Source organism: Spirosoma flavum (assembly GCF_042686045.1).
In the GTDB taxonomy this organism is placed as follows: domain Bacteria; phylum Bacteroidota; class Bacteroidia; order Cytophagales; family Spirosomataceae; genus Spirosoma; species Spirosoma flavum.
The window spans coordinates 288,358-346,028 of sequence record NZ_JBHUOM010000019.1 but is presented as its reverse complement, the minus strand read 5'-3'; the positions used below and the strand labels follow the sequence as shown (position 1 = coordinate 346,028).

Below are 57,671 nucleotides of genomic sequence, written 5' to 3'. Positions count from 1 at the left end.
CGAAGATGTTTGTTTTAAGATCGTCCGAATCTGGTTCATTTTCTCCAGATTCTGCTTTTTCTCTTTCTCCAGACCCTGCCGGTTAAGCCCCGTCTGCTGTGCCTGTACCGATGTAACTGGCAATAGGGCAACAAACACTAACAGGCCAATTACCGACCAGTTGACAACATAAGAAACGTAGAGAAATTTGGGGTTCATAAGAGCTAAAACCAACAAATAGACTTATGGTCGACGGGTATAAGTAGATGGAATCGTAAACGGAAACCCCGGATTTTTATCAACCAATTCAACTTTATTATGCTTGATACGCAGTAGTGTTTGATAAAATTGTCCATCCGTCTGTGACTTATAATCTACTGTAACTAAGCTGGTGTAGGGAAACAGGAAGTTGCTGAGCGAAGTAAAATTGTCATAGTCCAACCGTAATGTATTTTTGGTTGGCTGCTCGGTCACCATCAATTTTTTTAGTTTTCGGTCTTGTTCACCAATGTAATTTTCGACCAGCACTTTGCCTTCACTTTGCCGAAGTAAAAGATAATCGCGCTCATTCTTAATTTTTTGTGCCGGGCGTTTGGGTAGCGGTAGATTGCCAACAATTAGCGCCTGAAGCAAATCGAAGTTCATATCGAAATTGAACTGTTTGCTTAGTGCCGGAAAGTCATACACCGAATATTCACGATGTATCTTATCAATAATTGTAATCGAATCACGGGTGATCAACCCCCGAACGGCCTCTATACCCAACTTGGAAATCGATACCCATATTAAGCTATCTTTCCGAACCCGAATACTGACATTGGCATTATCAATATCCTGCTGATGGCTTTTAAACGATATTTTTGACTTAGCGGTCAGGTAGCGGAAATCAATTTCGGCGACGTTGGCACGGGCTTCCTCAATGCCCGGCCTAGATGGATCCGGGTGGGTAGCTGTTTGATTAATTGCTACTGAATCAATAGGCAGTTTTGAGTTGGGGCTGGCAGCAATAGTCGAGTCAATGGATACAGGCAAGGCTGGAGTCGAACTAGTGCCATGCGACATATGATGACGCCGACAACTCTCCGAATTTAGCAATATGCCTACTAGAAACGCAAACAATAGGTATCTATTCATACGTAGTAATGGCAGTGATTTGTCGTTGACGGGCAATGGTTTATTAATTAATCACCCACTAATCACTGATTATAACTTGCCAGAGGTTATTTTCTTCTCTATGTCAGGGCTGGCACCACCTTTTGCTTTCGCCTGCTTCCATTGTTCAATCGCTTTATCGGGCTGACCAAGCTGGTAGAGCACATCGCCATAGTGTTCAATAATAGTCCCGCTTATATTAGCCGGATCAGCTAATGCTTTTTCCAGATATTGCTTGGCTTTAGCGTAGTCTTTTGATACATATAGCACCCAGGCATAGGTATCCAGATACGTCGCATTTGTTGGATTTCGTTCGACAAGTTTCTGAGCTAGTTGTAATGCACGGGGTAAATTTTCTTTCCGTAACGATAGAAAATAACTGTAGTTATTCAGAACATAATCGTTTAGAGGGTCAATCTTTAATACCGACTCATACGATTCATCGGATTTAGCATGGTCGCCAAGACCATTATAAGCATCACCCAATTGGGCAGAAATGCCCTTTTTTAATTCGCTACTTGCACTGGAAATCAGTAATTTTTGACTTTCCTCCAAGGCATCGACAGCCTGCTGATACTTACGCTTGTTAAGATTAGCTGACCCGTTGGAGTACCAGAATAATCCTTGGGTTGGGAATACTTCCAGTGCTTTTTCAGAGTGGGCCAGCAAACTGTCAACTTGGTTGAGTTCCCCATCCAGTTGTAGCAATGCGCCCCAAACCTCATAAATAGAGCCATCTAATCGAGCGGCTTTCGCATAAGCATCCCGGGCTTCGGTTTTTTTTCCTTGCTGCATCAGCAAATCAGCTAACATTACCTGCGTTTTTGGGTCGTCAGGCGATGTTTTAGCTAAATTTTGCGCCATACTTAGCGCATCCTGTTGAGCTGCGGGATTTTTGCCCGTCATACCCATATAACTTGAGAGAATTCTAGCTTTCAGACCAGCTTCGAGGTTTGGGTTAGCCAACACCTGATTCAACTCTTTACTCACACGATCCATGTCGCCTTTTTTGCGATATATATCTGCTAGCAAAACATGAGCCTGGGGTAAGTCGGTGTTCAATTTGAGCGCCCGATCAATCCAAAGGATAGCCTGATCGGCGCGGTCATTGGCAATTAATAACTCGGCTCCTTCTAGTAGATAGTCGGGGTCAGATGGTTCGGAGGCCACTAATTTTTCAGCCTCTTCAACGGCTTTATCTATCTTATTTTGTTTGAGATAAATACGCTGCTTCTGGCGGGTAATTTCTTCGTTCAACCCTAATTCGCGTTCTACTTTATTATACGTATCGAGTGCTTTGTCGGGCTTCTCGTTGAATAAATAAATAGCGGCCAATTCAACACCGTACTCGGCGTTTTCAGGACCCTTTTTTAGTAGCGTTTCGTATAAGGCTTCGGCCTCGCCGTAGCGTTTTTGCTTAACATATAACTCAGCCAGAAGTAATGCGTAAAATTTATTCTCTACGTCCAGCGAATGGGCTTTTACCGCATACGGAACAGCCTCGGCAGTTTTGCCTGTTTTGAGAAGAGCACTAGCCGTTTCATACTGGGCTGCTGCATTGTTTGGGTCTTTTTGCAGCACTTTGGCAAACTGCGTAATGGCTTTTGTTGGCTCATCCGTCATCAGAAACCGAACGCCATCCGTAAACTGCGTTTCGGCTTCCATCCGAACGGTGGTTGTAGATACAGAGCTGGGTTTTGCCAGTGTCGGGTCTATTTTGTCACGCTTGCGCTGGGCTACAACGGGCATAGCGGAGAGCCAAAACAATAAACCCAAACCACCTGCTAACCCAATGAGTAGCCGACGGCTCCGATAAGATAGATACAATGAAGTCATGTTGGTCAGCGTGTCGTGGTGCATACTTACGAAAAACGCGGCTCAACCCGGTCTATTGCGGCTTTGTTTTAAATAAACCACTAAGACAAAGGTAGTTTAAAATGATGGAATGTCGGTAAACGGTCAAATAGGCATCAATACCTACTCTCTTTAAGGTGTTAACGGCCGAACGAACCAAAACAAAAAACTTGCCTTTGTGCGATTCGTTAGTCTAGGAAGGCATAATACCAACGTTTTTCTGCCCTACAAGCGTACTTACTCCCTTTTTTGCCTTCTGTATACTATAGCTGGATAGACATGAATAACCGTTTGTGAACAAGTAAGGTTTTTTGAGTTTATATGGTAACGTTCGGCCGATTCAGTGACGAATGATAAATAAAAAATTTAACACATGGAAACCCTGTATACTGCCACCGTCAGTAATGTTGGTGGGCGCGAAGGCGATGTTAAGTCGCTTGATGGTATTTTAGACTTGGCAGTTAAGCGGCCAGTAGAAATGCATGGCGAAGGCGGAGCGACTAATCCCGAAATGTTGTTTGCCGCAGCTTATAGTGCCTGTTATAATGGCGCTTTAATGGCCGTTGCCGAACGTCGAAAGATTATTCTACCTGAACATGCCGTTGAAGTGAGTATCTCGCTCAACAAAGACGGGAACAACATGTTTCTGTCGGGAAAAATTACGGTTAAAGCTCCACACATGGACCATGACCAGCTTCAGCAATTAGCCGAAACCGCACATGCCGTTTGTCCATATTCCAAAGCCGTAAAAGGAAATATGGATATGATAATTGAGGTTTTAGTGTAAAGGAAACAGTCTGGGGCAAAGGTATGGTAAAACGCTCTTTGCCCCAGACTTCTGCTAACTCACAGCATCATAAATCTTCACCCGTTCCCACAGATGCGCACATTTGTCCACAAAGGCCAAATGCACTTGATGCGCCTGATAGAGATCATGAGCGGCTTTATTACTAAAGACGAGCGTCAGTGAAAAATCATAAGTGTGGTCAATAACCGGTCTGCGGGTTTCTGCGGGTTTACCAACGTAGGCCGCTGAAATGTCGGTTATCGCTTTCAGTGTTTCGAGACCAGCGCCAAGGGCGTTGCGATCGTCCTGACTTTCGGGATGGTTAAGCCAGAAAAAAACAGTATGAACAAACATAAGAGTATCGGGCAAACCAGTTTATAGGATGCCCCGTAAAAGTAAGAATACTTTCTAGTAAGAGTGGACCAAATCAGAAGGAATGACAGCTAAAAGATACTATTCACTGGCCACACTCAATTACACTTAACAATAGTCCTTATTTTTTTAACATCTTATAATCTTTCTGGTAAACATTTCGCTATCTTCAAAACGTTATGGAAGTATACACGACACCACTTACGAGACGAACGAATGGAGGGAGATAGTAACGCTACGAATAAACCGGGCGGTCAGGAAGTTAATGGGGGCAGGAAGCGGATTCAGAATGACAAAGCGACCGTTCGAATTCCAATGTTATTGGGCATCACGTTAGCTGGTGGAATGCTTATTGGTGCAACATTTTTTGGCGGCACCAAAAGTTTAAATAACATCGGACGTGGTTATACCAAATACCGGGAAATTCTACAACTCATTGAGAATAACTACGTTGACTCGGTAAATACGGACGAGTTGGTTGATTTTTCGATCACAAAAATGCTCGAAAAACTTGACCCGCATACGGCCTACATGAATCCTCAGGATGCAGTTGCGGCCCGGTCGCAACTCGAAGGTGGGTTTGATGGCATTGGCGTAGAGTTTAATATCTACAAAGACACTGTATATGTCGTGACTCCCCTTGCCGGTGGCCCATCGGAAACGGCGGGCATTCAGAGTGGTGATAAAATTGTTAAAGTAGATGATAAGTCTTTAGCAACCGGGGGTAAAATAGAAAATAGTTCTGTTTTTAAAGCACTTCGCGGCAAGCGCGGTACGGATGTCAAATTAACTATTTTGCGGAAAGGAGATAAGCAACCCAAAGAGTTTACTGTCACTCGTGATCGCATACCGACCTATTCTGTCGATGCAGCCTACATGATAGACGCTAAAACAGGCTACCTCAAAATTAACCGATTCTCCGAAACGACGTACGACGAGTTTAAAACCGCACTGGCATCGCTCAAAGCGAAGGGTATGACGCAGCTATTGATGGACTTGCGTAACAATCCCGGTGGCTATATGGATCGGGCGACCAACATTGCCGATGAGTTCATTTCGGGTAATAAACTACTGGTTTATACTGATGGGAAAGACAACAGGTATGATCGAAAGACGTATGCTCATATTGCCGGTCAATTTGAGGAAGGAGCGTTAGTGGTGCTGGTTGATGAAGGAAGTGCGTCGGCCTCAGAAATTGTGTCGGGGGCGTTGCAAGACCATGATCGCGCGCTAATTGCTGGTCGGCGGTCGTTCGGAAAGGGGTTAGTGCAAATGCCCGTAACGCTGTCTGATGGCTCAGAATTACGATTGACTATATCCCGCTATTATACACCCAGCGGTAGAAGTATTCAGAAACCTTACATACCGGGTCATGAAGGCGACTACGAAAAAGATCTCGAACTTCGCTCGAAACGGGGCGAATATTACATTGCCGACTCTATCAAAAACGACCCCAAACTTAAATTTAAAACTGATGGTGGTCGGGTAGTGTATGGTGGTGGTGGCATCACGCCCGATTATTTTATTCCGAGAGATTCGACTTGGCAAACGGCCTATCTAGTGCAGCTTTACGGAAAAAACATTATCCGTGAATTTGCGATGGAATATGCCAATGACAATCGGAAGAAGCTGGAAAAAATGCCGTTCGAAGAATTTGATCGTGCTGTTTCTATCAACGATGAACAGATGAATCGCCTAATAAAAGACGCAACAGCCGAGGGAATTAAGTTTAACGAGAAGGAATACAACCGGTCGAAAAACTATATTCGTAATCAGATAAAAGCGTTGGTGGCACGGTCTGTTTATCAGAAGAATAATAAGACTGGTCAGAACAATGAGTTTTTCCGGGTCATCGGTCAAACTGACGACACGTATCAGAAAGCACTAAAACTATTCGACCGGGCCGACAAGCTCGAACACGGTGCAATGACGTATAACCAGAAATAAAGCTAAGTTTGGTAAAGGCCCCCATATTTTTTTAATATGGGGGCCTTTACTTTATTACCCTTTTGGTTTTTTAGAAAATTGATACACGAGTCCCAGAAACGACTGGAGATTTCCTGTTTTAAAATCTTTGCGAGAGTAGGGGGCAAGTTCGAAAGCAACGCGTAGGTTAGGGATCATCGTAAGCGGCTTGATTCGTACGCCAATATGTAACGAGTAGCCTTCCAGCACGTCACGGTCGTCTATTCCATTCAGCGCGTTGAACCGAACGCCTAACCCCGTATAATAATTTACCTGAGCCCGTCGAGCCACGTTGACCATCGGGCAAATTGTTGTGCTGAGCGACCCAAACACGGTATTTGTTTGCACACGGGCGTCAACCCAAAAGGCACGGTCGGCATTGGTGCTAACCGTAATAAGATTGTTAAAGGGATAATAGGCTACCGATGCCTGACCAAAGGCAGATACCGTAATACCTAAAAGCAGGGCGGTTAATGCGTGTTTCATAGTCGCAAAGCAACAACTTTATAGCCATAAAAAAATCGAATTGGTTGTAAAACCACTATCTGGTTTTGTCTAACCAAAGGAGTGCATCCAACGAATCGATTATTAAGTGGCTACTTGCGAATGCACAAGTGTACTAGTTGATCCTGCTTTTCTTTGTACCTTTACGATTCATTTGCTGCTAATTATTTACCGAAAATGTCTTGGTTCGTCCGAAAAGATAAGGGTATTCAGACCCCAACCGAAATGAAGCTTGAGGCTCCTGATGGGTTGTGGTATCAATGTCCGAACTGCAAAAAGGTGATGAATACGCGGGAGCACAAACTCAACGCTTATACATGTGTTCATTGCAATTACCACGAAAAAATTGGGTCTGAAGCGTATTTTTCCATCTTGTTCGACGACAATGAGTTTACCGAACTAGATGCTTCAATGCGATCGGCTGATCCGCTCAAATTTGTTGACACGAAGGCGTATCCAGACCGGGTCAAGGCGACGATCGCAAAAACTGGCCTGAAAGACGCTGTTCGGACAGCCTACGGCCCCATGAATGGCCTGACTGTAACGATGGCTGTAATGGATTTTAATTTCATTGGTGGCTCGATGGGTTCTGTGGTGGGTGAAAAGATTGCCCGTGCCATCGACCATGCTATTCAGAGCCGGACACCGTTTCTGATGATCTCAAAATCGGGTGGTGCCCGTATGATGGAAGCTGGGTTCTCGTTGATGCAAATGGCGAAAACGTCGGCTAAACTGGCTCTACTAGACAAAGCTAAATTGCCTTATGTTTCCTTATTGACTGACCCAACTACGGGTGGCGTTACTGCCTCGTATGCTATGCTGGGCGATTTTAACATTGCTGAACCCGAAGCCTTGATTGGTTTTGCCGGACCGCGCGTTATCCGCGAAACCATTGGTAAAGATCTTCCCAAAGGCTTTCAAAGTGCTGAGTTTGTACTCGACCACGGCTTTCTGGACTTCATCGTAGACCGAAAAGACTTAAAGGACAAAGTGGTAAACCTATTTAGGATGTTGCAGTAAAGACGTAAGATTTTGCGTTTCATATGCGTCAGCAAAGGCCGTTTGGTCCGGGAGACGCAAAATCTCTTGCTCTACTATGCGCCTTGTCTCTCATCCTGTCCTTTGCAATTACTATCTTACCTATCGTTGCAATGCGACGTGTAGTTTTTGCGATATATGGGAGCGGCCTTCGCCCTATGTTACGCTCGAAAATGTCCGGCAGAACCTGCGTGACCTCAAAAAGTTAGGCGTTCGCGTTGTCGATTTTACGGGGGGAGAGCCATTGTTGCACCGCCAATTACCCGAGTTACTACAGGAAGCCAAAAAACTCGGTCTGATCACAACGCTTACGACCAATGCACTGCTGTATCCTAAACAGGCGGACCGGTTGCGCGGATTGGTCGATATGCTCCATTTCTCGCTCGATTCTCCCGTAGCGGAGGAACATGACAAATCGCGGGGAGTTCGGTGTTTCGATAAGGTAATGGAGTCTATTGCTATTGCCCGAAAACTGGGCGAACGACCAGATATTCTATTTACCGTTTTTGAGCACAACGTTCACAAGATCAGGCAGATGCATGAAGAAATCTGCCAACCGAATGATCTTGTTCTGATCTTGAATCCGGTATTTGAATATAACACTGTTGACACTGGCGACCGACTTTCGGAGGATGCTCTACGGCAGATGTCCTGGTGGGGCAAACAGAAAAATGTGTACCTCAACGATGCGTTTATTCAGCTTCGACGTGATGGGGGCAATCATATCGAAGACCCCATTTGTCGCGCTGGTAGCACGACAATTGTTATCTCTCCTGAAAATAAGCTTGTCTTGCCCTGTTATCATTTGGGCCTAAAAGACTTTGCTATCAACAACAACCTGTACGAACTCTATCATTCTGGTGAGGTGCAAAAGTTAGTGTCCTTGGAAGGGCGTTTGCCTGCTTGTGAAGGCTGCGCCATAAATTGTTATATGCAGCCTTCCTTTGCCGTTGAGGTGACTAAGTACTTCTGGCGGGCCTTGCCTAGTACGCTAAAATATAATTGGGTGAAAGGTACCTGGAAGCAATTGCTGTAAGTTATTGTCCCAAATCTAAACGGGCATACATAACAAAGTCATCCTGAAATTTTCAGGATGACTTTGTTGTAAAAATCAACTAATGAGCCATTAATCAATCGCTCTCGCCACTTCCAGTTCCTGTGGTTTTTTGGGTATTGTTTTCTTACCAGTGAACCGAGCAATGATTCGGTCAACCACCAGGTATGTCGACGGTACTACCAACAGCGTCAACAACAACGATGATGTCAATCCACCGATGATGACCCAAGCCATCCCGTTTTTGGTTTCGGCACCCGCACCACTGGCTAAGGCAATCGGTAACATACCCAAGATCATCGCCAGTGTAGTCATCAAAATTGGGCGTAGCCGTTCTTTGCCCGCTTCAATCAGCGCATCGACCACATCGTGGCCTTCGGCTTTCAGTTGATTAGTGAAGTCAACGATCAAAATGGCGTTTTTCGCCACCAGACCCAGTAACATAATTACCCCTACAATTGAGAACACTGTCAAACTTTCCATCGTCAGGGCTAGGGCCAACAAAGCACCGACCAGGGCTACTGGAATGGAAAACAACACCACAAATGGATAGACTACACTTTCGTAGAGGGCTACCATGATGAAATACACCAGCAGAACGGCAATCAGTAAGGCCAATCCCAAGCTGCCAAACGCGTCTGACTGCTGTTGCAATTGACCTAAGTACTGAATAGAAACACCCTCCGGCAATTTCACCTGCGCCATCTTCGTCTGAATGTCTGCACCAACTGTACCCACCGGACGCCCTACAACTTGCGCGTTTACGGTTATGGACGAAATCCGGTCAATCCGTTCCAATACGCTTTCGCCAACCTGCTCTTGTACGGTAGCGAATTGAGAAAGTTCAAACGTTTTGCCCTGATTATTTACGAAAGTCAACCGGGCAACATCCGCTGGTTGGGTGCGGTCGAACTGATCCAAACTAACCAGAATGTCGTATTCGTTGCCTCCCTGCTTAAACTTCGATTGGTCGTTTCCCCGGAATGCGTTTTGTAGGGCAATTCCCACATCGGAGGCACTAATACCGAGTTGTGCCATTTTTTCCCGGTTAAGATTAACCGTCACTTCCGGCTTCGGGTCCTTTACCGAATACTTCACATCCTGCGTACCCGGTACCGATGTCGTTACCTGTTTAACTAGTGCAGCTGCCTTTCGGATGTCGGCCAGATTCGTGCCTTTTATGGCAATCATAATCGGCGCCTGCGAAGCGCCAACAATACCCACCGGACTAACCGTCACTTTCACGCCCGGAATCTGACTGATCTCATTTTTCAGAAGCTGCCCAAACCCTTCGGTTGAGACCGTCCGCTGTTTTTTGTCAATCAGTTTTACATTCAAATCGGCCAGATTGCTGTTCGATGCCGTTGCCAGACCATTACTACTGTAGCCAACGTTGGTGAATACGTTGGTCACTTCGGGATGCTTCAGAATAATTTGTTCTGCCCGTTGAGCCACAGCGTTTGTTTGATAAATAGACGCAGTTGGCGCTAATTCAATCTGTACACTTGTTTCTCCCTGGTCGCTTTGCGGCATAAAAGCAGCCCCAATAAAACCAGTCGGCACTAAAGAAATCGAACCAACCATCAAAGCAATGACCGCCAGAAATATCCATCGTTTGTGTCCCAGAACCCAGACTAAAATACTACCATATGCATTCGTCAAACGGTCCAGAATTCGTTCAAAGCCAATGTTTAAACCGCCCCACAACGATTTGGGATTCAACACCTCAACTTTGCCAAACCGGGAAGCCAGTAATGGAGTCAGCGTAAACGATACCAGCAAACTCATAAGTGTCGAAAAGACGACCACCAACGCAAACTCCCGTAAAATATTCCCAATCAAGCCCCCCGTCATGGCCAAAGGCACAAACACTACCACGTCGACCAGGGTAATCGCCAGAGCCGTAAACCCGATTTCACTCCGGCCATCCAGCGCGGCCTGCCGTCGGTCTTTCCCCATTTCAAGGTGACGATTGATATTTTCTAACACCACAATTGAGTCATCGACCAGAATACCCACCACCAGCGAAAGCGCCATCAGCGTCATCAAATTCAGCGAGAAACCCATTAAATACATTAGGGCAAACGTTGGAATCATCGACGAGGGTAAGGCTACCAACACGAACAGGGCCGACCGGAAACTGTGCAGAAACAGCAACATCACCAGGGAAACAATCAGAACGGCCAGTCCCATATCTTCCACCACCGCATGAGCGGAGGCTAGCGTATAGACCGATTGATCGGAGGCAATATTGAATTTCAACTTGACATTGCTGTGTTGCTTTTCGAGTTGAGTAATCTTGACCTGCGCCAATTGACTAACGGACACCGCATTGGCATCTGACTGTTTTTGAATTTGCAACCCAATGGCTGGCTGAGCATTGATGTGGTTAATAGCCGTTGGCTTAGTGCTGGCATCAACTACTTCGGCTACGTCTTTCAAAAGAACCTGACTACCATCCGTCCGACGGGCAACGATTAACTCCCGCAGGCGATTCACCGTTTGTACGGATGCATCAAATCGAATGGAATACTGGGATTCACGCGTTTCCAGCTGACCCGCCGGGTAGCTGGCGTTGGCCGCAGTAATCGCCTGCGATACCTGACCAATCGAAACGCCGTACCCCCGCAATTTTTCGGGATCGACGTTTACCTGAATTTCGCGCTCGTTCCCGCCGATAATGTTGATCTGGCCAACTCCGGAAACGTTCGACAATTGCGGTTTTATGTCGTTGTCGATTAAGTCGTACAGAGCCGTCGGTGACATATTGGCCGTAACGCCCATCCGAAGAACCGGAATTTCGTCGGTAGAAAATTTATTGAGAATGGGGCGGTCGGCACCGTCGGGCAACAAGTTAATGATCTGCTCAATTTTGCGTTGGGCATCCTGTTGGGCCAACGTGGTATTCACCCCGTTTTTTAATTGAATAATCACGCTCGACACGCCTTCCTGCGAGGTAGACGTCATACGGTCCAGACCTTCCAGCGCCGAGAGCGCGTCTTCAATACGCTTGGTCACGTTAGTCTCTACTTCATCAGCCGAAGCCCCGCGATATGTTGTCGCTACGCTGATAACGTTGGCCTCAAACTTGGGCAACAGATTATAAGACAGTTGCTGATAGCTGAGGGCACCGAACAGAATAAGGACGGTGAAGATGGTCGTCACCAGCAGCGGCCGTTTAACCGCTATTTCGGATATAGACATGGTTTCTTTAAATTATTTAGTGATTTGTACCGGCTTGCCATCGCTCAGGTTTAGCTGACCGGTGGTTACCACCTGATCACCAGCCACCAAGCCACTGAGGACTTCAATCGTATCGCCAAAGTCCCGGCCCACCTTAAGGGTACGCTGCCGGGCCACGTTGCCGTTCACGACAAACACATACGGATTTTTGATACTTTCAACCAGAGCCGCCCTAGGAATCTGTAACGCCTTCTGGTTGGATTTCTGCGAGAAATCGACGTTCACGAATGTACCGGCTTTCAGCCCCCCCGCATTGTCGATGGTGATTTCGACCGGGTAATTATGCTCGTCTGTTCCCTGCGGAGCTATGTACGATATACGACCGTTGAACGTCCGACCCGGAAAAACATCTGCCGAAACGCGTACTATCTGACCCAGATGAAGTTTATACACATCACCTTCATTGACAGGAACCTCTACTTTCAGGCGCGATACATCCAGTACGGTGCCTAGTGCAGTGCCAACACCTATGAACTCACCCGGTTCGATATTCTTCTTAACGATCTGACCGCTAATGGGCGATTTTATATTGGCGTCCTGTATTTGCTTCTTGATCTGCTCGGCCTGATTAACGGCATTCTCGTAACTATACTTTGTATCATTTACCTGAATCTCAGTCGTTGCGTTGCCAGCCAGAAGCGTATTATAGCGGGTGACGTCCTTTTTGAGTTTGTCGATGTTGAGCTGAGTTGCTGCCAGCGACAGTTCCTTCAACTTATTATCCAGTTCAACCAGTGTAGCACCCTGCTTCACCTGCGAACCCAAAGTAAAATTGACCTGAGATACTTTTCCGGCGGTCATAGCCGTAATGGCGGCTTCCCGAAAAGGAATCAGATTGCCGGTTTTAATCAATTGCTGGCTAACGGTACTTTCTTCTACGCGGGTTACCGTAACAGGAATGGCGGTGTTAGTAGCAACAATCGGTTTATTCTGTTGGTTGATCTTTTCTTTATTGGAAGCCAGCCGGAATCCGATGAGTGCGGTAACACCCAGCAACATGGCAACAATGACTAACGTGGTCTTTTTCATTGATATAGACAGGAAATGATATTAGAGTTCATTATAAAAATTAAGCAGATTTCCCTGCGATTGTTCCAAATCAAGCCGGGCCTGACACAGATTAATCAACGAATTGATGTAGTTCGACTGAGCTTGCTGATAGGACGTATCCGCGTTAAGCAGATCGGTCAGTGATTTGGTGCCTTGCTTGTACTGGAGAGTCGTGATGTTATATACATCCTGCGCCAGTTTTACGTTACGATCGTCGTTTTGAACATTTGCTTGCGTTCGTTGTATCTGCGACTGAGCATTATTAAACTGAAGCCGGTAGGAGGACACATTCAGTTTCTGCTGTTCCTCCTGTGTCAGTACCGTCAGGCGTTGCTGCTTCATCTGAGCGTCACGTTGTAACCCGTCGAAGATGGGTATATTAAGACGTAGACCAAAACTGCCGAAACCAACGAAGTTACTATACAACCTGTTTATGGTTTGTGCGCCCAGGTTCACCATACCATAATTTGCTGTTAGGCTCAACGCGGGCAAATAACCGGCACGAAGACGTTGATATTGCAGTCGTTGTAAAGTTAAATTCGCTTCTGACTGTTGGAATGAGACTAAATTATGGGCATCAAACTGCGACTGCCCCAGAACTGGTAGCTGGGTTAGTAGTGTCGAGTCAGACAAGGTCAGAGTCTGATCCTGCGGCATACCCATTTGATATTTGAGCCGGTTCAACGCTAAGTTTAAGTCGTTCTCCGCCAAGTTCAACTGCGAGCGTGTGCTGTTGAAATTTACTTCCGTACGTGTATAATCAACAGGCTGAATAACCCCATTGTCGCGCTGTAATTTAAGGATGTTTAGCACTTGCTGCGTTCGGTCAAGATTGTCCCGCAGTAATGCAATCTGTTGCTGGGCCACAAAAACCTGGTAGTAGTTGCTGGCAATGTTATAAATAACATCCTCGCGGGTTTGTCGCGTATTCAACACAGCTAACTGCTGGTTTGGCTTGTTTGCTTTAATACCAATTAATAATGATTGATCAAAAAGCGTTTGAGTGGCTTGGGCTGTCACCGTAGTTTGGTACTTCTGCCCAATAATGAATACACTAGGCTCCGGACCAAACACACCAGCCGGAATAATGCTCTTCTGTAGTTTGACGTTATTGACCGATGTACCCGTTGCTGATATCTGCGGCAGGTACTGCCCCAGGGCCTGACGCCCCTGTTGCTTAGCCGTCTCGACTTGATATTGAGCAATACGGATGGTACCAAAGTTTTTGAGTCCGTAGTCAATGCAGTCCTTCAATGATCCGCTTGGCTGGTTTTGTGCCGCGCCATATAGTGAAAGCGTTAGCGATAAAAATAAGCTTAATGCAAGTTTACTTTTCATAAATACAAACGTTGATCTATCAACTGTGGATATATCAACTAATTAATTAAATAAAAGTTATTCTTCTAACAAATTAGCTATTTTCCGCATCGTTCTTAGGAACGTTTCCCGCTCTTCAACAGTCAAGTGGCTGGTAACTTGCTGATCGATGAGTCCGGCGGTTTCAATTACTTTCTCAACGACCAATTTTCCCGCTGGCGTCATTTGAATGAGATTCTTACGCCGGTCAATACTATCCGGTACAACGCGCAGGTATCCATCGCGTTCGAGCGTACGGATAGAACGTTGAATACCAGACTTGTCCCGCTGAAGCAGGTTGGCTATTTCCTGTTGCGATAACAATTCATCTTGCGTAAAATAAGTAATGAACAACATAGGAAGTTGCTCAATCTGTAGCGTAAATCCCAGCCGGTTCAGTTCACGATTTGCCTTACGGGCTATTAGATGACCCACCTGATTAATCATGAAAATGGACCGATCCCCCAGACGTTCATCGATTCTAGCTTTGAGATCTTTTGCTTTTACTTCGCTCATCGTGCAAAATTACACACTGTTGATATGTCAACCAAATGTTCCTTAAAAAAGTTTTCTTATAGGAGTGGCTATTTCACGACCGTCTTAACCAGCTTCCAGGTACGCCTTGTTAAGTCGTTAGCGTAATTATCCGCCGAAGAAAATTAGTCAGGTAAGTTGTTTTGTACAACTGGTTGAAAAGGGAAATGCCTACTAAAGAGCAGAGAATGCCAGCCAACACATCCAGCACGTAATGATGACTGGTGTAGACCGCCGAAAACCAGATACCCCCCACAAGGGTTGCAAAAAATAAATTCATCAATCCTACTCTATTCTTTATGCCGTAATACAAGATAATTACCGGATAGGCAGAGTGAAGGGAAGGCATGGCCGCAAATACATTCGAACTTTTACCATAAATAGACGCAAAAATAGAGACGCCAACATAGCGGTCGAAATTGGCTAAGCCAGCGGTGTTGCCGGGTGTGTGCGGGTGAAATGCAAAGCCATGTGCCTGAACATACCAGGGCGGAGCTGCCGGATATAGGTAATACACAACAAAACCTAAGGCATTAACCAGTACGAAGGTTAACGCCAAGGGATAGAACGCTGGCCGATCCTTAAAAAAAAGATAGATAGCGAACAGCAACGGAATAGGAATCCAGGATAAATAAAATAAGCCCGTTACTATGTCAAGTAATTTTGTTCGGTGAGTTAGCCAGTATTCATTGGGTGTCAGAACTGAAGAACCAGAGGAAACACCGAATAGCTGTTTTTCCAGCCTATAAATTGACTCGATGTGGACAGTATTGTAGTTGTAGTTCGGAAACGCTTTCATATAGTCGAAGACGATCCAGTAAACAATAAAAATTGAAAAGCCGATGAGGACTTTCCGGCTCTGGTCTGAGGCAAAATACAATCCATTTACTACCCCAATTAGAACCAACTGATCTGATTTAAACCCAACCAGAACATAAGATAACAGAAGATAACCAAGCGATACTACGCTTAGCGTCAGAATCTGTTGGCGAATGGATTGAGTATTGTTTGGGGAACTAGGAATCATTTTTGAGGTGAAATGTGTCGTCTGGACAGGTCTGCTCAAACCATAAGACGCTCTACTGTATTCTCGCCGGTTGCCGCGTTGATGCCTTCTACCTGAATATACTTCACATTAGGCACCCACAACGTGCCGCCTTCTATACGAAGATAAATACGTTTCAGGATCACCTTTTTCTGATTCACAGTAGCGTAGGCGTAATAACTATTATCTGATTCCGATTTTGCCAGATGGATAGCGAGTTTTTTGTAGGAGACAAAATTTAAGATATACTCCTCATTTGTAAGGGCACGAGATTTAATGCCGTAAGCAAACGTGCGCTGGAGGTATGAAAGCTCCTTTTGTTGGCTTTGTTCGGTATAGCGAATCCAGAAAACGTGAACCGGATCATGTTTATCCAGCTGGCCATTCTTTAAATTCAGAGCGCAAATAATAGTGTTGGGGTTAGGGTCTCGCTGGAGATAAAACAACTGGTTTGGTATATTCTGGGGTGTCGGAAAGTTTAGTTTCGTTTTGTCCTGCTTAAGGCCAGAAGGTAACGCTTTTACTTCGACCGAATAGCCCAAAACAGTCGTTAACAATAAAAACGTCAGGAGTAGGGCCTTCGGTGAAGAAGCCTTTTTTTCTTTCTGCTCAAGTGACTTTTTCGCATCTATCAGCCGGTTATAAGCCGTAATGTTGGTCATGATCGCCATGACCGTCAATGGCAGGGTGAAAATAGACATCGTTTCGAAGACATGCACTGGAATACCCGGTATGTAAACTTTAAAATCGGGGGCGAGTAAGGGAGCAAAGCAGCCGCACGCCAGCGCCGACACGCCAATGATAATGACCCGTTCGGGACGTTGCATGAGGCCACCCTTGCACTCGATACCCAAGCCTTCGGCGCGGGCGCGGGTGTAACTGACCATCATGGAGCCGATCAGGGCAATAAAAGCAAACAGCGAACTGAAAAAATAATGATGGGCAATTAGATAATAACAAATCCCCAGAAAAAGAATCAGTTCACTGTACCGATCCAGCACCGAATCGAAAAGTGCTCCATAGAGCGAACTCATCTTACCCAGCCGTGCCACCTGTCCATCCAGCATATCAAATAAACCGGCAAACAGGACCAGTGCTCCAGCCCAGCCAATGTAACGGAAATCGCCCCGGTGGCCTTGTTCGCCCCCCATAATGAAGATTAACGCCACACCTATGTTTAACGCCAGACCAATGGTTGTGACCATGTTGGGCGTTAGCCCCAGTCGGATCAGCAATCTGACAAAGGGATTGATGATAGTATAAATTCCCAGCTGAATTTTGGTGCGAAGAGTAAGTGCCTGCTGCATAATAGGTAAGCGGAATGCGTTAAAAATCAAACGTGGCGCGAGTGCGAATGCCCCATTGTGACACATTGGGATGATCTAAGTAATTGAGCCGTTTGACCAGATCAATCCGGAAAAATTTCAGCACGTTGGCTATACCGGCGCTGGCTTCAATATAAGGTGTCTTGTTCAACGTGTAGGTGTAGGGGACCCCCAACGCATCGACCGGAAACTGATATAGCGATGGATGCTGCGCTGGGTCGTTCTCCGACCGCAAACCACCATATAGAGCTTTGAACGAAATGGCTTCCCGCCATTTTAACTTCTTGAACAAAGGGATTTTGTTAAAGAAAAACCCATTGAACGAGTGATCAATACTTACACTGGCGTAGTGATCGCTGACGAATTCCAGAAAATTCATCAAGTTGTACGAATTTATTTGATAAGCGTACGTCTGGTTGGCTCGATGAATGTTCAGTAGTGGGAAAGGTACCTGCCCCAAAATGTAGCCGCCCTGTACTGTAACCGTCGAATACCCAAGTTGAGACAGAAAAACCCGTTTGCTGATGCTAGCCGTCAAGTTTTGGTAATTATACTGACTCTGGAGGAGTCCTTTAATCCCCGCTGTAAAGCGTAACGTAAACACCGGATACCGATTGGCAATTGGAACCCGATAAATTTTGCCCTGATAGAACTGCTCGTTGGGTGCCCAACGGGTTTCCAGCGAAAATTCAGAGGTAGTCAGTGTTGGTGTTGGTGTGTTTTCGTCGTCACCAATTCGCTTGAACTGCAATGCACCCGCTGGGGATTGTTGCCAGTTTTTGAAACCGATACTGTAAGAGAAGTGGTTTTCGAACTCATGAACGTAGTCGATTCGCCAGGTGTCGTTGTACAGCCACTTGTCATTAACCCCCCGTTTGAAGGAGAGCAAAAAGTTATCTTCCTGAACAAATTGCAGTTCTTGTCCCGGAATTTTCGTGTCACGCTGGAAACTCGCTCGAACGTAATTTTGAGGAAACTTGTAAATTGACTTGTTATTCAGCGAGTACGTTCCACTTAAAAAGTACTTCCAGCGCTGGTCTTTAAAGCCATAAGCCGCATAGGTTTCGGCGTAGTAGCGTTTGCTCAACTCCGGCGTGGTACGCCCGCCCACCCGTAAGCGAAATCCTTCAATGGGGTTAAAACTATAAAACGTATTGGCCGGTCCTATTTCAAAGGGACCGAATGATTTATAGCCAGCCAACAGAAATGTAAATGTCTCCATTGTTCGTCGGAAGGAGGGCATCCGTTTCAAACTGTCGATGTTGGTGTATACCTTCGATTCGGCTCTGGAAAGAGTATCATGGCGGTTATCCTTCCAGAACTGGTCGGGTTGGCTGGCGGCATCGGTCGCTACTACCTGTTGCTGTCCTTCATAAAAAGCATCCGGGCGCGCGTCATCCGTTTTGTAGTTTCGGTAGGACAGGGTTCGCTGACCGAAGATGCCGCCCCCCTTGCCTTTACTAACGCCAAAATCGGCCAGTAAATCACTTTTGCTGAGATAATACCGACCGTCGGTATTGGGTTCAAATTGCAGGCGAATCTGTAAATCGCGAACCCAGTTCAGATTGATTTTTGGATTTATCGAAAGATTGATTCTCTGCACGGCAAAATTGCTGTCCAGTGTCACATACATCTTCCCTTTAAATAGCATGTCAGACGCATTGCGAGGCACAAAATTAAGACCAATCAGTTTCGTCTGTCCAATTGTAATAGTATCGGCCAGAAAATATTGGTAAAAGGTCGGTGCACTGCTTGCAATGGGGCTGAGAAACTGGTTGGTCATCAAAAATATCGAATTCGAATAAATGTCGACTTTCGAATACATCCGATTTAGATAAAGGCTGAGTCCATTGCTGTCAAAAAATTGGCCAAAGTCGACTCGTTTAGTCCCTTTAGTAAGGACTTTCTCTTTTTGTGGGCTTTTCCGGTAATAGTATTCCGATATTTTCTCTTCCAGATAAACGGGTAGGAGCGATTTCCCCGGCAAAGTAAGTGTATCCCGATTGTCTAGTAAAAAACGGTATTTCTGAAAAATCTTCCGCTTCGATACGTTTGAGGACAGACTACTGAGCGAAAATTGTAGTTTGTCGTATTCTTCATAAGCCGCGTAGGCATAATGCCCAATCTGATTCTGCTCTTTATGGCTGATCACGTTTCGAATCAGCTCAACCGCCGGATTGTTTTTATTACGGTAGCGCTCTTGTTTGCCTCTATGAATGACGACTTCATTCAGGAGGTGCGAATCAGCTTCTAACCTGATCGTCAATTGTTGAGTGGTGCCGGGCGTAATGGTTTTGGTAACTGACTGATAGCCAATAAATGAAACGGTTATTTTTGTGAAATTTCCCGTTGCCACTAAGTTATAAACACCTTGTTCGTTACTGGTTGTGCCGATGGTTGTACCGACAAAAACAATATTAGCAAAGGGCAGGGGTTGATTGTTGGCTCCGTCGATAATAGTTCCGGTAACAGTGGTCTGCGCACGGGTTGTCATACTACTAAAAAACAGTAACCAGCTTAGGAGCAGGGCTGTCTGACGTGGTGCGCAAGAGAATAAATGATTCATGACATAGGAAAGACGAAGTCTTTCTAAAAAAAATTAACTGTAACAAACGCCAACCAGAAGATTAGAACTGTGGATAGTAGACGCTCAGAAAATAAGTGATGATAAAAAATTGCCAGCCTTGTTGTATACGGTTTTACGACAGACGAGCAACTACGTACCTGTTGATGAATGATCGCATACGCTTTATAAGAAGCCTAATGCCAGGGCACCCTGTAAGAGCAAATTAGTATAAAGCCCCGCTAACAGATCATCCATCATAACGCCCCAACCACCACTCAGTTTTTCCAGTTTTCGGATGCCGAATGGTTTGAAAATATCGAACAGGCGAAAGAGAATAAGTCCTGCCAATAAGCTTTTTTCGTTAATTGGAATAAACAGCAGGCTAAGGCACATGCCTGCTACTTCGTCGATAACAACACGGTAGCTGTCTTTTCCCCACTGTTGTTCAACCACAGTAGCCGACCATATTCCAACCGTTGTAATAATGACCGTTATCAGTAACGGAGCAAAAAAAAGATAACCACCGGGCTGGACCGCATCAGGCTGGACTAAATACCAGATACCGCAGCACACAACTGAGGCTACGGTGCCTCCTCCTTTGGGGATATAGCCGATGCCCAATCCAGTGGCTATCAGTTTATGCATGAATTATACCGGTTGAGCCAGATCTTCGTAATACTCTAATCCCAGATGACTCACTAAATCCTCACCCATTAAGTATCGAAGTGTATTTTCCAGTTTAGTCAATTGTTTGAAAATGTCGTGTTCGGGTGCGAGTTCCGGAGCCGTCTGGGGAGACTTGAAATAGAACGACAGCCACTCCTGAATGCCGCTCATCCCAGCCCGTTTGGAAAGGTCCATGAACAGGGCTAAATCCAGTACCAAAGGCGCAGCCAGGATCGAATCTCGGCACAGGAAGTTTATTTTGATTTGCATCTCATATCCCAGCCAACCAAAAATGTCGATGTTGTCCCAGCTTTCTTTGTTATCACCATGAGGAGGATAATAGTTGATCCTCACTTTGTGGTATAGTTCACTATATAACTCGGGGTTCTGGTCAGGCTGAAAAATCTCGTCCAAGACACTTAGCTTCGAGACTTCTTTGGTTTTGAAATTATCCGGATCGTCCAGCACTAAGCCGTCTCGGTTACCCAGAATATTAGTCGAAAACCAACCTTTGACACCGAGAGCGCGAGCATTCAGGCCGGGCGCCAGAATTGTTTTCATTAGCGTTTGCCCAGTCTTGAAATCCTTACCGGCAATGGGTGTGTTTGTCAGGTAAGCCAGTTCAACCATTGCTGGAATGTCTACCGTCAGGTTAGGAGCTCCGTTGGCAAAAGGAACACCCATTTTTAGCGCTGCATAGGCGTAAATCATGCTAGGCGCAATAGCGGGGTCATTATTTCGCAACCCTTCCTCAAATTGGGCCAAGCTGGCGTGAACCGAACTTTCTTCAAAATAGATTTCGGTCGAACCACACCACACCATCACCAGTCGACTACAGTTGTTCTTGGCTTTGAACTGTTCGATGTCGTCCATAACGGCCTGTGCCAGTTCATACAGGGTATCAGCCCGTTTGACATGGGTGCCATCCAGATTTTTAGCGTACCGTTTGTCGAAAGCTGCTTTCATAGGCACGATGGCTTCCAATTCGGCACGAACGGCATTTAGCAGGCCCGGCTCCAGCACTTTGGCATTTACGGCTGCTTCGTATACGTTGTCGGAATATACATCCCATCCACCAAATACCAGGTCATCCAGATTAGCCAAAGGGATGAAATCCTTGATTCGAGGGCGATTATTGTCTGTTGGCTTGCCCAGGCGGATGTTGCCCATCTGGGTTAGCGAACCAATGGGTTGTGATAAACCTTTCTTGATCGCTTCGACACCAGCGATCAGGGTTGTTGCCACCGCTCCCAATCCCGGAAGCAGTACGCCCAATTTGCCATCGGGTTCAGTAACGTGTTGTTTCATTGAGTTGGTTTTTACTTACTTCAATTGGTGCAAGAATCAATATTAATTAACTAACTACCGATCAGTCTATTCAGTTCGAGAATGACGAGCCAAATGGGGTAGATTTAGCCAAGTTGAGTAGACGTGAACCGGTATGAATTTCGTTTGCCCGGCTATTTCTCACAGACGTTACCATCAGTGTGACCCTCCATTCGTACGCTTAATAACACGGCTAGTAATCTGTTTAACCATACCAAGCCGGTTGGCAAGCTCCACGCTGGTAATTCCACTTTTCAGTTGGCGAAGCACCGGCAAATACATCCCCCACGTTGGTCGTTCCTCCTGTTTTAAACAAATACCTGGTAATGCTCTTCGTATTAGTAATCCTACTAAGAACTATCAATAGACTCTCAAAAAGAGTATTAATAAAAGTCAATACAGTCAATTATAGTATAATACTATGGTTTACTGTAAAGTATTTAACTAATTAGGCAAAAGATTACTCAGTCTTTAGGTTAGTAATCACTTTACGCAGAACTCGCATCGCATTTTGAAATTCACACTCTGGTATATCCGCATTAGCAACACAGTACATGTCTTTAATCCAGGGTAGAATCTTTTCCTTCAGTTGCCGACCTTGAGGAGTTAAAAAGATAAGGTTGTTACGCCGGTCAATACTATCTTCCTGCCGGTATACCATCTCACGGCGAGTTAAGTTGTCAATCAGATAAGTCAGGCTAGCTTTGTCTTTAAGTGTTGCGTTGGCAATCTCCTGTTGATTGACGCCGTCATTCTCCCAGAGATATCCTATAATTTGTAGCATCTCGAAAGTCAGATCAAATTTATGCTGCTTCAGCTTGCGCTGGACAAACTGTCGAAAAGCAATATTGACCTGGCTAGCTATACGGGCAAACTCTTTTAATATATCCGCAGAATCAGCAGCCACCGTCGGTTTATCCTCACACATTATTACCTTTTATTTAGCTTGACAAACATGCAGACGAACAGATTAGTTAAGTAGTTGACTAATATAAACTAGTTTTTAATGCTATTTTAATGTCTGCTGTTGTGCTTCATTTGCTTAGTATACTCTATTCCATCAAGTAGACCGGGCTCAAGCCAGCACTACTCGCGTCCACCTTTTTTGTCAATCACCTTCGATGTTTTTTGATGCAAAGCAACTATTAGTAAGGAAGTTAACTTTATTTCTCGACCACAACTTTTACACCCCAAGGCTCTAGCGCTAGAGCCTTGCTTTTAGTGATAGGTTCATTGGACAGTAATTCCACACCATTGCTATGCGGATAATTTAGAGAACTAGCCGTGGCCGAATAGTTAAAGTAATAGTGAACTACTTTCCCCTGTTTATTAACCCCAGATTTGGTAATCAGCGGAAAGGCTATCGCCTGATCAGCACCCCATATGTCAGCTTTTTTGACCACATCTTCCATGATTTTTCGCAACACTTTGTCACTGGTCCTACAGCCTATGTATGTAGCCAGCCCTTTACCATATGTGTTTTGGGTGATGGCCGCATACTTGCCCCAAACGGGATGATCGTAATAGGCCACTACCTTCGCGGTTGTAGGGGTGATAAGCTCCATCCAGGTTTTTATCTTATTCTCTTCTTTCCCTACCTGATAAGGGTCGCCTTTTAGAGAGACATTAACCGGTAATGTAAATTGATCATACGTTATGCCACAAGCCTCACTAATAATGCCCGGTTGCTTAGTGGTTCTAACCGTTACATTTTCGTCTGAAAAACCGCATTTAAATGTGTACACAATATGCCCACCTTCTTTCACAAATCGATTTAGGCGTTCCAATAGGCTGGTTGGGGCAGCATACAACGCCGGAACAACCAGCACTTTATAGTTGCTCAGATTAGTACTGGATGGGTCAACGAAATCAACCCCGATATTCATCTGGTATAGAGCATCATACATTGGCCGGAGTATATCATTATACGTTTCTTTGGCTCCCCACCCAAAGCTGAACGCATTGAATCCGGTCAAGGCTTCATTACTGAACAGAATGGCCACCTTGTTCGTCTTTTTGAGATCGACCAGAGAGGAACTCAGTCTTTGGAAATCCTTACCAATGGTTTTGGCTTCATTGTAGGTTGGGTTGGGTTCAAAATCATGGCTCAGTAAGCCTTTCCAATACGTCTCAGCTGAGTTATGAATGGAATGCCAGTGCCAGTATTCCAGTAGGTTAGCTCCCGAAGCCAAGTGGCTGAATGCCTGTAAGCGTAACTGACCCGGATAGGGAACCCATTGAGGAAAGCCCTGCGCTTCAGTTTCCAGCACAAGGTAATTCTGACCACGGTTCGACGCATCGACTTTCATCGAGCGTGTCACATCGCCACCAAACGAAATCTCGGTTCCCGTCAGTTGGTCCTGAGTCGGGTGGTAAATATCTATCCCGGCAATATCCAGGGCTTTTGCTGCGGCAAAATGATCAACATCCGGTTGTATTCCGTAGGAGTAACCACGCCATTCCAGATCGAAGTTTTGAGTGACAAACTGCGCTGGCCGCTTGTATTCCCTGACGATAGCCGCTTGCCAGGCAAGATAGTCCGTTACCATCTGACGCTGAAATTTGGAAAACTCTGCTCGTAAGCTGGCATTGATGGAGCCTACGGTAGAGGGGAAATCCTCCCAACTATTAATGCGGTTACTCCAATAGTCCAATCCAAATGCGACATTGATAGCCTCCGTCGTTTTAAATTTGGCTTTCATGTACTGCACAAATAGCTTTTGCACAGCAGGCCCCACTGTATTATAATGCTTGGTTTCGTTATCTACCTGATAGCCAATGATAGCGGGATGCGCTTTCACATGGTCCATGATCTTGCGAATAACCCGATCGGCATGAAAACGAAAGTGAGGATTGGAAATATCCATGTTCTGACGGGCACCATACTGGTTCTGCCCCTGCGGAGTAATGGCGAGTACATCGGGGTATTTTCGAACTAACCAGGTTGGAACGGCATAGGTTGGCGTACCCAGAATAACCTTGATGCCAGCCTTGTGCATTGCGTTGAGCACCCGATCAATATGCGTAAAATCAAACACGCCATCCTGCGGCTCCACCGTGCTCCAGGTAGACTCGGCAATTCGGACAACATTAATGCCCGCTTCCTGCATCATTTTAATATCCTTATCCAGCCGATCATAGGGCATATACTCGTCGTAATAGGCGACGCCAAACAATAGCTGGTCTATCTTAGGTGTTTGGGCCTGAATAGACTGGATTAGCAAGCCGAACGACAAAAAAGCAATGAGGGAAAGTGATTTCATCAGGTCACGAAAAGGATAAACGTACAAAATGTTTTAGTAAGTTTGAGCAAGTGCAGATTGGACAGTATATAGCTAGGTTTAGCCGCTTGACATTATTGCTCCTGTGTCGTTTAACTAGCCATCAGTACAAATTTAAAACTACTATTTTAGTATGAAAAAACTTGCTTTACTACTTAGTTTAATCACGTGTCCTCTTCTTGCCCAGACAACTACAGCCGAATCAGGCAAAGAGGATGTTGCTGTACGAGCCTCCGTAAATAAGCTCTTTGATGGCATGAAAAAAGCGGATTCAACGATGCTGAAAGAACTTTTTACGCCTTCGGCCCGGCTGCAAACCGTTGCCAATAAAGAAGGTAACGTATCTATACAGGAAGACGCTATCGGAAAATTTATCAGCTCTGTAGGCAAGGCTAAAGCTGGGGCATTAGATGAGCGATTGTCAGGAATGGATATCAAAATTGATGGTGAACTCGCTACCGCCTGGACACCTTACTCATTTTATTATGACGGCCAGCAGCGTCACTGCGGAGTCAATGCGTTCACCCTGGTCAAAATTGGGGGTGTCTGGAAAATACATACAATCATCGATACACGACGGAAGTGTCTGTGAGGGTGACTGCTGGTTAACGAATCAGCCCATTTCTAGGGCTAGAGTTCATCTTATAACTGATGGGTCGTTCATTTAAACCGTTGTACCGCCACTTTGCCTTTGGCTCCAACAGCGTAACAAGTGCCTTTGGCGCAGGCAACCGAATGGAAACCGTCGGTATCAAGTCGTTGCCAGGTTTGACCCTGATCGGCTGATAAGCTCGTTCCTGACGGACCAACAGTAAGCAAACGGTCGCCGGACAATAGGGCAACGGCTTCTTTCAGGCCGGGTGGATCTGTTTGTGCGAGCAGTTGCCAGGTTTGCCCCCCGTCGCGTGTAATGGCTGTATTTGGGCCGGGTTGTTGTTCCTGCTTGTAATTGCCGCCTACAACCAGACCGATTTTGTTGCTAAAAAAGCGCATACCGAACAGCCCGGTAGCGTCGCCACCCGGTAGTGGAGTGTTGCTGACGGCCCAGCTTTTGCCTCGATCAGTAGACCGAAATACACGCCCGAACAATGCCCCGCCCGACGCAATCCAGACATTTCGCTTGCCCTGAACAACGAGACTGGTTCCGCTGGCGGCAAACGCGGCTTCATTGGGTTCCATGAGGGGAAGGGCAGCCGATGGTACGGGTTGCCATGTTTTGCCACCGTCGTCGGTTGTCAGAATGAACCATTTACCGTCAATAGGGTCACTAAAAACAATACCGTGTTGGTCGTCCCAAAAATCTATACCATCAAAAAATACACCCGGTTGTTGGGTTTGGTAAAGGAGTGCCCAGTTTTTACCGCCATCGATAGTTTTATATAATCGGGCTTGTCCCTTCTCGGCGGGTCCGGCACTCATGAGGTAGGCAGTTTGAGCGTCAATAGCCTGCACATCGCGAAAGTCGCAGGTTTGAGCATCAGGAACAGTACCGGTTTGCCAGGATTTTCCTCCATCAATTGTGTGGAGAAAGGTGCCTTTTGTACCGCCGATCCAGGCAATATCAGGCCCGGCAACGCTGACCGCCCGGAAACTGGCATCGGTATTAACGGCTCGATGTTGCCATTGCGAAAAAGCAGGCAGGCTAAAGCACAGGCAATAAGTAAGATTAACTATGAACTGTTTCATCGAGAATTAATTAGCTGCAAAATGGTTAATTTTACTGATGAAATCCAGCTAATCAATCTGATTATGTTCTTACGGGGTTACGCTGCGAGGAATTGGTGCCGCTTGTTCCGTTTTGGCTTTGAGACGAATAATTTCCTGTTCCTGACTACTCGATTTAAAATAGTAGTAAAGCCCAAGAACCAGAAATACTTTGGATAGGATAAACACGGCGATGAAAGCAGCACGCCAATTCTTATGAACCCGAATATGCGTGTTGTCAACTTCGACGTCTACATAAGATGGCTCTGTGGAGCGGGAGCTAGTTGATTTTGAGTTGGAATCAGTACCATTTATGGTTTCCCACTTCTTGATTTCTGTTGCGCTGATGCGTAATTCAATAGCTTCCCGAACACCTGGTGGGGGAGGTACAGCATTGTCCAGGAAGTACTCTTCCATGGCTGTTTCGAGTTCGTTCAACTGAGCTAACACATCTGTATCTGTAGACAGAAGGTTCTCTACTTCCTGCTTTTCTTTTTCTGTAGTCAAGCCTAACAGATACGCTTCCAGAATACCGCTTTTTAAATAATGATAGGTCTTCAAGGTCGAGGCAATTAAGACGAACGAAGCTGCTTAAAATACGTGTAGATAGACTTTAACACGTTTGTACGAGATAGTTGGAGCTTTTCTGCAATTGCTTCCGGTGTGTATCCTTGGCAAAAGGATAAATCGAAAACGAGTTTTGCTGTATTATCGTTCGTTGTAGAAACTGGTATTGATAACGATGGAGTGGTGTGAATTGGTTTGGCAATAAGCGCTTTATTTCTCGCTAATCGAATGATTTCACCAGCGACCTGAGACGGGGTCTCAGCATATGATTTCAGTTGGGGTGAGGTGAATAAGTCAACCAATACGGCCTGAGCTAAGTCAGGCTCTGGAATAATTTGTAAAATGAGGCCATATGCCATTGAACCGTACCGGTCATACAACGCTAAATGATCTGCCTGCCTGATAACTTCCTGAGAAGTAGGTTGTTTATATACCTGTTTCATTTCATCCATATCATTACATTTACCAAGCAACAATGATTGTTTGTTATATGCAGTGACCCGCTAAGATTATATCTCTGAATTTATCTAGTTAAGCTATCGGTTATCTATACTCATATATTAAGTAATGCAATTTATTAAAATGTGTTATTGTTTGTATCGAATAAATAAAAACGTAAACATATATTAATTAAATGGTCCGTTTTTCATCTGTTCAGCATACACTTGTGCTCGTATGTAAAGGTTACTTCACTAGTTAATGACTGTATTGCCGTCGAATACTTTCAGTCAACAGTAGATAAATCTCCGACAGTTTTGGCTGATTGCTTAAGTATGTCAAATGGGTTTCGATAGTTGTCATGTCGCCCCGGCGAGCCGGACCTGTTTGAACAGTAGCCGGATCTGACGCTGCTAACCCCTTACGAAAAGTTTCGGTAATCAGTGGCCGAAGCAGGTCGAAGTCCAGTCCATCCTGAGTGGCTAAGTCGTGAGCGAGAGTGAGTAAGTGATTAGTGAAATTACAGGCAAAAACAGCGGCAACATGTAGCGTTCGGCGTTCTTCGGAGGTAATTATATATACAATATCACTAATCTCCTGTCCCAATTGAACCAGCGCATCTTCTGTAACGCCATCGACGGCTTCGATGCAGATTGGAACCTCGTCGAAAAGCATAAAAGATTGCCCTTGAGTAAATGTCTGGAGCGGGTAAAAAACGCCCACCCGAACCGGAACATCGCTATAAACGGACATCCACCGCTCCAGCGATTGAAGTGATCGAGCGCCCGATGTATGCACAACAACGGCGTTTTCGGGTAATACTAACTGAGAGCAAACACTCTCAAGCGCGTCATCAGGGACAGACAAGATGAATAATCTCGACGGACTGTCGGCAAAATTTAACTCCGAATGAGTGTGGGCATCGTATAGGTTACTGACCAACTGGCGGGCATGTTGAAGCTGGCGGCTGTACACCTCATTGATATGATGACCAGCATTCTCGAGAGCCGGGGCGAGGTGCCAGGCGAGATTGCCCGCACCGATAAACGAAATTTCCATGCTCAAGTATAGGCTATTTTGATTAAATCAGAGTTGTATTCCGTGTTTACCGCACAGAAAATTTGACAAAGCTATCTTGCTACGTTGCCTAAGTAAACCGGTCTCTTTCCAACTATTTGCTTATCCAACTAGTTACTTATGCTACTCAATCTACTAAGCTCTTAGAATTAAGAAGCATACGTTAGAAAAGCCTCGTCTTCATCCATATGGAAATTTTGGTCCTGATACTATACGCAATGGCATTAATACTGTTGTTCGTGTATAACTGTGGGCAATTAAGCTTAATAATCATTTACTTGCGTTCCGAAAAGAAACGACGGGAACTTGCCCGGTCAGTAATCGGAATTTCGCCGGAAACACTCCCTCGAGTAACCATTCAGTTACCGGTTTATAACGAACTATATGTAGTTGAGCGCCTGATTGACGCCGTTATACAAATACAGTATCCAAAAGATAAACTCGATATTCAGCTTCTAGACGACTCGAGTGATGAAACTGTAGTGATTATTGCTAAAAAAATAGCGGAGTATAAACGGCTTGGGTTTAACATTGAACACATCCAACGCCCTGAACGCAAAGGGTTTAAAGCCGGTGCATTGGGGTACGGACTAACGATAGCTAAAGGCGAGTTTATAGCCATTTTCGATGCCGACTTTGTGCCTGATCCCGAGTTTTTGCTAAAAACAGTACCACACTTTACCGATCCGAAAGTAGGCATTGTCCAAACTCGCTGGGAACACCTAAACGAAAATTTTTCGCTTATCACTCAGTTACAGGCATTTGGGTTGAATGCTCACTTTACCGTCGAGCAGAGTGGTCGGTACGCTGCCGGACTGCTGGCAAATTTTAACGGCACCGGGGGCGTTTGGCGTAAAGCAGCTATTATCGACGCGGGCGGCTGGCAAAGTGACACGCTAACGGAAGATTTAGACCTGAGTTACCGGGCTCAATTGCGGGGTTGGAAATTCGTTTATCGTGAAGATGTTGGCTCCCCCGCCGAATTACCCGTAGCGATGAACGCCCTCAAGTCTCAGCAATATCGTTGGATGAAAGGAGCCGCCGAATGCGCCCGAAAACTATTTGTGAGTGTGCTTAAAACGCCGGAGGTTTCATTCACAATGAAACTGCACGCATTTTTTCATCTCTTTAGTAGCGCAACGTTTATTCTGGTCCTGATCCTGGGTGTTATGAGCGTGCCGCTGATCTATATTCGCAGCCAGCACCCCGAATGGGAATGGGTATTTGTGGTCATTAATCTGTTTCAGTTCAACCTGTTAATTCTGATCACCTTCTACGGTATTCCTGTCTGGTTTTTGAAGGGTGCCAATAGAGCCAAACTAGCCTGGTATTTTCCAATGTACTCATCGCTTATGATGGGCTTATCGCTGCATAATACGATTGCCGTCATTGAAGGGTATATGGGGCGGAAAACGCCGTTTGTGCGGACGCCAAAGTTTAATGTTAAAACAGCCGCCGATAGCTGGGCCGCTAATAAATATATAAGCCGCCGGATAAGTTGGTTAACCGTTGCGGAAGGGATGCTGGCATTGTACTTTTTGGGCGGTCTTGTGCTGGCAATCTACATTCAGGACTTCCGTATGTTCTTTCTTCATATTATGCTCATGGTCGGCTTTGGCATGGTCACCATCTATTCACTTATTCAGGCTGTAAGTCGTCCGGTATCAGTGCCTTCCTGATTAATCCCTGTCATCTATCAATCAATCCTAAAAACCCGGATTTGGGTTAGCATTACCGCAGTCTGGCGTGGTAATTGTGGGATTATCGGATACATATACCCGTTGCTGAGCCAAAAATTTTAGCAATGCCGGGTTACTTGTTCGTATACAATTCGCTTAATCCCTACTTTTGTTACCGGTCTACGCCAAAATGAAATAAAACAGTCGCTTAAAAAATCTACTCTCCTCTTAGACGATTGTTCCGATTTTGCCCGTTTGATAGAAGAACGTACCATACGCTACCAATACTGAACCTGAAAGTACCCTCAATGGTGAACCCCTACTTTGTTCACAGTACCGTCTTTAGCCACCTTATCCCCACTGTTAGCAGGATCCTGTTTGTTCCAAATGGGTGGCTGATGCTGGGTTGCTGGCTATTGTTAGGGCTGGGCATTAGTTTAGGGCAAGATCAACCCGCCACTCCTCCCGCCCGACGTGGGGCTGCCGGACGACGACAGCAGGCTGCGGCCGATTCTGCCCGTGCTGATGCGCGTCGTCGGGCTATTGTGCGAGCCGATTCAACTAAGCAGGCTATCCAGAATCGGAACGATAGTATACGAGCCTTACGCAGTGCAAACCGCCGACCAACTGTTAACTGGCCCGACCGACGAGCTACGCGCTTCTCTGAGCGACCGTCAAAATCACCGTTTATTCTACGTGATCCTAAAGGTGTTTCGACCGACTTTCGGCTTGGCCCCGACGGGCGAATTGGTGTTACAGAACGAGTGCGGGCAGGCGTGTCGCTGTCGGGTACGCCAACAGCCAACAATGTGCAGGGTCGAACAGACATTACACCAACTGCATCTGGTACGTCTATAACGGGTACAAATTCGCCTACTCAGCCAGTGTCGGTTTTACCGCCATCGCAGTTTGGCTTGCCGTATCGACCCGCTGAAACAATCCCGTTTTCAACTTTCAACCAACTCCAAACCCAGCGTGTTGAGCAGAATATATGGCGCGAGTCTAGTGCTAAACGTGATGGGCAAAGTGCGTTGAGTGGGCGTGGATTGGTTCCAAAACTGGAATTGCCTCCCATTATTGACCGACTTTTTGGGGGTAGTGAGGTAGACTTTAAACCTAACGGCTTCGTAACACTTGATTTTGGCTACCTCTATCAATTTATCGATAATCCAGTTCTTCCTGTACGGCAACGCCGGAATGGTAACTTCCTGTTTAACGAACAGATAGCTATTAATTTTAATGGTAAGATTGGCGAGAAACTTGGGGTGTTAGCCAACTTCGATACCAAGGCCAGTTTCAATTTTGAGAATGCCCTAAAGCTCAATTACAAACCAGGAGGTGGTTTACCCGCACTCGGTTCGGGGCAGGGTTTACCGAGTCTGCCAAAACTTCCCAATGTCCCTAGTCTGCCGGGTGTTCCAAACCTGAATGGCACAACACCAGGGTTTACTCCCCAGAACGAAAATATTTTGCAAGGGCTGGAAGTCGGGAATATAAGCTGGGCGGTAAACAGTCAGTTGATTCCGGGCGTACAAAATCTATTTGGTATTAAAACCCAATTGCGGTTCGGTAAACTAAACGCAACGCTGGTCGCGTCGCAGCAGCGGTCGCGCAAGAATGAAATCGTGCTACGGGGCGGCACTTCTAACCGCCCGTTTGAGATTCGCGCCGATCAGTACGATGAAAATCGCCACTTTTTTCTGTCACAGTTTTTCCGGGCCAACTACGAGTCATCGCTGAAAACACTACCTCAAGTTACATCGGGGGTCAACGTAACCCGCGTTGAGGTGTACGTGACGAACCGCACCAACACCACCGAATCGTTGCGCAATATTGTTGGTTTTCAGGATTTAGGCGAAGGGAATCCCTACAGCCAGACAAACCCGAACTTGCCGCCCTTTTCGCGTAATAACCGAACCCCATCCGACAATGCGACCAATAGTCTCTATAACAAACTGACCGCTAACACCGCTAATCCGTTGCGGCAGGTAGACAGAACAAATGATATTCTGACCGGCACGTATCAACTGGCGAAAGGTACTGATTACGACCTTTTACGCGGGGCCAAACGCCTGACCGACCGTGAATATAAACTTCAGCCTGACCTAGGGTATATTTCGCTCGTAACACCCCTGCGCAACGATGAAATTCTGGCAGTTGCTTATGAATACACGTACCAGGGCCGACGCTATAAAGTTGGTGAACTGACAGAAGATTACCAGTCTCGCAAAGACGACGAGGTGCTGGTGCTGAAACTGCTGAAGTCAGCCACCCTGCGCAACAACCTCCAGTTGCCGATGTGGAATCTGATGATGAAAAACATTTACTCACTCAACACGGCACAAATTACACGGCAGGGGTTTCAGTTGCGGATTATTTACAAAGACGACCTGACGGGTATTGACAACCCGAACCTTCAGGAAGGAGCCATTCAAAATATACCTCTGGTGCAGGTTTTCGGTATGGATCGGCTTAACCAGCAGCTGGATGCCCAACCCGATGGTAATTTCGATTACGTCGAGAATCTCACTATTGACAGTCGATACGGTAAGGTCATTTTTCCAACGCTGGAGCCATTTGGTGCGTATCTGGCCACTAGACTTGGCAATGATGCCTCTCTGAAAGCCAAGTACGTTTTCGACCAGCTTTACCGGGGTACCCAGACTGATGCTCAGCAAATTGCGGATAAAAATAAGTTCTTCCTGAAAGGGTCTTTTCAATCGGGAAACGGTGCCGAGGTACAATTGCCTTACGGCGTTAATGAGCAATCGGTTACGGTAACGGCTGGTGGTGTGCCTTTGGTAGCCGGACAAGACTATGTCCTCGAAGCGCAGATTGGTCGATTGCGTATTATAAACGAGAGTGTAACCAACTCTGGTCGGGAGATTCGGATAAGTTATGAGCAGCCTGACTTATTCCAGAATCAGATCCGAACGCTGATCGGCACCCGTTTAGATTATGCTATTAACCGAGACATTAGCATTGGGTTGACGGCCATGCATATGAAAGAGACACCCGCTGGTTTTCTGACCCGTGTGGCCCTCGGCAATGAACCCGTCAACAACACAATTCTTGGTCTGAACGCCAACATTCGCAAAGATTCGCCTGGTTTGACGCGCTTTCTGGATGCCTTACCCGGTGTGCAGACGAAAGAAATGTCTACTGTGCAGGTCAACGCCGAAGTGGCCCAACTGCTTCCCGGCACGAACCCTAAAGCGCGAAATGAAAGCTATTTAGATGATTTTGAAGCAGCTCGTACTATTTTTGATCTGACCCGCCAACCCACACGCTGGCGATTGGGCGCTACTCCGCAACAGTTTCCGCAGGGGGCGTTTTCGGATCCGCTGCCGTTTGCCTATAACCGCGCCCGAATTTCGGTTTATACGGTTGACCCTAGTATTTTTGGTTCAACGGGAACCCTGGGTGTGGCCTCAAATATTGATCTAGACGATGTCAATGCCCACGTATATGAGCGCCCGTTTTTACCACAGGATCTGTTTCCGGGTCGGTCGGCCAGAGTAGTACAGTTGCCCGAAAGTATCTTGGACGTATCGTACTTCCCGAGCGAACGGGGTATGTACAACTACAATACCAATCTGGATGCTAATGGGAATCTACCTAATCCGAGGCTAAACTTCGGGGCCGTAACGCGGGCTATTGCTTCGGATATTGATTTCGATAATGCCAACATCGAAAACGTGACGTTCTGGTTGATGGACCCATTCGTACCGGGATCGGCTGGGGTAGTGCGTGGCAGTAATGATGACAATAAAAACATAAACAATACGTCGGGGGGTAAGCTGATTTTCAACCTCGGTGATATTTCGGAAGACGTTATAAAAGATGGGCGGTATGAGTTTGAGAATGGATTTCCCATCAGTGCTGATACGGCCAATACTCGGGTTGGGGGTATTGCAACGACGAACTGGGGGAAAGCGCCAACGCAGCAGTTTGTTACGAATGCGTTCCAGACTGGTGTTCGCGACCGGCAGGATATCGGTTTAGACGGACTAAGTAGTCAGCCAACTATTCCAGTCGGCGTTACGTCGGAACAGCAGTTTTTTCAGCCGTATCTAAGAGCAATTCAGACTCGGGTAACAGACCCAAATGCACTGGCAGACATTCAGCAAGATCCCTCTGGTGATGATTTTATATTCTATCTGGGCGATAAGGCAGATCAACAGAAGTACATTGTGGCGCGCTACAAGCGGTTTATGGGTATGGAAAATAACTCGCCCGAAAATACCAATGCCAACCAGTATCTGACGCCCGCTTCATCGACCCTACCCGATATTGAAGACCTCAATATTGACAATACCATCAACGACAACGAAGCCTACTACGAATATGAAGTAGACTTGCGCCAGGGTAAGCTGGAAGTCGGTCAGAAATACATTGTCGATAAGGTGTCGGTACCATCCAAAGGCGCACCCGGTGGAGTTGTCAACTGGTACCAGTTTCGAATTCCGATTCGGGAGCCATTGCGTAAAGTAGGCAGCATCAACGGCTTCAAATCCATGCGCTTTATGCGAATGTACCTGACCGATTTTGCCGAGCCGGTAGTGTTGCGGTTTGCCGAATTACAGATGGAAGCCAACCAGTACCGCAAATACACTGGCGACCTGACGCAACGCGGATTGCAGGAAGTACCCGAACCCTACGACGCCAACTTTACCGTCTCAACGGTAAACGTCGAGGAAAACAGCAGCACGCAAACCAACGTGCAGGGTGGCGATAAATACATTTATTCCGTGCCGCCGGGATACGTCCGTGACCGCGATTATACGCAGCCAAACGTTGTGGAATTGAACGAGCAGTCGATGCGGCTTAGCGTGACGAATCTCCGTGATGGCGACTCGCGTGGGGCGTTCCGTAACACCAATTTCAATCTCCTGTTTCGGGAGCGGCTCAAGATGTTCGTTCACATGCACAACCCCGACAATGAAAGTTTACCGGGGGTATCGACGTTTGTGCGTCTTGGGACGGATTATACCGACAACTACTACGAAATTGAGATACCTAATCTGATAGGTACTCCCGCCAACACGTCGGATGCTGCTTTGATTTGGCCTACTGCCAATGAACTGGATTTGGCATTTGATGAACTCATTACCCTAAAAGCCAATCGTAACCGGCAATTCACTCGTCGAACATCGCTGCCGTACACAGAATTGTCGGCCAATGGACGGTATCTGCTGACAGTGGTGGGAAGCCCTGATTTGAGTTCGGTGCAGTCGATCATGGTTGGTGTTCGTAATCCGAAAATTACCGGCGATGGCGAACGGCCAAGAACGTTTACCATTTGGGTAGACGAACTGCGGGCGTACGGGTACGATCAACATGCAGGGATGGCGGCCATTGGCGCGTTGAGCATGAAACTGGCCGACATTGGCACGCTAACGGCTTCGGGTCGTATAACCACCTTTGGCTTTGGGGGGGTACAAACGCGCATCGGCGAACGGGCCCTTGAAACAACATCCGAATTCGGTCTTTCATCGGCTCTGGCGGTCGATAAGTTTCTGCCTGCCGGTTGGGGACTTCGTATTCCCCTGTATGTCAATTACGACCACCGGAATGTGAACCCGCATTTTGACCCGCTGGACCCCGATACCCCACTAGAAACCTCGCTTTCGACGAAGCCTGAATCTGAGCGGGACAGTTACCGCCGGTTGGTTCAGGATAACACAACACGCCGGGGGTATAATTTCTCTAATGTTAGAAAGGTAAAAACCAACCCGAACGCTGTAGCCCACTTCTGGGATATTGAGAACTTTGCGTTTACCTATGCGTTTAATGATGCCAAACGAACTAACATTCTTACGCAGGAGTACCTTCAGCAGCAACACCGGGGTGGTATTTCTTATACATATAGCAGCCAACCCAAGGCACTTGAACCCTTCCGAAACGTTGCGTCGTTTGAGGCTCCGTACTTACGCTGGCTCAAGGATTTTAACCTGACTTTGCTACCTACGTTGGTTTCGATTCGTACCGATATGGATCGTAGTTTTATTAAAACGCAACTCCGTTCCTCAGATTTGACGACCAATGGAATTGTGCCGCAGTTCGAAAAATATTTTCTGTTCAACCGGTATTATGACCTTACCTGGAACCTGACGCGCAGTTTAGTGCTGACGTATCATTCGCAGGCCAATGCAATTATCGATGAACCAGCGGGTGATATTAATACGCAGTCTAAGCGTGACTCGATTATTAGCAGTATCAAACATCTAGGACGAATGAAAAATTTCGTGCAGGATATCCGGGCCACGTATCGACTTCCCTTAGACAAAATTCCATTGCTCGACTGGATTGCCGCCGATGCCATTTATGGAGTGGGCTACCAGTTTCAGGCCAATTCCTACGGCGTTACTGATTCGCTGGGCGTACCCTTCGGTAACGTCATACGAAACAACCGCGAACGGGGTATTACGGGGCGGGTCGATTTAATTCGGCTGTATAATAAAATTCGTTATCTGCGCTTTGCCAATACACCCTCACCAATTCGCAAGAACTTTGCCCGCAACCCTGGCGACATCGAAGATATTGTCCGTAGTGAGAACACCGTATTGAAAAACTTTACGCGGGCTTTGCTTACCGTACGCGGAATTAATTTCTCCTATACGGTGCAGGAGTCTACGATTCTACCCGGTTTCTTGCCAACACCGACCTTCTTCGGGTTAGATCAGAATAATGCGCCGGGGCTTGGTTTTGTGTTGGGCGGTCAGGACCATAATATTGCCTATAAAGCTGCCAACAAAGGCTGGCTTTCGCCCAGTACGGTGCTCAATACTGCCTTTCAGCAGAACATCACGAAGAAGTTTACGGCCAGTACAACGTTAGAGCCGTTCAAGGATTTTCGGATGCAGATAAACTGGCGTCTCGACCGTACGGATGCGTATCAGGAGTACTTCCGTCCGGGTTCGCAGGGTGGACCGTTCGAGACCTATTCGGCGGTGCGTAATGGACAATTCAGTATGTCGTTCTGGTCGTTCCGAACGGCGTTCATCGGCTTGCGGGGGGATAACACATCACCTATTTTCGACAGATTCGAGAGCTACCGGGATTTCTTCATCGATAAGCTTACGAAAGCTAATTCTGAAGGGAAAGGCAAGTACGACAAAACATCGCAGGATGTGTTGATACCGGCGTTCTTTGCCGCTTACAGCGGTCAGCCTGTAGACAAAGCGCAATTATCGCCCTTCTATAATTTTCCCCTTCCGAACTGGCAAATTGCCTACAATGGCTTGTCGGGTTTGGGGATTATTCGGAAACAGTTCAGCGCATTCACGATTAACCACAGCTATTCATCAACGTATAGCGTCGGTAATTTCATCTCAAATCTGGATTATGGCGCGGCTTATGTCAACTTAGCCGTGCAGGGGTATCCAATGGCGGCTGCTATCAATCAGGTGGGCCAATTTGTGCCGGTATTTGCCATGAGCACCATTACCATGTCGGAGAAGTTTGCCCCGATGATTGGCGTGCAGTTTCAGACCAAGAGCCGAATCAGCGGTCGGTTGGAATACAACCAAAGCCGCGATGTCGCACTGAGTTTGTCCAACTCGCAGGTGGCCGAACTGACCAACAAAGATTTAACTGCTTCGGTAGGGTTCACCCGGCAAAACGTGCGTATTCCGTTCCGAATAAACGGGGCCTACAAGAAGCTGAAAAATGACCTGACGTTCTCCTGTAACCTCACGTTGCGCGATACGCGGGCCATTCAGCGTAAGCTGGATGCCGAGCAGATTATTACGGCTGGTAATGTAAATTTCCAACTGCGCCCACAGGTGAGTTATATCGTTAACCGTCGGTTGAATTTTAACTTTTACTTCGACCGAACGTTCAATGATCCGCTTGTGTCGAACTCATTCCGCCGGGCTACTACGTCGGGTGGTGTGCAGGTGAAATTTAATCTGGCGGAGTAAAAGGATTATCAACAATCTTAGTCATTTGCCGGTTGACGTAACGAAAACTAATCGAAATAACATGAATTATAACTCGCTCGGTAACACCGGCGTATTGGTCTCCGAAATTTGCCTCGGCACGATGACCTTCGGCGGCAGCGGCTACTGGAAAGCCATGGGTGAACTTCAGCAAAACGCCGTTAATGAGATTGTTAAAACAGCTATCGATAATGGTGTAAACTTCATCGATACCGCCAACGTCTACTCATTTGGTGAGTCAGAACGGTTACTCGGTCAGGCGATTCAATCGCTGGGCTTATCGCGGGATGACCTCGTAATTGCCACTAAAGTGCGGGGACGGATGGGCGAAGGTAAAAACCAGGTTGGTTTGGGCCGTTTGCAAATTATGCAACAGATAGAAGGTAGTCTGAAACGCCTTCAAACTGACCATATTGACCTGTATCAAATTCATGGGTTTGACCCCATAACGCCCCTGGAAGAAACCATGCGCGGTTTGGAAGACGTAGTCAGAAGTGGAAAAGTGCGCTATATAGGTTGCTCGAACCTGGCGGCCTGGCAGGTTATGAAAGCTAACGGAATTGCCGATAAGCACGGTTGGACCAAGTTCGTTTCGACCCAAAATTATTATTCCATTGCCGGGCGTGACCTCGAAAATGAGATTGTACCCATGGTACAGGATCAGCAAATGGCTATTCTGCCCTGGAGTCCACTGGCGGGCGGTTTTCTGTCGGGCAAATACACCCGCGATAATAAACCTGAAGATGGGTCACGTCGGCTAAGTTTCGATTTTCCACCGGTAAATCAGGAACACGCCTACGATATCATTGACGCGATGCAGTCTATTGCCGAAGCTCATGGCGTATCAGTAGCACGAATTGCACTGGCCTGGGTATTGGCCAAGCCGGGCGTTACAAGTGTAATCATTGGCGCAAAAAATACAGATCAGCTTCTGGACAATATCAAGGCTGTTGATCTGAGTTTAACGACTGAACAACTTGAGCAACTCGACGAAATCAGTGCCACGCCTAAGCCTTATCCACAATGGATGATTCAGCGGCAGGGCAACGACCGAATGGGAGTTCACAACTTCTCGCCAAATCAGTCGGCAGTAACAGCGAAGTAATGCGACTGGAAAGCCGCCAACAAGTCGATAAGTAGCATAAACGGCTTACCTGCCGTCTAACAGTTTGCAAATGCGGCCCTTGCTACCGTATTTTGTAGCCATAAATCAATTTCCCTACAATGAATTTTCCTGCAGAACTGAGCTATACGGAGGATCACGAATGGATTCGGATAGAAGATGACGGTACAGCCGTGGTTGGTATTACTGAATTTGCACAAAACGAATTGGGTGATATTATCTTCATTGATGTTAATACCGTCGGCCAATCGCTTGCAAAAGGTGATGTGTTTGGCGCGGTTGAGGCCGTTAAAACCGTATCGGATTTGTTTCTGCCGATTGAAGGTGAAGTTCTGGAACTGAACCCGGCCATCGAGAAATCACCTGAACTGCTTAACAGCGATCCCTATGGCGAAGGCTGGATTGTTCGACTGAAGCCCGCTGGAGCAATTCAGCAGGCGGACTTGCTAACTGCCGATGCCTACCGGGAGTTAGTGGGAGCCTGATTAACTGTACTTTAAACCAGAAGGCTCCTCACGGAGCCTTTTTTTTAAATAATGACTTCACCTCGGCCCTTCCCTCTGGAAAAAGGTGCGGGGAACTACCCATGCAACTCCTGATTCGTTCTGCCCGTATTGTTGATGCTGCCTCATCGTTCGATGGACAGGTGCGTGATATTCTGGTCGAAAATGGCCTGATTCGCCAAATAGGCGTCGATCTGTTCGTTGAGGCTGATGTTCGGGTAGTCGAGGACGCTAATCTGCACGTTTCTGCTGGTTGGGTAGATATGCGTGTGACGGCTCAAGACCCCGGTTATGAACATAAAGAGGACCTGACGAGTGTAAGCCGGGCCGCTGCGGCTGGTGGCTTCACTGATATTGCCGTGTTGCCAAATACGCAGCCTGTTATCGATGCCAAAGGGACGCTGGGCTATGTTCGTCGTATGGCAGAAGGTCAACCCGTGAGTATTCACGTCATTGCCGCCGTGACAGTAAAAGCGGCTGGGGAAGACTTCACGGAGATGCTCGACTTGCACCATGCGGGTGCTGTAGCGTTTTCGGATGGGCATCACACGCTCCAAAATCCTGATCTGTTTCTCAAGACACTGCAATACCTACAACCCATCAATGGCTTGCTGATGAATCGTCCCGAAGAAACACTCCTAACCCAATTTGGGCAGATGCACGAGGGGATTCAAAGCACGTTACTGGGTCTGAAGGGAATACCTAGCTTAGCCGAGGAACTTATGGTTGAGCGCGATTTACGGTTGCTGGATTATGTGTTAGGTAATGAAACAACGGGTAAGGAGGAGCGACATTCATCTGAACCGGGTTCTCAATCTGTAAAAACACAGGTTGGAATCACAGCACAGCCAGTTGATTCAATTCTGCATTTTTCCACTATTTCTACGGCTCGTTCCGTTGACCTGATTCGGCAGGCGAAAGCGCAGGGCAGGCCCGTAAGTTGTGATGTAGCGGCCCACCAACTTGTTTTCGACGATTCGGCACTGGCTGACTTCGATACGAATTTGAAAGTAAATCCGCCATTTCGGCTGCCCGGCGATGTATCTGCTCTGTGGGCGGGTCTTGCCGATGGCACCATCGATGCTATTGTATCGGATCATACACCACAGGACGCCGAAAGTAAAAACCTGGAATTCGATCAGGCCGAGTTTGGTATTACGGGTCTTGAAACGGTCTTCGCCATTACTATCACGCACAACCGTGACCTGCCACTGGCGCAACTTATTGAAAAACTCACGAGTCGGCCCCGGCAAATTTTGCGGCTTCCGGCAGTCACTATTGCCGAGGGGCAACCCGCCAGCCTGACACTCTTCGACCCCGCCGGTACATGGACCTACGACCGGACATTCTCTAAATCGAAAAACTCACCATTTCTGGGTCAAACGCTCACTGGCCGCGTTATTGGCACTGTACACCACGGCCAATTCAATCCTACAGCATGAAAAGTATGTTAAATTATTTTGGGCATCCGTTACTGAAAATTCCGCTCCTTGCCGGGCTAGCAACGGGTGTGCTTTGTTTTCTCTATTTTCTGGCCCTGTATGCCCTTGGGGTACCGGCTCTTGGTAACATACGCGTATTAGATTATGGTATCCATATTATCATGATGATAGCGACAATCTGGTACTACCGAAAGCACATAGGTCATGGAAAGTTGCATTTATGGGAGGGGCTAACCATTGGTTATGTACTTAATACCATGGCGGCCTTGATAACAGGTTGGCTTATTTATTTGTTTGTGACACAGGTTGACCCAGGTGTCTTTGCCGAATACGTAACTAACTCTAAAAAACTTTTGCTTGACGGGAAAAGCCAAATTACAGACCAGTTTGGTCCTGAAACGTTCGCCAAACAGTGGGATAAAGTGCTAACGATGCAGCCCGGTATTTTGCTGCCTGACGAACTGACAAAAAAAACAGCCCTGGCAGTGCTGCCCGTACTTATTATTTCGCTTATTTTCCGCAAACAGGATTACAGTGTAATGCAGTAACTTACTAGACATGAATGAACAACCTTCTTCCGCTCTCGTTGCCCTGAAATGGGGTGCTATTCTTGGCCTTGCGCTGATGGGTATTACGCTGGTTATGTATTTGACAGACCAGGCTACAAATCCCTGGTTTAGTGGGCTGACTATCGGGGCTATGGTTGCTTTTTTGATTATAGCAATGCGGGATTATCGATCGCTAAATGCTGGCTACATGGCCTATGGCGAAGGACTTAGTGTTGGTTCACTCGCGTCGGCGGTGGCTGGAATACTGTCGTCTGCGTTCGTTACCTTCTATAATGTAGTTATCGACCCTACAATTCAACAAAAGGCATTTGAGCAGGCTCGTGAAAAAATGGAAGAACAGGGTACCATGTCCGACGAATCAATTGATCAGGCAATGGAATGGTCGCAGAAGCTCCAGTCGCCGGGCTTTACATTCATTGCAGGCGTATTCGGAACCTTATTCATTGGCTTTCTGCTGTCACTGATCGTTGCTGCGTTCATACGCCGGAACAAAACTAATCCGTTTGAATAGAATGAGCTTATGGTTTTCCGACTCTACCTGTACGTACAACGATAGTCGAAAAACCGAGTATCCTAAATCGTTTCTCTTTCGTGCTGGCCATTTTTCGTAAAGAAATCAATCAATTCTTTTCATCGCCCATCGCCTACATCATTATGGGCGTGTTCCTGACGGCGGTAGGGCTACTGCTATGGGTATTTCCTGATACGAGCCTGCTGGAAAATGGCTATGCCGACATGGGTACTTTTTTCAACCTTACGCCCTACGTGATGTTATTTCTGGTGCCCGCCGTTACGATGCGTTCCATCGCCGACGAAGTGCGCTCCGGCACGCTCGAATGGTTAATGACCAAACCCGTTAGTCGGTGGGGTATAGTCGGGGGGAAGTTTCTGGCGGGTTGGCTGCTTGTTATCCTGACACTTCTGCCAACGTTGCTGTATTACCTTACCCTTTATCAACTCGGTTCGCCCATTGGTAATATTGATTCGGCTGGTGTACTTGGGTCTTATATCGGTTTGGTTTTATTGGCTGGGGTGTTTGTAGCTATTGGTTTGTGGGCATCATCAATAAATGATAATCAGGTTGTTGCGTTTGTGCTAGGTGTGTTTTTTTGCTTTCTTCTCTATATCGGGTTGAGTGCGCTGGCGGGTTTGTCGATAGTGGGCGGCTTATCTTATTACTTGTCTATTTTTGCGCTGGATGAGCAATACCGAGCACTTGGGCGCGGCATCATCGACTCTCGCAACGTTGTTTATTTACTTAGTCTTATCTTTCTTTTTCTACTCCTTACAGCCAATGGGCTAAAATTAATTAAATGAAAATTACCCCAACCTTACTGCGCTGGCTGGCTATTATCTGGACGGTCATTATGTTGATTGGTTGTCTGACTCCTCACGAACAGGTACCAGATGAGTTAGCAACCTGGAATGACAAAGTGTTACACATTGCTATATTTGCCTTGTTTGCCGGACTGTGGAGACTGGTAGGGTCTTCAATAATAAGCGTGGTTATTGCCGGGGTGCTTTTCGGTGCTCTTATCGAAGTTCTTCAGTATTTTTTGCCCATTAATCGTAGTGCTGACTGGCTCGATCTTTTTGCCGACTGTGTAGGAACGGGTATAGGCGTATTGCTGGCTCAGGTCTGGCGTCGGCTGTTTCCAAACTATAGTTTTTAAATTCTATCAACTGGGAGAACTGGCATTCAGGAAAAATCGCCAATTTAACCGCTCAAATCATTGATTGTTATGCATATTGGATTCATTGGTTTAGGAAAGATGGGGTTCAACCTCGTCGGTAACCTGGTAAAACATGGCCATACTGTTGTTGGCTACGATATCAACGAAGTATTAGTTGAAGCCATTAAAGGCGAAGGAGCGCAGGGAGCCCACACGCTGCAGGAGCTTTATGATGCGCTGCCCGAAAAACGCGTTTTATGGCTGATGATTCCGGCTGGTCCACTAGTCGATAAAGTTATTGAGCAACTGCTAACGGTGATGCAAGCGGGCGACGTAGTTGTTGACGGCGGTAATTCACACTATAAAGATTCTGTCCGGCGGCACGATTATCTCAAACAAAAAGGCATTGGTTTCTTAGATTGCGGCACCAGCGGAGGAATTAGTGGTGCGCTGAACGGAGCCTGCACCATGGTTGGGGGCGATGCCGACGTGATTGAACCACTACATGGTGTGTTTCGGGATATCTCAGTTGAGGATGGCTATTTATACACTGGACCTGCCGGTAGCGGTCACTTCACCAAAATGGTGCATAACGGCATTGAATATGGCATGATGCAGTCCATCGCTGAAGGCTTTGAGGTGTTAGAGAAAAGTCCGTTTCCGTTCGATTTTGAAGCTGTCGCGAAAATGTGGAGTCATGGCTCGGTTATTCGTGGCTGGTTGATGGAACTGACTGAACATGCATTTAGCAATGACCCAAAACTGGAGTCAATAAAGGGCCGGATGTTCTCATCTGGCGAAGGCCGATGGACACTGGAAACAGCCCTCGATTTGGGCGTTCCAACACCCGTTATCGCTATGTCGTTGTTAACTCGTTATCGCTCGTTGCAGGACGATACATTCACTGGTAAAGTGGTAGCCGCCTTGCGTAATGAGTTTGGTGGTCACGCCGTTGAGAAAAAATAAATTCCATTTAAACGAAGTATAGTTTAATTTAATTCCTTTTTTTTCGTTAGTTTTACGAGAAGGTTCGAATAGTTTCGATTATCGTCTACATCGAAATCGAGGCTATTCGAACCTTTTTCCTATTTTCCTTAACCACAATATTTGTATATACCGTAATCATTCATGAAGGTATTGAGCACGATCCAGGACCCCACATTCACGGGGCGGGATTATACTAAACTTGACCGTTTTTTTCTTCAGTATATTAAAGATGAGCGTGATCTGCCCTTTATTTATCTCACTATCCGCATTAGTCTAACGCTCATTCCCCTAAGTGTCTTGTTATTTATGCCTTTCCTGACGGGTTGGGCATGGGTTACAGTGGCAATTTTACATTTTGGCTTTAGTACGTTCGGCGTCAAAGGGCCCTTCGGTTTGATGCTTCACTGTACGAGCCATCGGCAGTTTTTTAAGTCCGAATACAACTGGATGAATTACTACCTGCCCTGGGTACTTGCTCCGTTTTTTGGTCATACGCCCGAGACTTATTACAGCCACCACATCGGCATGCACCATCCTGAGAATAACCTTGAAGAAGATGACAGCAGCACAATGACGTTCCAACGCGATAGTGTTCAGAGTTTTATCGCCTATTTTGGCCGGTTCTTCGTCGTGGGTGTGCGAAATATGTTGACTTACCTTCGTCGTAAAAATCGCCCCAAATTAGCCATCCGCGCTATGACGGGGGAGCTTGTCTTCGGTGCAGTTTGTATTGCGCTTTGTTTTGTAAGCTGGCCCGCTACGGTATTGGTATTCTTATTGCCGCTTGTCATCTACCGGCTTATTGCTATGGTTGGTAACTGGACGCAACACGCTTTTGTAGATGGTGACGATCCTGGTAATGCCTATAAAAACAGCCTCACCTGTATTAATGTACATTACAACAAAAAGTGCTGGAATGACGGCTACCACATTAGTCATCACGTTCGGCCCGCTATGCACTGGAGTGAGCACCCAACATTTTTCCTGAAAACGATTGATAAATACGCTAAAAATCAAGCTATTATCTTCGATGGATTAGACTTCGGACAAGTTTTCTTCTTGCTGATGCGTAAGAAATATGATGTGTTAGCTCAGCATATGATTAATGTGAATGGTACGTTTGCCGATGAAAGCGATGCAATTGCGCTTTTACGTCGACGTACACAACGTATCCCTATGAAGAATGGAGTTCCGGCAATGGTAGAGGTTGCTGTAGCCGCGTAGACTTACTGAACTTTTCAACTGTTGCCGCCGTCAATCCGTTTTTCAATAATTCGCTGAATCTCGACTGGTACGTTCGATAGAAAGTCATAGCCGGTGAGATTTTCCAGATCGTCTATACTGGTTATGTAAGCGCGCCAGGGTTTATCGGCTGCCAGTTGATTATTGGGAATGTTTACGGCAATAACGCGGGTGTTGGCCGTAATCTGAAACGTACTGTCGCTAGTGGCCGGTACTACAACCAGTATTTTCCACAGCGTGGCTGGAACGGTCAGTTTACCACCGACCAGCGATGCAGCGTAGCCGTTCTGCCCGGTGCCTCCTGTGCCGCTGGCACCAGCAATAATATAGACATCATTGCCGCTATTCATTAGCTGTCGTTCATATTCTTCTAAATATTTCCAGACCTCGCGGTTATGCCGAGGTGCTTGTGGCACGATGTTGGTTAGGAGAAAAGTAGCCGCATTGTCTTCAGGAGTTACATCCCGGTCGTCGGAAGGGCAAAGGTGACCCCGGTCAAAGCCAGTATTCGTGTAATCGGATGAACGGGCAGTATACCAGCCCATAGGTATTAACGGGTCGGGTCGGAAATCGTTGGTTCGACGACTATCACCTTTCCAAGCCAAACTCAAGTGCCAGCTTACCCAGTTGGCAATGCCTCGACTACGATTATACGACACCACATACTGGGCACGGGTGATAAGGTAGTTGTTCTGATCATTGCCCGCTGCTCCGCTCGGATTGCCAAGAGCGAGATTGTCGATTCGGCTGAGATTAGCAGGATGATTACCTACTGTTGGTACCGACGGATGCACAGTACGACAACTGTTTAGCAATAGCCCAAGGGCGAATGCTAAAACAATTGTTTTAACTTGATGCAGACTTTGCATTGGTTTTGCTGACATTCTTACGGAACTTTGATAAACCATAAATGTATTGATTCTCTCTTCAGTTTACTTGATGAAATTAAGTAAATAATTAACTTGATTGACCTAAAATAGACGATTTATCTGCTGTTATGGCTAAAAAAAAGCAACCATCGGGCCATGAGAATTCGCGTCCAGCCCAGGAAAGGTCGGTCACTCCCAAACCAGCTTCGACTCCCTCAACTAATTCGGCCCGACCCGGCTCGGCTCGTTCGGGTGACGTAGCTCAGCGTCCCCCGCTGCGCCCTGCGGCTTCAAATGCGGCCAGTTCACCGGCTGCATCCGACCTGCCAATTAGCAAGCGATTGGTCGAATGGTGGCCACCGGCTGTTCTGGCTTTACTTGGTTTCGCGTTGTACATCAATACGTTTGGGCATCAATACGCGCTCGACGACATTGCGGCTGTTGGGCAAAACCTGTTCGTAAAAAAAGGTATCGCTGGTATTCCCGACCTGCTTCGCACCGAGTTTTGGCACTTCAGTAATATATCGCTGGGCTACTACCGGCCTTTATCGCTGATCACATTTGCCCTTGAGCAGGAATATTTCAAGGACAACCCGAACATTAGCCACATGATCAACGCTGGTCTTTATGGCTTGACGGGTTTAGTTGTTGGTGTATTACTCCAAAAATGGCTGGCTAACCAGACAATTACTGCCTTCCTGATTGGTTTAGTTTTCATTGCGCACCCCCTTCATACCGAAATTGTAGCCAATATTAAGGGTCGCGACGAAATACTGAGTTTTCTGTTTATTTCGTTGATGCTGTTGTCCTACTGGCGCTATCTGGAAACCAAGCAGTGGGGTTGGATTGCCGGGGCTTGTGTATCGCTCTATCTGGCATTTCTGTCTAAAGAATCCTCTATTGTCAGCCTGGCCCTGATTCCAGCCATGCAGTATTGGTTTGCCCGCCGGAATGTGTGGCAATCATTAATTAGCGTTTGGCCTTTTCTGATCGTAGCAGTTCTATTCTTTTACCAGAAGCAGAAAATGATTGGTACGCTGAGCGGTACTCCGCCAGTTGATTGGGCCAATTATCCGTATGCCATCGAGAAGACGCAGAAGTCCACCATGTTTAAGTTTCTGGAATACTATATCCGTTTGTTGGTTTTACCCCATCCGTTAGTCTATGATTATTCCTATAACGTAATCCCATCAGGCGGCAAAGGTGATTTATTGACATGGGCTGGCTTTTTCACATTTTTGGGCTTACTCTGGCTGGCCTGGAAAGGGTTTGTTAAACGCACACTTTGGGGCTTCGGTATATTCTGGTTCTTTGTCACCATGGCTCCGGGGTTGGGCTTTATCTGGATTCGGGGGGGTATTTTTGCCGAACGCTTTTCCTATGCAGCCGTTATGGGCTTTGGCTTTGTGCTTATCTGGGCCTTGCAAAAGGTACTGGTACGTAACGCAAGCGAATCCACCGATGGTGCCAACGCATCATCGTTACGACCTTCGTTAGTTCGTTATGCTCCGTTGTTGGGCGTAATGGCTGTGGTGGCTGGGCTGTATTCATTCAAAACAGTTGAGCGTAACCGCGATTGGGAAAACAATTTTGTTCTCTTTAACTCGGCGTTGCCTTATGCGCCAAATAGCTGTCAGGTGCAACGACATGTGGCCAACGAGTGGATTGAGAAGGGACTTAGAGACCGCGCCAAATCTGATTCGATTGCTACTGCCACGAACGCGATCAAGCCAAAGCCATCGCCCGATCAAATCAAAAAGGCGCAGGTGTTGATTGATACCAACATTGCTCATGCCAACAAACATGGCCGTTGGGCACTCGATCACTTACAGGAGTCAACTCGGATTTATCCTAATTTCGGCGAAGCGTATTTTTCAATGGCCTACGTGTTTCAGAAAATTACGCCTAACGTTGATTCGGCTAAATACTATTATAAACAGACGATTCGGGCAGCAAATGCCTACGCTCCAGCCTATAACAACCTCGGTGTGATTTATCAGGGTGAAGGGTTTGCCCAAAATAACCGGCGGAAACTGGAACTAGCTTCATACTATTACAACCGCTCGATGGTAGTAAATCCAGCCTATGTAGACGGTCAGAATAATCGCGCAAATTTGCAAAAAGCAACGGGTATAGACGTGACGGTGCTGCCAGATTCGGTGATTAACAAGTATTGACGCATTTTTTGAGAACGCAAATAGACCCGATCTTTTCAGCAAGACTGGGTCTATTTGCGTTTTATAATCGGCGTCTCATCGTGCACTATCTAACGTTTGTTATGCTGTTTGTTTCTTTGATGAACTACTTTTTATACGTCCTGTAAAACCAGTGTTTCAACCATTCTGCCGACAGAACATGGCAACCCACCACCCCTATAATAACTCCGTACAGAGACAGGGGCATCGCCGTGAAACCAAATAAACTCGCCAGTGGACTAATGGGTAATAGCAAAACAACTCCTACAATCAGGGCGGTAGCTAGCAGTAGCCATTTACCCGGACGACTTCGATAAAATACCTCTCTGGTGCGGACAACCAGTACAATGGTCGAGGCCGACATAACCGATTCAACAAACCAGCCCGTTTGAAATAAGGCTTCGTTAGCCTTGAATAGCCACAGCAACACGCCAAAACTCAGGTAATCGAATACCGAACTCAGCAGTCCAAACGTCATCATAAAACGCCGGATGAAGCGCATATCCCATTTGGCTGGTTTTTCGATAGCCGCTGGTTCTACATTGTCCGACGCAATAGTCATTTCTGGTAGGTCTGTCAGAAGATTAGTCAATAGAATCTGCACTGGCAGCAGTGGCAGGAAGGGGAGAAATATAGACGCCCCGGCCATGCTAAACATATTTCCGAAGTTGGCACTGGTTGCCATAAATATGTACTTCATGGTGTTTGTGAATGTCCGGCGGCCCTCCCGAACTCCATCAATGAGAACATTCAAATCCTTTTTTAATAGCACAATGTCAGCGGATTCTTTGGCCACGTTCACGGCTGAATCAACTGAAATGCCGACGTCGGCTGCGTGTAGCGCACTCGCGTCGTTGATGCCATCGCCCATGTAACCGACTACGTATCCGGCTTTTTTTAGTGCCAGAATGATACTTTCCTTCTGATTTGGCTCAACTTCGGCAAATACATTTGTTTCGACCACTTTGTGCCGCAAGGCTTCCACACTAAGTTTCTGTAGAGCAGAACCCGTCAGTACTTCCGGGCAGTCAATGCCCATATTTTGAGCTACGGTTTTGGCCACAAGTGCGTTGTCGCCCGTAATCATTTTAAGCTGGATACCCAGCCTTGTTAGTGTCGCCAGCGTTTGCGAAATACCAGCTTTGGGTGGGTCAAACAGCGTAATGAATCCTAGAAAGGTCATTCCAGTTTCGTCCGTTTTGTCAATGATCCGTTTGCCATTGGTATTTTTAGTCGCCAGACCCAGCGTTCGAAATCCCTTCGTACTCAGCTCCTGAAATGTTCTTTGAATAGTAGCCAGATAATCGGCTAATGCCACGGGAGTAGCCCCGCCGGTATCCACAAATTGACAGACATCCAATATGTTTTGCAGGGCTCCCTTGGTCACCATGATCGTCTGTCCATCGACCTCGGTTAGAATCGTTAACCGTTTACGGATAAAATCATACGGCGTTTCATCTACGCGCGGATATGTCGAAATATCGGTGGGCACGAACGCGATAATAGCCACATCGATTGGATTATGAAACCCCTGTTGCAACTGTGCGTTGATCTTGGCCAGTAGTCCGGCACGGGGCGAAAGCTGGCCGTTAATGTCAATGATTCGATCTACTTTAACAGCACCTTCGGTCAGCGTACCGGTTTTGTCGGAGCAAAGCACATTCATACTGCCCAGGTTTTCGATCGATGATAATCGTTTGACAATCACCTGTTGTGTGGCCATCCGGCTGGCTCCTTTTGCCAGATTAATGCTGATAATAGCGGGCAACAACTGGGGCGTTAATCCCACGGCAATAGCCAGGGAAAACAGGAATGCATCCAGCACCGGTTTGTGTAAAAAGACATTGATGGCAAAAATTAGGATCACCAAAATCAAGGTTATTTCCATGAGTAGATAACCAAATCGGCGGATGCCTTGCTCAAAATCAGTTTCGGGCGGGGCGGCATTAATCCGTTCAGCAATATGGCCTAATTCTGTAGTAAGACCCGTATGTACGACCACGGCTGTACCACTACCGCTAACCACACTGGAACCCATGAACAACGTGTTTCGCCGTTTAGCTATCGGCGTGGTTGTGTCCAGAAGGTCAGGTTGTTTATCGACAGGAAACGTTTCGCCAGTCAATGTCGCTTCATTGACAAACAATTCATTGGACGATAACAAATAGCAATCGGCGGGTACTAAATCTCCCGAGCGTAGCGTGAGTATATCGCCCGGCACTAGCTGTTCATCGGGTAGTTCGGTCTCTTTTTCATCTCGCCGGACGGTCGTTTCGGCGATGACAATGGACTGCAACTGCTGCATGGCATTCGATGCGCTCTGTTCCTGCCAAAAACTAAGCAACCCACTGATCAGTATGATAATCAGGATAATAACGGCATCTGTAATGTCACGCAGGAAAAACGACAATATGGCCGCAGCGATCAAAATAAGGGAAATTGGGCTCTTGAACTGACGAAAGAACAACTCCAATATCGACGGCTTATCGGTCGGCTTAATCAGGTTAAGACCGACTATCTGTTGGATTTCCTTCGCAGCTTTCTGGGTCAGTCCCGTTTCGAGCGTATTCAGTCGCGTCAGTACATCGTTGGCTGGCAAAGCCCAAAAAGTTAATAGACCATCAGTAGCCGGACTGGATTTCTCAGATAATTTCATTGAGTGTAGCTGATTTAGTACGTCTTTCGGGGATAGAAAAACGGGGCAGTTTGCTTGCTTTGGTGCACTGGTTGAACTAATTCAGCTTAAGCTTCCATCTCAACCAGGATCGGTTGGGCTGGGAGCCCGCTTACGTCTAATCAGTTTTTCGAACTCAACCGCCCAGAAAACAAGGCTCGAAACGGCCACCGTTATCCCTAATTCAGTCAATGTCAACGGCTGAGTACCAAAGAGATTATTGAAGAAAGGCGTGTAGATAATCAGTAGCTGAAGTACTACAGACAGCCCCACTGCCCCTAACATTGGTTTATTAGATAACAGGCCGATGCTAAAAACAGATTCCTTGCGGGAACGAATCGCCAGAGCGTTTCCTAATTGACTGAAACAGAGAACAGTAAACGTCATCGTTTGCCAATGCGGAATTCCACTACGTATAGCCCAAGCCTCAATGCCGATGGTAACGGCACCAATTAGCAAACCGACCCACAGAATAAACCAGCCCAGTCCATCCGCAAAAATGGTTTGCCTTGGGTCAATGGGTGGGCGTTTCATACTGTTCGCTTCTAATGGCTCGTAGGCCATTGCCAGACCGGGCAGGCCATCCGTCAACAGATTGATCCACAGAATATGAATTGCCAGCAACGGAATGGGTAAACCGAAAAAAGGAGCTAGAAAGATCGACCAGATTTCACCCGCATTGCCAGACATGATGTAGCGGATAAATTTTAAAATATTGTCGAAAATCCGTCGCCCGTGTTCAACAGCTTTAACGATGGTTGCAAAGTTGTCGTCCAGCAAAATCATATGCGCAGCTTCTTTGGAAACTTCCGTTCCGTTGATGCCCATAGCAATACCAATATCAGCATTTTTAAGGGCCGGGGCATCGTTTACACCATCGCCGGTCATGGCCACGAATTGGTGCCGGGCTTGTAAGGCGTTGATAATGCGTAGTTTTTGTGCCGGATCGACTCGGGCATATACCCGAACTTTTTCCACAATGGTATCAAATTTAACCTCATCCATACTAGCCAGCTCCGTTCCGGTAAGGACCAAATCATCGACCGACGAAATAATTCCCAGCTTTTCGGCTACTGCTTTAGCCGTCAATTTATGGTCGCCGGTAATCATCACCGTAATGATACCCGCTTCTTTGCATTCGGCCACGGCTTGCCGGGCTTCGTCGCGTGGCGGATCGATCAGGCCGGTAAAGCCGATGAAGGTTAAGCCAGATTCGATGGTGGCGGGCACTACATCCTGGGGCATTTCGGGCAGTAGTTTGCCTGCATAGCCCAGCATTCGGTACCCCTGTTCGGCCATCGCGTTGACACGTCGTTCCAGATCGGGAATCTCCGCTTTTTGGCTGGCTTCAAGTTGCTCGAATAATACCCCAACGGCTCCTTTTGTAATGCACAAGACGCCTTGCTGAGTTTGATGCAATGTGGTCATGCATTTTCGTTGCGAGTCGAATGGTAATTCGGCGATGCGGGGAAACTGAATTTCCAGGGCGGTGCGCTCATATTTTTTACCCGCAGCGTACTGCGCCAGCGCCACTTCGGTAGAATCGCCGAGCCAATTTCCGTCATGGTCTTTGACCACATCGTTGTTAAGCGCCATCGCAGTCATCAGTCCACTGCCGTCGCCCAGAACGGGTAACGTAAACGTCGGCGATTCGTAGATCTCCTGAACCGTCATTTTGTTGAGTGTGAGGGTGCCCGTTTTGTCCGTACAGATGTAGGTGACAGACCCCAGCGTTTCTACGGCGGGCAGCTTACGAATGAGCGCGTTGCTTTTTACCAATCGCTTGGCACCCAACGCCAAAGCGACGGTGACTACGGCGGGCAGGGCTTCGGGAATGGCGGCAACGGCCAGCGAAATAGAGACCAGAAGTAAATTCAACAGTGGTTCACCCCGAAGCCAGCCGACAACAAAAAAGATACCACAGATCACAAGAACAGCCGCTGACAATCCCTTGCCAAAGCCAGCCAATCGCTTCTGTAAGGGTGTAGCAGTTTCGTCGGTCTGAATCAGTTTGGCAATGCGACCCAATTCGGTATTCATGCCAGTGCCCATCACGTAGGCTGAAGCCCGACCATTGGTGACGAACGTACCTTTGTATCCCATATTCAACCGGTCGCCGAGCGGGTACTCGCCGGGAGGTAGTACGTCCGAGGTTTTCTCGACGTTGGTTGACTCTCCCGTCAGCGACGATTCATCTACTTTGAGCGCGTGCGTCTCGATAAAACGGACATCGGCGGGGATAATATTACCCGCTTCGAGTAGCGTCACATCACCGGGAACCAAGTCAGAGGCTTCTATTTTGCTAACCTGATTATCTCGTAGCACCTGTGCCTGATTGGCAGACATTTTTTTGAGTGCTTCCATTGCCTTTTCGGCCCGGTACTCCTGAATAAAGCCGACGAGCGCATTGAGCAGGATAATGGCTACAATAACATACGTAGAGTTCACCTCGCCAACCAGTCCCGATATAATGGCAGCCGCGATGAGTACTAAAATCATAAAATCCGTCAACTGATGCAGCAGTAATTGCCAGACGGTTTTCTTTCTGGCGTCCTCAATCTGATTTTTGCCGTATTCGGCCAGCCGTTGCTGGGCTGTTGCCGGGTCAAGTCCAGTTAGTGAGGTCTTCAGCGATTGGGCTACGTCGGCAACCGATACTACGTGGTAATCCATAGAAGGAGCCGTTGATAATGAGTGAATTACTATTGAGCGTATCCGTTTCTATCGTCGATTACTGCTTACTTTTTATATAGGCTTCTGACGTTTGGTAATAACGCGACAAAAATCAAGGCAACGGCGAAAAACATGTAAAAACTATGCAACCAATGAACAGCATGGAGAAAGGCCATTTCTACCTGTATCCAGATAACAAGCGCAAACGCAACATAAAGGCTATAGGTCCACGACCAATGCATATCAGTGTAGAAATTTAGTCGCTCGGCAATTTTGCAGGCCGGCTTTTTTAGCAAAGCGAAAACTAGGATACAGGGAGCCAGTCCCAGAACCACAAATAAAATGATTCCGGGTATCAGGAAACTGGTAAAGGGCGACCTGTCCAAAATGGATAGTGGCATTCCCATCAACTTGCCGGTGGGAGAAATGATCAATACGAAACCTCCTCCAATTGCCCCTAATCCGAGAAACGCTAATAGAATCAGGAGGATATTTCTGGGTATTGTCGTTTCCATGAGTTTCTCTCTTTTTGATGTTAGAAAAAGAAATCCTTCAGCCCAACCGCAACCAGGCTGATGGTGAATAGACCACCTAATAGTAGGCTGATATTCAAGGTATTAGATGTCCCATTTCCAGTTGCGAATTTCGGGCATGTCTTCCCCATTTCTGGTTATGTACTGCTTGTGTTCAATGAGTTTATCGGTCAGCATTTGCTTCAGGTAAGACCCCTTATTGCCCAACTGAGGCAGACGGTCCAGTACGTCCATAACCAGATGGAAGCGGTCCAACTCGTTCAGTACCGTCATGTCAAACGCCGTTGTAATGGTGCCTTCTTCCTTATAACCCCGCACGTGCATATTGGTATTGTTGGCGCGGTTGTAGGTCAGCCGATGTACCAGCCACGGGTAGCCATGAAAGGCAAAAATAACGGGCTTGTTTTTCGTGAAAAGAGCATCGTAATCTGCATCGTCCAGGCCGTGGGGATGTTCGGTGTTGCGCTCTAATTTCAGTAAATCAACCACATTGACAACCCGGATTTTAAGGTCGGGCAAATGCTTTCGTAGAATAGAAACAGCTGCCAGTGTTTCGAGCGTCGGCACATCCCCACAGCACGCCATCACCGCGTCTGGCTCAACGCCTTCATCATTACTTGCCCAGGCCCAGATACCAATACCTTCCGTACAATGTTTGAGGGCAGCGTCCATGTTTAGCCATTGAGGGGCTGGGTGTTTGCCCGCCACGATCACGTTCACATAATGCCGGGAGCGCAGGCAGTGGTCCATTACCGAGAGTAGGCAGTTCGCATCCGGCGGTAAGTAAACGCGCACGATGCCCGCTTTTTTGTTGATCACGTGATCCATAAAGCCGGGATCCTGGTGAGTAAAGCCATTGTGATCCTGCCGCCAGACGGTGGACGTTAAGAGGTAATTCAACGAAGCAATCGGTCGACGCCAGGCTATCTCCTTCGTCATTTTCAGCCACTTAGCGTGCTGATTAAACATCGAATCGACAATATGGACAAACGCTTCATAGCTGTTAAAAAGGCCATGCCGTCCGGTAAGAAGATACCCTTCCAGCCAGCCTTCGCATTGATGTTCGCTGAGCATTTCCATGACGCTTCCAGTGGGTGCCAGAAATTCGTCATTGACGGCGGTCTGAGCATCCCACTGGCGATTTGTAGCCTCAAAAACAGCTTCCAGACGATTTGACAGGGTTTCGTCAGGACCAAATACTCTAAAATTGCGCGGTTCCTGATTCAGCTTTATTACATCCCGCAAAAAACGCCCAACCACTTGTGTATCACTTGCTTCGGAGGTCCCCGGCGATGGTACATCGACCGCGTAGTCGCAGAATTCCGGCATGTGTAAATCACGCAACAATAAGCCGCCATTGGCCTGTGGATTTGCTCCCATACGCCGGTTGCCTACGGGAGCCAACTCCGCTAATTCCGGCAACAGCCGCCCCTGCTCATCAAAAAGTTCTTCGGGTTTGTAGCTTCTCAACCAACTTTCCAGTTGAGCCAGATGTTCGGGTGGTGTCGTCGCCGATACGGAGAGCGGCACCTGATGCGCCCGAAAGGTGCCTTCGTTGGACAGACCGTCAATAACTTTAGGGCCTGTCCAGCCCTTAGGAGATTTTAACACAATCATCGGCCAGCGGGGGCGTGTCGTATTGCCCTGTATTCGAGCGTCTTGCTGAATCTGTTTGATTTGTGTGATGGCCTTGTCTACCGTAGCCGCCATAGCCTGATGCATCAAGTCTGGGTCGTGCCCTTCTACAAAATAAGGTGTCCAGCCGTAGCCACGGAGTAACTGGTCCAACTCCTCGTGCGTGATGCGGGCCAATACCGTTGGATTGGATATTTTATAGCCGTTCAGATGCAGGATGGGCAGCACGGCCCCATCGGTGACCGGATTGAGAAATTTGTTGGAGTGCCAGGCCGTTGCTAGAGGGCCCGTTTCTGCTTCACCATCGCCGATAACACAGGCAACGACTAACTCCGGGTTATCGAATACCGCCCCAAAGGCGTGACTAAGTGAATAGCCCAACTCGCCCCCTTCGTGAATTGAACCGGGTGTTTGGGGTGACGCATGACTCGAAATTCCGCCGGGAAAAGAAAACTGGGTAAATAGCTTTTTTAGTCCGGCCTCGTCCTGACTGATGTTCGGATAAACGTCGCTGTAGGTGCCTTCGAGGTAAGTGCTTGCTACTACCGCCGGACCGCCGTGTCCGGGTCCGGAAATGTAAATCATGTTGAGGTCATATTTTTTGATGACCCGATTGAGATGCGTATAGATAAAATTTTGCCCCGGCGTGGTGCCCCAATGCCCCAGCAACATGTGCTTGATGTGGGCTAATGTGAGTGGTTCGCGCAACAACGGATTGTCGTGTAGGTAAATCTGACCAACCGATAGATAGTTGGCGGCTCGCCAGTAGGCGTTAATTTTTTGGACTAACTCAGGCGATAACGGCGTATCCGGCTGGCTCTCCGTTTTTGGTTGTAGATTGATAATCGTTTCCATTAATTGAGTTAGTTACAGTCTGTTGTGTGTTAATGACGTTTGGGCTATCAGCCAATTCTTACTGTAAACTTCCTTCAGAGGATTGGGGGTTTTTCAACATCCGGCAGACCGTTTGGGCAATCATCCACTCCTCATCGGTAGGAATGACGCGGACGGTAACCCGACTCGAAACCGTAGAAATCACGCCCGTACC

At 47.0% G+C, this 57,671-nt stretch carries 44 protein-coding genes (2 of these 44 only partly in view); 17 read left to right on the top strand and 27 right to left on the bottom strand.

Annotated features, from left to right (window positions below; genetic code table 11):
• From ACFS25_RS18470 to ACFS25_RS18455, 4 genes are all read right to left on the bottom strand, one after another.
• Positions 1-150, bottom strand: the beginning of a protein-coding gene (locus ACFS25_RS18470; protein WP_381504580.1) for a murein hydrolase activator EnvC family protein. The gene continues 1,245 nt to the left of window position 1, outside the view; only the first 150 of its 1,395 coding nucleotides appear in the window; the start codon lies at positions 148-150; its stop codon lies beyond the left edge, outside the window.
• Entirely contained in the window at positions 83-226 is a 144-nt protein-coding gene (locus ACFS25_RS18465; RefSeq protein ID WP_381504578.1) for a hypothetical protein, read from the bottom strand. The genes ACFS25_RS18470 and ACFS25_RS18465 overlap by 68 nt, the downstream gene beginning before the upstream one ends.
• Complete coding sequence (locus tag ACFS25_RS18460) at positions 223-1,113, bottom strand: DUF4292 domain-containing protein (RefSeq protein ID WP_381503971.1); 891 nt, start codon at positions 1,111-1,113, stop codon at positions 223-225. Before ACFS25_RS18460 ends, ACFS25_RS18465 begins: the two co-directional genes overlap by 4 nt.
• Positions 1,114-1,182: 69 nt before the next feature.
• Positions 1,183-2,991, bottom strand: a complete 1,809-nt coding sequence (locus ACFS25_RS18455) for a tetratricopeptide repeat protein (RefSeq protein WP_381503969.1) — start codon at positions 2,989-2,991, stop codon at positions 1,183-1,185.
• Positions 2,992-3,358: 367 nt separating this feature from the next.
• Here ACFS25_RS18455 and ACFS25_RS18450 point away from each other — a divergent pair, with 367 nt between their 5' ends.
• Complete coding sequence (locus ACFS25_RS18450; RefSeq protein WP_381503967.1) at positions 3,359-3,772, top strand: Ohr family peroxiredoxin; 414 nt, start codon at positions 3,359-3,361, stop codon at positions 3,770-3,772.
• Positions 3,773-3,826: 54 nt separating this feature from the next.
• Here ACFS25_RS18450 and ACFS25_RS18445 read toward each other — a convergent pair whose 3' ends face one another.
• The gene (locus ACFS25_RS18445) at positions 3,827-4,126 is read right to left on the bottom strand and encodes a Dabb family protein (protein WP_381503966.1); all 300 of its coding nucleotides are present in this window, start codon (positions 4,124-4,126) and stop codon (positions 3,827-3,829) included.
• Between the two features lie 234 nt (positions 4,127-4,360).
• Here ACFS25_RS18445 and ACFS25_RS18440 point away from each other — a divergent pair, with 234 nt between their 5' ends.
• Positions 4,361-6,091: a S41 family peptidase gene (locus tag ACFS25_RS18440; RefSeq protein WP_381503964.1), complete on the top strand. Its 1,731-nt coding sequence runs from the start codon at positions 4,361-4,363 to the stop codon at positions 6,089-6,091.
• A gap of 54 nt (positions 6,092-6,145) precedes the next feature.
• On the opposite strand, the gene ACFS25_RS18435 is transcribed toward ACFS25_RS18440, so the two are convergent.
• Entirely contained in the window at positions 6,146-6,595 is a 450-nt protein-coding gene (locus ACFS25_RS18435; protein WP_381503962.1) for a hypothetical protein, read from the bottom strand.
• Between the two features lie 195 nt (positions 6,596-6,790).
• Here ACFS25_RS18435 and accD point away from each other — a divergent pair, with 195 nt between their 5' ends.
• Together accD and ACFS25_RS18425 are read left to right on the top strand one after the other, a co-directional pair.
• Positions 6,791-7,633 (top strand): acetyl-CoA carboxylase, carboxyltransferase subunit beta, encoded by an 843-nt coding sequence (gene accD, locus ACFS25_RS18430; protein ID WP_381503960.1) that lies wholly within the window; start codon positions 6,791-6,793, stop codon positions 7,631-7,633.
• A 76-nt stretch (positions 7,634-7,709) separates the two neighbouring features.
• A complete protein-coding gene (locus ACFS25_RS18425; RefSeq protein WP_381503959.1) occupies positions 7,710-8,687 on the top strand; it encodes a radical SAM protein in 978 nt (325 codons plus the stop codon).
• A 90-nt stretch (positions 8,688-8,777) separates the two neighbouring features.
• Here ACFS25_RS18425 and ACFS25_RS18420 read toward each other — a convergent pair whose 3' ends face one another.
• The 11 genes from ACFS25_RS18420 to ACFS25_RS18370 all read right to left on the bottom strand — a co-directional run bounded on the left by ACFS25_RS18420 (position 8,778) and on the right by ACFS25_RS18370 (position 25,079).
• The gene (locus tag ACFS25_RS18420) at positions 8,778-11,909 is read right to left on the bottom strand and encodes an efflux RND transporter permease subunit (protein WP_381503957.1); all 3,132 of its coding nucleotides are present in this window, start codon (positions 11,907-11,909) and stop codon (positions 8,778-8,780) included.
• Positions 11,910-11,921: 12 nt separating this feature from the next.
• Entirely contained in the window at positions 11,922-12,977 is a 1,056-nt protein-coding gene (locus ACFS25_RS18415) for an efflux RND transporter periplasmic adaptor subunit (RefSeq protein ID WP_381503955.1), read from the bottom strand.
• A gap of 21 nt (positions 12,978-12,998) precedes the next feature.
• Positions 12,999-14,336, bottom strand: a complete 1,338-nt coding sequence (locus ACFS25_RS18410; protein WP_381503952.1) for a TolC family protein — start codon at positions 14,334-14,336, stop codon at positions 12,999-13,001.
• A gap of 57 nt (positions 14,337-14,393) precedes the next feature.
• Positions 14,394-14,870, bottom strand: coding sequence for a MarR family winged helix-turn-helix transcriptional regulator (locus ACFS25_RS18405; RefSeq protein ID WP_381503951.1), 477 nt, complete (start codon positions 14,868-14,870; stop codon positions 14,394-14,396).
• Positions 14,871-14,979: 109 nt separating this feature from the next.
• Complete coding sequence (locus tag ACFS25_RS18400; protein ID WP_381503949.1) at positions 14,980-15,915, bottom strand: phosphatase PAP2 family protein; 936 nt, start codon at positions 15,913-15,915, stop codon at positions 14,980-14,982.
• A 35-nt stretch (positions 15,916-15,950) separates the two neighbouring features.
• Positions 15,951-17,240, bottom strand: coding sequence for a DUF4833 domain-containing protein (locus tag ACFS25_RS18395; protein WP_381503948.1), 1,290 nt, complete (start codon positions 17,238-17,240; stop codon positions 15,951-15,953).
• 19 nt (positions 17,241-17,259) lie between these two features.
• Positions 17,260-19,824: a DUF5686 and carboxypeptidase-like regulatory domain-containing protein gene (locus ACFS25_RS18390; protein ID WP_381503946.1), complete on the bottom strand. Its 2,565-nt coding sequence runs from the start codon at positions 19,822-19,824 to the stop codon at positions 17,260-17,262.
• Between the two features lie 183 nt (positions 19,825-20,007).
• Positions 20,008-20,469 (bottom strand): phosphatidylglycerophosphatase A family protein, encoded by a 462-nt coding sequence (locus tag ACFS25_RS18385; RefSeq protein ID WP_381503944.1) that lies wholly within the window; start codon positions 20,467-20,469, stop codon positions 20,008-20,010.
• Positions 20,470-20,472: 3 nt separating this feature from the next.
• Entirely contained in the window at positions 20,473-21,798 is a 1,326-nt protein-coding gene (locus ACFS25_RS18380; protein ID WP_381503942.1) for an inositol-3-phosphate synthase, read from the bottom strand.
• 478 nt (positions 21,799-22,276) lie between these two features.
• A complete protein-coding gene (locus ACFS25_RS18375) occupies positions 22,277-22,744 on the bottom strand; it encodes a MarR family winged helix-turn-helix transcriptional regulator (RefSeq protein ID WP_381503941.1) in 468 nt (155 codons plus the stop codon).
• A gap of 235 nt (positions 22,745-22,979) precedes the next feature.
• A complete protein-coding gene (locus ACFS25_RS18370; RefSeq protein ID WP_381503939.1) occupies positions 22,980-25,079 on the bottom strand; it encodes a beta-galactosidase in 2,100 nt (699 codons plus the stop codon).
• A gap of 151 nt (positions 25,080-25,230) precedes the next feature.
• Between ACFS25_RS18370 and ACFS25_RS18365 the strand changes: the two genes are divergently transcribed.
• Positions 25,231-25,689: a nuclear transport factor 2 family protein gene (locus ACFS25_RS18365; RefSeq protein ID WP_381503937.1), complete on the top strand. Its 459-nt coding sequence runs from the start codon at positions 25,231-25,233 to the stop codon at positions 25,687-25,689.
• Between the two features lie 68 nt (positions 25,690-25,757).
• Here the strand turns inward: ACFS25_RS18365 and ACFS25_RS18360 are convergent, their stop codons facing one another.
• The 4 genes from ACFS25_RS18360 to ACFS25_RS18345 form a co-directional block, all read right to left on the bottom strand.
• Positions 25,758-26,783 carry a WD40/YVTN/BNR-like repeat-containing protein gene (locus tag ACFS25_RS18360; RefSeq protein ID WP_381503936.1) on the bottom strand — a complete coding sequence of 342 codons (1,026 nt, stop codon included), beginning with the start codon at positions 26,781-26,783 and terminating at the stop codon, positions 25,758-25,760.
• Between the two features lie 69 nt (positions 26,784-26,852).
• Positions 26,853-27,362 (bottom strand): hypothetical protein, encoded by a 510-nt coding sequence (locus ACFS25_RS18355; protein WP_381503934.1) that lies wholly within the window; start codon positions 27,360-27,362, stop codon positions 26,853-26,855.
• Between the two features lie 11 nt (positions 27,363-27,373).
• Positions 27,374-27,811 (bottom strand): RNA polymerase sigma factor, encoded by a 438-nt coding sequence (locus ACFS25_RS18350; protein WP_381503932.1) that lies wholly within the window; start codon positions 27,809-27,811, stop codon positions 27,374-27,376.
• Positions 27,812-28,064: 253 nt separating this feature from the next.
• Complete coding sequence (locus ACFS25_RS18345; protein WP_381503930.1) at positions 28,065-28,865, bottom strand: Rossmann-like and DUF2520 domain-containing protein; 801 nt, start codon at positions 28,863-28,865, stop codon at positions 28,065-28,067.
• A 206-nt stretch (positions 28,866-29,071) separates the two neighbouring features.
• Between ACFS25_RS18345 and ACFS25_RS18340 the strand changes: the two genes are divergently transcribed.
• From ACFS25_RS18340 to ACFS25_RS18290, 11 genes are all read left to right on the top strand, one after another.
• Complete coding sequence (locus tag ACFS25_RS18340; protein WP_381503928.1) at positions 29,072-30,562, top strand: cellulose synthase family protein; 1,491 nt, start codon at positions 29,072-29,074, stop codon at positions 30,560-30,562.
• 308 nt (positions 30,563-30,870) lie between these two features.
• Entirely contained in the window at positions 30,871-38,487 is a 7,617-nt protein-coding gene (sov, locus tag ACFS25_RS18335; RefSeq protein ID WP_381503926.1) for a T9SS outer membrane translocon Sov/SprA, read from the top strand.
• A gap of 61 nt (positions 38,488-38,548) precedes the next feature.
• Complete coding sequence (locus ACFS25_RS18330) at positions 38,549-39,610, top strand: aldo/keto reductase (RefSeq protein WP_381503925.1); 1,062 nt, start codon at positions 38,549-38,551, stop codon at positions 39,608-39,610.
• Positions 39,611-39,729: 119 nt separating this feature from the next.
• Positions 39,730-40,113: a glycine cleavage system protein GcvH gene (gene gcvH / locus ACFS25_RS18325; protein ID WP_381503923.1), complete on the top strand. Its 384-nt coding sequence runs from the start codon at positions 39,730-39,732 to the stop codon at positions 40,111-40,113.
• Between the two features lie 101 nt (positions 40,114-40,214).
• The gene (locus ACFS25_RS18320; RefSeq protein ID WP_381503921.1) at positions 40,215-41,573 is read left to right on the top strand and encodes a dihydroorotase; all 1,359 of its coding nucleotides are present in this window, start codon (positions 40,215-40,217) and stop codon (positions 41,571-41,573) included.
• Positions 41,570-42,121: a DUF4199 domain-containing protein gene (locus ACFS25_RS18315; protein ID WP_381503920.1), complete on the top strand. Its 552-nt coding sequence runs from the start codon at positions 41,570-41,572 to the stop codon at positions 42,119-42,121. Before ACFS25_RS18320 ends, ACFS25_RS18315 begins: the two co-directional genes overlap by 4 nt.
• Before the next feature lie 10 nt (positions 42,122-42,131).
• Positions 42,132-42,653 (top strand): DUF4199 domain-containing protein, encoded by a 522-nt coding sequence (locus ACFS25_RS18310; protein ID WP_381503918.1) that lies wholly within the window; start codon positions 42,132-42,134, stop codon positions 42,651-42,653.
• A gap of 80 nt (positions 42,654-42,733) precedes the next feature.
• Positions 42,734-43,459: a gliding motility-associated ABC transporter permease subunit GldF gene (gldF, locus tag ACFS25_RS18305; protein ID WP_381503916.1), complete on the top strand. Its 726-nt coding sequence runs from the start codon at positions 42,734-42,736 to the stop codon at positions 43,457-43,459.
• Entirely contained in the window at positions 43,456-43,815 is a 360-nt protein-coding gene (locus tag ACFS25_RS18300; RefSeq protein WP_381503914.1) for a VanZ family protein, read from the top strand. The genes gldF and ACFS25_RS18300 overlap by 4 nt, the downstream gene beginning before the upstream one ends.
• A gap of 69 nt (positions 43,816-43,884) precedes the next feature.
• Positions 43,885-44,781 (top strand): phosphogluconate dehydrogenase (NAD(+)-dependent, decarboxylating), encoded by an 897-nt coding sequence (gene gnd, locus ACFS25_RS18295; RefSeq protein ID WP_381503913.1) that lies wholly within the window; start codon positions 43,885-43,887, stop codon positions 44,779-44,781.
• A 162-nt stretch (positions 44,782-44,943) separates the two neighbouring features.
• On the top strand, positions 44,944-46,026 hold the full coding sequence (locus tag ACFS25_RS18290; RefSeq protein ID WP_381503912.1) for a fatty acid desaturase family protein: 1,083 nt from the start codon (positions 44,944-44,946) through the stop codon (positions 46,024-46,026).
• Between the two features lie 14 nt (positions 46,027-46,040).
• Here the strand turns inward: ACFS25_RS18290 and ACFS25_RS18285 are convergent, their stop codons facing one another.
• Positions 46,041-46,928, bottom strand: a complete 888-nt coding sequence (locus ACFS25_RS18285; protein WP_381503909.1) for a DNA/RNA non-specific endonuclease — start codon at positions 46,926-46,928, stop codon at positions 46,041-46,043.
• A gap of 113 nt (positions 46,929-47,041) precedes the next feature.
• Here ACFS25_RS18285 and ACFS25_RS18280 point away from each other — a divergent pair, with 113 nt between their 5' ends.
• The gene (locus tag ACFS25_RS18280) at positions 47,042-49,090 is read left to right on the top strand and encodes a tetratricopeptide repeat protein (RefSeq protein WP_381503907.1); all 2,049 of its coding nucleotides are present in this window, start codon (positions 47,042-47,044) and stop codon (positions 49,088-49,090) included.
• Positions 49,091-49,214: 124 nt separating this feature from the next.
• Here the strand turns inward: ACFS25_RS18280 and mgtA are convergent, their stop codons facing one another.
• From mgtA to ACFS25_RS18255, 5 genes are all read right to left on the bottom strand, one after another.
• Positions 49,215-51,764 carry a magnesium-translocating P-type ATPase gene (mgtA, locus tag ACFS25_RS18275; protein WP_381503905.1) on the bottom strand — a complete coding sequence of 850 codons (2,550 nt, stop codon included), beginning with the start codon at positions 51,762-51,764 and terminating at the stop codon, positions 49,215-49,217.
• A 99-nt stretch (positions 51,765-51,863) separates the two neighbouring features.
• Positions 51,864-54,455: a cation-translocating P-type ATPase gene (locus ACFS25_RS18270; RefSeq protein WP_381503903.1), complete on the bottom strand. Its 2,592-nt coding sequence runs from the start codon at positions 54,453-54,455 to the stop codon at positions 51,864-51,866.
• A gap of 65 nt (positions 54,456-54,520) precedes the next feature.
• Positions 54,521-54,970 (bottom strand): hypothetical protein, encoded by a 450-nt coding sequence (locus ACFS25_RS18265; RefSeq protein ID WP_381503901.1) that lies wholly within the window; start codon positions 54,968-54,970, stop codon positions 54,521-54,523.
• Between the two features lie 102 nt (positions 54,971-55,072).
• Entirely contained in the window at positions 55,073-57,478 is a 2,406-nt protein-coding gene (locus tag ACFS25_RS18260; RefSeq protein WP_381503899.1) for a phosphoketolase family protein, read from the bottom strand.
• 58 nt (positions 57,479-57,536) lie between these two features.
• Positions 57,537-57,671, bottom strand: the 3' portion of a protein-coding gene (locus ACFS25_RS18255; protein WP_381503897.1) for an acetate/propionate family kinase. The gene runs 1,086 nt beyond the window's last position; the window shows 135 of its 1,221 coding nt (coding positions 1,087-1,221); its start codon lies off the right edge, out of view; the stop codon is at positions 57,537-57,539.

Bases quoted from the DNA above. Each gene is read 5' to 3' on its own strand.
- ACFS25_RS18460 (WP_381503971.1), bottom strand. From the start codon at position 1,113: ATGAATAGATACCTATTGTTTGCGTTTCTAGTAGGCATATTGCTAAAT.
- ACFS25_RS18455 (WP_381503969.1), bottom strand. From the start codon at position 2,991: ATGCACCACGACACGCTGACCAACATGACTTCATTGTATCTATCTTAT.
- ACFS25_RS18450 (WP_381503967.1), top strand. From the start codon at position 3,359: ATGGAAACCCTGTATACTGCCACCGTCAGTAATGTTGGTGGGCGCGAA.
- ACFS25_RS18445 (WP_381503966.1), bottom strand. From the start codon at position 4,126: ATGTTTGTTCATACTGTTTTTTTCTGGCTTAACCATCCCGAAAGTCAG.
- ACFS25_RS18440 (WP_381503964.1), top strand. From the start codon at position 4,361: ATGGAGGGAGATAGTAACGCTACGAATAAACCGGGCGGTCAGGAAGTT.
- ACFS25_RS18435 (WP_381503962.1), bottom strand. From the start codon at position 6,595: ATGAAACACGCATTAACCGCCCTGCTTTTAGGTATTACGGTATCTGCC.
- accD (WP_381503960.1), top strand. From the start codon at position 6,791: ATGTCTTGGTTCGTCCGAAAAGATAAGGGTATTCAGACCCCAACCGAA.
- ACFS25_RS18425 (WP_381503959.1), top strand. From the start codon at position 7,710: ATGCGCCTTGTCTCTCATCCTGTCCTTTGCAATTACTATCTTACCTAT.
- ACFS25_RS18420 (WP_381503957.1), bottom strand. From the start codon at position 11,909: ATGTCTATATCCGAAATAGCGGTTAAACGGCCGCTGCTGGTGACGACC.
- ACFS25_RS18415 (WP_381503955.1), bottom strand. From the start codon at position 12,977: ATGAAAAAGACCACGTTAGTCATTGTTGCCATGTTGCTGGGTGTTACC.
- ACFS25_RS18410 (WP_381503952.1), bottom strand. From the start codon at position 14,336: ATGAAAAGTAAACTTGCATTAAGCTTATTTTTATCGCTAACGCTTTCA.
- ACFS25_RS18405 (WP_381503951.1), bottom strand. From the start codon at position 14,870: ATGAGCGAAGTAAAAGCAAAAGATCTCAAAGCTAGAATCGATGAACGT.
- ACFS25_RS18400 (WP_381503949.1), bottom strand. From the start codon at position 15,915: ATGATTCCTAGTTCCCCAAACAATACTCAATCCATTCGCCAACAGATT.
- ACFS25_RS18395 (WP_381503948.1), bottom strand. From the start codon at position 17,240: ATGCAGCAGGCACTTACTCTTCGCACCAAAATTCAGCTGGGAATTTAT.
- ACFS25_RS18390 (WP_381503946.1), bottom strand. From the start codon at position 19,824: ATGAATCATTTATTCTCTTGCGCACCACGTCAGACAGCCCTGCTCCTA.
- ACFS25_RS18385 (WP_381503944.1), bottom strand. From the start codon at position 20,469: ATGCATAAACTGATAGCCACTGGATTGGGCATCGGCTATATCCCCAAA.
- ACFS25_RS18380 (WP_381503942.1), bottom strand. From the start codon at position 21,798: ATGAAACAACACGTTACTGAACCCGATGGCAAATTGGGCGTACTGCTT.
- ACFS25_RS18375 (WP_381503941.1), bottom strand. From the start codon at position 22,744: ATGTGTGAGGATAAACCGACGGTGGCTGCTGATTCTGCGGATATATTA.
- ACFS25_RS18370 (WP_381503939.1), bottom strand. From the start codon at position 25,079: ATGAAATCACTTTCCCTCATTGCTTTTTTGTCGTTCGGCTTGCTAATC.
- ACFS25_RS18365 (WP_381503937.1), top strand. From the start codon at position 25,231: ATGAAAAAACTTGCTTTACTACTTAGTTTAATCACGTGTCCTCTTCTT.
- ACFS25_RS18360 (WP_381503936.1), bottom strand. From the start codon at position 26,783: ATGAAACAGTTCATAGTTAATCTTACTTATTGCCTGTGCTTTAGCCTG.
- ACFS25_RS18350 (WP_381503932.1), bottom strand. From the start codon at position 27,811: ATGAAACAGGTATATAAACAACCTACTTCTCAGGAAGTTATCAGGCAG.
- ACFS25_RS18345 (WP_381503930.1), bottom strand. From the start codon at position 28,865: ATGGAAATTTCGTTTATCGGTGCGGGCAATCTCGCCTGGCACCTCGCC.
- ACFS25_RS18340 (WP_381503928.1), top strand. From the start codon at position 29,072: ATGGAAATTTTGGTCCTGATACTATACGCAATGGCATTAATACTGTTG.
- sov (WP_381503926.1), top strand. From the start codon at position 30,871: ATGGTGAACCCCTACTTTGTTCACAGTACCGTCTTTAGCCACCTTATC.
- ACFS25_RS18330 (WP_381503925.1), top strand. From the start codon at position 38,549: ATGAATTATAACTCGCTCGGTAACACCGGCGTATTGGTCTCCGAAATT.
- gcvH (WP_381503923.1), top strand. From the start codon at position 39,730: ATGAATTTTCCTGCAGAACTGAGCTATACGGAGGATCACGAATGGATT.
- ACFS25_RS18320 (WP_381503921.1), top strand. From the start codon at position 40,215: ATGCAACTCCTGATTCGTTCTGCCCGTATTGTTGATGCTGCCTCATCG.
- ACFS25_RS18315 (WP_381503920.1), top strand. From the start codon at position 41,570: ATGAAAAGTATGTTAAATTATTTTGGGCATCCGTTACTGAAAATTCCG.
- ACFS25_RS18310 (WP_381503918.1), top strand. From the start codon at position 42,132: ATGAATGAACAACCTTCTTCCGCTCTCGTTGCCCTGAAATGGGGTGCT.
- ACFS25_RS18300 (WP_381503914.1), top strand. From the start codon at position 43,456: ATGAAAATTACCCCAACCTTACTGCGCTGGCTGGCTATTATCTGGACG.
- gnd (WP_381503913.1), top strand. From the start codon at position 43,885: ATGCATATTGGATTCATTGGTTTAGGAAAGATGGGGTTCAACCTCGTC.
- ACFS25_RS18290 (WP_381503912.1), top strand. From the start codon at position 44,944: ATGAAGGTATTGAGCACGATCCAGGACCCCACATTCACGGGGCGGGAT.
- ACFS25_RS18285 (WP_381503909.1), bottom strand. From the start codon at position 46,928: ATGTCAGCAAAACCAATGCAAAGTCTGCATCAAGTTAAAACAATTGTT.
- ACFS25_RS18280 (WP_381503907.1), top strand. From the start codon at position 47,042: ATGGCTAAAAAAAAGCAACCATCGGGCCATGAGAATTCGCGTCCAGCC.
- mgtA (WP_381503905.1), bottom strand. From the start codon at position 51,764: ATGAAATTATCTGAGAAATCCAGTCCGGCTACTGATGGTCTATTAACT.
- ACFS25_RS18270 (WP_381503903.1), bottom strand. From the start codon at position 54,455: ATGGATTACCACGTAGTATCGGTTGCCGACGTAGCCCAATCGCTGAAG.
- ACFS25_RS18265 (WP_381503901.1), bottom strand. From the start codon at position 54,970: ATGGAAACGACAATACCCAGAAATATCCTCCTGATTCTATTAGCGTTT.
- ACFS25_RS18260 (WP_381503899.1), bottom strand. From the start codon at position 57,478: ATGGAAACGATTATCAATCTACAACCAAAAACGGAGAGCCAGCCGGAT.